The 57,671-nt window shown below is 74.3% G+C and carries 43 protein-coding genes and 2 pseudogenes (1 of these 45 running past the window's edge); 22 read left to right on the top strand and 23 right to left on the bottom strand.

What is annotated here, in order from left to right; all coding sequences use genetic code 11:
- Positions 1-92: 92 nt before the first annotated feature.
- On the bottom strand, positions 93-1,301 hold the full coding sequence (locus IE98_RS0103375; protein ID WP_030263744.1) for an FAD-dependent monooxygenase: 1,209 nt from the start codon (positions 1,299-1,301) through the stop codon (positions 93-95).
- Positions 1,302-1,481: 180 nt separating this feature from the next.
- Between IE98_RS0103375 and IE98_RS0103380 the strand changes: the two genes are divergently transcribed.
- Positions 1,482-2,483, top strand: coding sequence for a TetR/AcrR family transcriptional regulator C-terminal domain-containing protein (locus IE98_RS0103380; RefSeq protein ID WP_030263747.1), 1,002 nt, complete (start codon positions 1,482-1,484; stop codon positions 2,481-2,483).
- A 38-nt stretch (positions 2,484-2,521) separates the two neighbouring features.
- Positions 2,522-2,869 (top strand): cupin domain-containing protein, encoded by a 348-nt coding sequence (locus IE98_RS0103385; protein WP_030263750.1) that lies wholly within the window; start codon positions 2,522-2,524, stop codon positions 2,867-2,869.
- Between the two features lie 13 nt (positions 2,870-2,882).
- Here IE98_RS0103385 and IE98_RS0103390 read toward each other — a convergent pair whose 3' ends face one another.
- The 12 genes from IE98_RS0103390 to IE98_RS0103445 all read right to left on the bottom strand — a co-directional run bounded on the left by IE98_RS0103390 (position 2,883) and on the right by IE98_RS0103445 (position 20,228).
- Positions 2,883-3,083: a hypothetical protein gene (locus IE98_RS0103390; RefSeq protein WP_030263753.1), complete on the bottom strand. Its 201-nt coding sequence runs from the start codon at positions 3,081-3,083 to the stop codon at positions 2,883-2,885.
- A 152-nt stretch (positions 3,084-3,235) separates the two neighbouring features.
- Positions 3,236-3,919: a response regulator gene (locus IE98_RS0103395; RefSeq protein ID WP_030263755.1), complete on the bottom strand. Its 684-nt coding sequence runs from the start codon at positions 3,917-3,919 to the stop codon at positions 3,236-3,238.
- Between the two features lie 68 nt (positions 3,920-3,987).
- Positions 3,988-6,543, bottom strand: a complete 2,556-nt coding sequence (locus IE98_RS0103400) for a sensor histidine kinase (RefSeq protein WP_043173359.1) — start codon at positions 6,541-6,543, stop codon at positions 3,988-3,990.
- 184 nt (positions 6,544-6,727) lie between these two features.
- A complete protein-coding gene (locus IE98_RS0103405; protein ID WP_030263759.1) occupies positions 6,728-7,327 on the bottom strand; it encodes a superoxide dismutase in 600 nt (199 codons plus the stop codon).
- A 301-nt stretch (positions 7,328-7,628) separates the two neighbouring features.
- Positions 7,629-9,998, bottom strand: coding sequence for an AbfB domain-containing protein (locus IE98_RS0103410; protein WP_078660744.1), 2,370 nt, complete (start codon positions 9,996-9,998; stop codon positions 7,629-7,631).
- A 41-nt stretch (positions 9,999-10,039) separates the two neighbouring features.
- Positions 10,040-12,898 (bottom strand): RICIN domain-containing protein, encoded by a 2,859-nt coding sequence (locus IE98_RS0103415; RefSeq protein ID WP_030263763.1) that lies wholly within the window; start codon positions 12,896-12,898, stop codon positions 10,040-10,042.
- 262 nt (positions 12,899-13,160) lie between these two features.
- A complete protein-coding gene (locus IE98_RS0103420) occupies positions 13,161-14,219 on the bottom strand; it encodes an aldose epimerase family protein (RefSeq protein WP_030263765.1) in 1,059 nt (352 codons plus the stop codon).
- A gap of 70 nt (positions 14,220-14,289) precedes the next feature.
- Positions 14,290-15,300 (bottom strand): LacI family DNA-binding transcriptional regulator, encoded by a 1,011-nt coding sequence (locus IE98_RS0103425; protein ID WP_030263767.1) that lies wholly within the window; start codon positions 15,298-15,300, stop codon positions 14,290-14,292.
- Positions 15,301-15,337: 37 nt separating this feature from the next.
- Positions 15,338-16,393: an ABC transporter permease gene (locus tag IE98_RS0103430; protein WP_030263771.1), complete on the bottom strand. Its 1,056-nt coding sequence runs from the start codon at positions 16,391-16,393 to the stop codon at positions 15,338-15,340.
- A complete protein-coding gene (locus IE98_RS0103435) occupies positions 16,390-17,358 on the bottom strand; it encodes an ABC transporter permease (protein ID WP_052390067.1) in 969 nt (322 codons plus the stop codon). Before IE98_RS0103435 ends, IE98_RS0103430 begins: the two co-directional genes overlap by 4 nt.
- Positions 17,355-19,004 (bottom strand): sugar ABC transporter ATP-binding protein, encoded by a 1,650-nt coding sequence (locus tag IE98_RS0103440; RefSeq protein ID WP_052390068.1) that lies wholly within the window; start codon positions 19,002-19,004, stop codon positions 17,355-17,357. Before IE98_RS0103440 ends, IE98_RS0103435 begins: the two co-directional genes overlap by 4 nt.
- Before the next feature lie 135 nt (positions 19,005-19,139).
- Positions 19,140-20,228: an ABC transporter substrate-binding protein gene (locus tag IE98_RS0103445; RefSeq protein WP_030263780.1), complete on the bottom strand. Its 1,089-nt coding sequence runs from the start codon at positions 20,226-20,228 to the stop codon at positions 19,140-19,142.
- Between the two features lie 412 nt (positions 20,229-20,640).
- Between IE98_RS0103445 and mutA the strand changes: the two genes are divergently transcribed.
- From mutA to IE98_RS0103470, 5 genes are all read left to right on the top strand, one after another.
- Entirely contained in the window at positions 20,641-22,539 is a 1,899-nt protein-coding gene (gene mutA, locus IE98_RS0103450; protein WP_030263783.1) for a methylmalonyl-CoA mutase small subunit, read from the top strand.
- Entirely contained in the window at positions 22,536-24,734 is a 2,199-nt protein-coding gene (gene scpA / locus IE98_RS0103455; protein ID WP_030263786.1) for a methylmalonyl-CoA mutase, read from the top strand. The genes mutA and scpA overlap by 4 nt, the downstream gene beginning before the upstream one ends.
- An 11-nt stretch (positions 24,735-24,745) precedes the next feature.
- Positions 24,746-25,735, top strand: a complete 990-nt coding sequence (gene meaB / locus IE98_RS0103460) for a methylmalonyl Co-A mutase-associated GTPase MeaB (protein WP_030263789.1) — start codon at positions 24,746-24,748, stop codon at positions 25,733-25,735.
- A gap of 222 nt (positions 25,736-25,957) precedes the next feature.
- On the top strand, positions 25,958-26,173 hold the full coding sequence (locus tag IE98_RS0103465; protein WP_030263791.1) for a heavy-metal-associated domain-containing protein: 216 nt from the start codon (positions 25,958-25,960) through the stop codon (positions 26,171-26,173).
- A gap of 104 nt (positions 26,174-26,277) precedes the next feature.
- Positions 26,278-26,553, top strand: coding sequence for a hypothetical protein (locus tag IE98_RS0103470; RefSeq protein ID WP_030263793.1), 276 nt, complete (start codon positions 26,278-26,280; stop codon positions 26,551-26,553).
- A gap of 105 nt (positions 26,554-26,658) precedes the next feature.
- Here IE98_RS0103470 and IE98_RS44180 read toward each other — a convergent pair whose 3' ends face one another.
- Positions 26,659-28,350: a serine/threonine-protein kinase gene (locus tag IE98_RS44180; protein WP_052390069.1), complete on the bottom strand. Its 1,692-nt coding sequence runs from the start codon at positions 28,348-28,350 to the stop codon at positions 26,659-26,661.
- Between the two features lie 130 nt (positions 28,351-28,480).
- Here IE98_RS44180 and IE98_RS0103480 point away from each other — a divergent pair, with 130 nt between their 5' ends.
- Entirely contained in the window at positions 28,481-29,050 is a 570-nt protein-coding gene (locus tag IE98_RS0103480) for a Uma2 family endonuclease (RefSeq protein ID WP_030263798.1), read from the top strand.
- On the opposite strand, the gene IE98_RS0103485 is transcribed toward IE98_RS0103480, so the two are convergent.
- The 4 genes and pseudogenes from IE98_RS0103485 to IE98_RS0103500 all read right to left on the bottom strand — a co-directional run bounded on the left by IE98_RS0103485 (position 29,038) and on the right by IE98_RS0103500 (position 35,722).
- Positions 29,038-31,323: a molybdopterin oxidoreductase family protein gene (locus IE98_RS0103485; RefSeq protein WP_078660745.1), complete on the bottom strand. Its 2,286-nt coding sequence runs from the start codon at positions 31,321-31,323 to the stop codon at positions 29,038-29,040. The genes IE98_RS0103480 and IE98_RS0103485 overlap by 13 nt on opposite strands.
- Before the next feature lie 159 nt (positions 31,324-31,482).
- A complete protein-coding gene (locus IE98_RS49980; RefSeq protein ID WP_030263804.1) occupies positions 31,483-32,088 on the bottom strand; it encodes a TetR/AcrR family transcriptional regulator in 606 nt (201 codons plus the stop codon).
- A 60-nt stretch (positions 32,089-32,148) separates the two neighbouring features.
- Positions 32,149-34,901, bottom strand: a pseudogene (locus IE98_RS41950) (molybdopterin-dependent oxidoreductase).
- On the bottom strand, positions 34,898-35,722 hold the full coding sequence (locus IE98_RS0103500) for an FAD binding domain-containing protein (protein WP_030263807.1): 825 nt from the start codon (positions 35,720-35,722) through the stop codon (positions 34,898-34,900). Before IE98_RS0103500 ends, IE98_RS41950 begins: the two are co-directional and overlap by 4 nt.
- 202 nt (positions 35,723-35,924) lie before the next feature.
- Here IE98_RS0103500 and modA point away from each other — a divergent pair, with 202 nt between their 5' ends.
- The gene (modA, locus tag IE98_RS0103505) at positions 35,925-36,734 is read left to right on the top strand and encodes a molybdate ABC transporter substrate-binding protein (RefSeq protein WP_043173361.1); all 810 of its coding nucleotides are present in this window, start codon (positions 35,925-35,927) and stop codon (positions 36,732-36,734) included.
- A 151-nt stretch (positions 36,735-36,885) separates the two neighbouring features.
- On the opposite strand, the gene IE98_RS0103510 is transcribed toward modA, so the two are convergent.
- Positions 36,886-39,105 carry an NADP-dependent isocitrate dehydrogenase gene (locus IE98_RS0103510; RefSeq protein WP_030263813.1) on the bottom strand — a complete coding sequence of 740 codons (2,220 nt, stop codon included), beginning with the start codon at positions 39,103-39,105 and terminating at the stop codon, positions 36,886-36,888.
- 341 nt (positions 39,106-39,446) lie between these two features.
- Between IE98_RS0103510 and IE98_RS0103515 the strand changes: the two genes are divergently transcribed.
- Positions 39,447-40,778 carry a diacylglycerol/lipid kinase family protein gene (locus IE98_RS0103515; protein ID WP_030263816.1) on the top strand — a complete coding sequence of 444 codons (1,332 nt, stop codon included), beginning with the start codon at positions 39,447-39,449 and terminating at the stop codon, positions 40,776-40,778.
- A gap of 22 nt (positions 40,779-40,800) precedes the next feature.
- On the opposite strand, the gene IE98_RS0103520 is transcribed toward IE98_RS0103515, so the two are convergent.
- Both IE98_RS0103520 and IE98_RS0103530 read right to left on the bottom strand, forming a co-directional pair.
- Complete coding sequence (locus IE98_RS0103520) at positions 40,801-41,325, bottom strand: hypothetical protein (RefSeq protein WP_078660746.1); 525 nt, start codon at positions 41,323-41,325, stop codon at positions 40,801-40,803.
- Positions 41,326-41,650: 325 nt separating this feature from the next.
- On the bottom strand, positions 41,651-42,046 hold the full coding sequence (locus IE98_RS0103530) for a YybH family protein (protein ID WP_030263822.1): 396 nt from the start codon (positions 42,044-42,046) through the stop codon (positions 41,651-41,653).
- 127 nt (positions 42,047-42,173) lie between these two features.
- Between IE98_RS0103530 and IE98_RS0103535 the strand changes: the two genes are divergently transcribed.
- Positions 42,174-43,061: a LysR family transcriptional regulator gene (locus IE98_RS0103535; RefSeq protein ID WP_030263825.1), complete on the top strand. Its 888-nt coding sequence runs from the start codon at positions 42,174-42,176 to the stop codon at positions 43,059-43,061.
- Between the two features lie 35 nt (positions 43,062-43,096).
- Here IE98_RS0103535 and IE98_RS0103540 read toward each other — a convergent pair whose 3' ends face one another.
- Positions 43,097-43,756, bottom strand: a complete 660-nt coding sequence (locus tag IE98_RS0103540; protein WP_030263827.1) for a hypothetical protein — start codon at positions 43,754-43,756, stop codon at positions 43,097-43,099.
- Positions 43,757-43,891: 135 nt separating this feature from the next.
- On the opposite strand from IE98_RS0103540, the gene IE98_RS0103545 reads away from it, so the two are divergent.
- The 4 genes and pseudogenes from IE98_RS0103545 to IE98_RS0103555 all read left to right on the top strand — a co-directional run bounded on the left by IE98_RS0103545 (position 43,892) and on the right by IE98_RS0103555 (position 46,637).
- Positions 43,892-44,563 (top strand): enoyl-CoA hydratase-related protein, encoded by a 672-nt coding sequence (locus IE98_RS0103545; protein ID WP_030263829.1) that lies wholly within the window; start codon positions 43,892-43,894, stop codon positions 44,561-44,563.
- Positions 44,564-44,661: 98 nt separating this feature from the next.
- Complete coding sequence (locus IE98_RS0103550; RefSeq protein ID WP_030263832.1) at positions 44,662-44,967, top strand: hypothetical protein; 306 nt, start codon at positions 44,662-44,664, stop codon at positions 44,965-44,967.
- Positions 44,967-45,458, top strand: a pseudogene (locus IE98_RS52480) (DUF6896 domain-containing protein); the annotation flags it as partial. The gene IE98_RS0103550 and the pseudogene IE98_RS52480, both read left to right, overlap by 1 nt.
- Before the next feature lie 357 nt (positions 45,459-45,815).
- The gene (locus IE98_RS0103555) at positions 45,816-46,637 is read left to right on the top strand and encodes a class I SAM-dependent methyltransferase (RefSeq protein WP_052390116.1); all 822 of its coding nucleotides are present in this window, start codon (positions 45,816-45,818) and stop codon (positions 46,635-46,637) included.
- On the opposite strand, the gene IE98_RS0103560 is transcribed toward IE98_RS0103555, so the two are convergent.
- The gene (locus IE98_RS0103560) at positions 46,571-47,278 is read right to left on the bottom strand and encodes a TetR/AcrR family transcriptional regulator (protein WP_030263843.1); all 708 of its coding nucleotides are present in this window, start codon (positions 47,276-47,278) and stop codon (positions 46,571-46,573) included. The two genes, IE98_RS0103555 and IE98_RS0103560, sit on opposite strands and share 67 nt — an antisense overlap.
- Positions 47,279-47,452: 174 nt before the next feature.
- Here IE98_RS0103560 and IE98_RS0103565 point away from each other — a divergent pair, with 174 nt between their 5' ends.
- From IE98_RS0103565 to IE98_RS0103595, 7 genes are all read left to right on the top strand, one after another.
- Positions 47,453-48,976: an APC family permease gene (locus tag IE98_RS0103565; protein ID WP_420706159.1), complete on the top strand. Its 1,524-nt coding sequence runs from the start codon at positions 47,453-47,455 to the stop codon at positions 48,974-48,976.
- Positions 48,977-49,067: 91 nt separating this feature from the next.
- Positions 49,068-50,705, top strand: coding sequence for an amidohydrolase (locus IE98_RS0103570; RefSeq protein ID WP_030263851.1), 1,638 nt, complete (start codon positions 49,068-49,070; stop codon positions 50,703-50,705).
- A gap of 118 nt (positions 50,706-50,823) precedes the next feature.
- A complete protein-coding gene (locus tag IE98_RS0103575; RefSeq protein ID WP_078660747.1) occupies positions 50,824-51,321 on the top strand; it encodes a hypothetical protein in 498 nt (165 codons plus the stop codon).
- Positions 51,288-52,709: a hypothetical protein gene (locus IE98_RS0103580; protein WP_030263859.1), complete on the top strand. Its 1,422-nt coding sequence runs from the start codon at positions 51,288-51,290 to the stop codon at positions 52,707-52,709. The genes IE98_RS0103575 and IE98_RS0103580 overlap by 34 nt, the downstream gene beginning before the upstream one ends.
- Positions 52,706-54,070 (top strand): VWA domain-containing protein, encoded by a 1,365-nt coding sequence (locus IE98_RS0103585; RefSeq protein WP_030263862.1) that lies wholly within the window; start codon positions 52,706-52,708, stop codon positions 54,068-54,070. The genes IE98_RS0103580 and IE98_RS0103585 overlap by 4 nt, the downstream gene beginning before the upstream one ends.
- 46 nt (positions 54,071-54,116) lie before the next feature.
- A complete protein-coding gene (locus IE98_RS0103590; protein ID WP_030263865.1) occupies positions 54,117-55,229 on the top strand; it encodes an ATP-binding protein in 1,113 nt (370 codons plus the stop codon).
- A protein-coding gene (locus tag IE98_RS0103595; RefSeq protein WP_030263868.1) for a DUF5682 family protein crosses the window boundary here: on the top strand, positions 55,226-57,671 show its 5' portion. It continues 359 nt past the right edge of the window; only the first 2,446 of its 2,805 coding nucleotides appear in the window; the start codon lies at positions 55,226-55,228; its stop codon lies off the right edge, out of view. The genes IE98_RS0103590 and IE98_RS0103595 overlap by 4 nt, the downstream gene beginning before the upstream one ends.

The following is a 57,671-nucleotide window of genomic DNA, read 5'->3' on the forward strand; positions in this document are numbered from 1 at the left end:
ACCGACCCGAAGCCCTATGTGTGGACCAAGACCGCCGACGACATCCTCGAACGCCTCGCCGGATATCTGAAGCGAATTCCAGACTCAGGACACTAGCGGGCGGCCGGGAGGGCGTAGTCGGGCAGGGCGATGTCGCCGGCCTTGGCGAACTGGGCGGCCAGCAGCTGCCGCATCGGCCAGCGGTTCATCGACCGCATCGACATCGTGCGCAGCCGGATCGCCAGCGCGCTGTTCGGGGCGAATCCGCCGGCCCCGCCGGGCGGCAGTTCCTGGGCCCTGGTGACGTACGGCCGCATCACCAGGTCGTAGCGCCGGAAGGCGGCGGCGAGGTCGCCGTCGGCGGCGGCCAGCTCGCCGGCCAGCACGTACGCACCGACCAGGGCGAGGCTGGTGCCGAGCCCGGTGAGCGGCGAGGGGCAGTGGCCCGCGTCGCCGAGCAGCGCGACCCGGCCGCGGGACCAGCTGTCCAGGTGGACCTGGCCGAGCGAGTCCAGGTGGAAGTCGGTGGAGCGGCGCATCGCGTCCAGCAGCCTCGGCGTCTCCCAGCCGACGCCGGCGAACCGGCGCGCCACGAGCTCCTGCTGGGCGGCGGTGTCCCGGCGGTCGAACTCCAGCGGCCCCGAGCGGAATCCGAAGCCCGCCTTGACCTCGCCGGGCAGCCGGCCGGGGCGGGCCGAGGCGACCAGGCCGCCCGGCGCGTTGTGCATCAGGTACCAGCCGTCCAGGTCGAGGTCGGACTCGGCGGTGAACCAGGCGAGGTACAGGTCGAGCGGCCGGACGTACTCCGGCTCCGGCCCGAAGGCGAGTCCGCGGACCACCGAGTGCATGCCGTCGGCGCCGATCACGGCGGCGAAGCGCCGCGTCCCGGCCCGTTCGAAGTCGACGGTGACGCCGTCGGCGTCCTGGGCGAGGGCGGTGACGGTGTCGTCGAAGAGGTACTCGGTGTACGGCGCGGTGTCCTCGTACAGCAGGCCGGCGAGGTCGCCGCGGAGGATCTCGATCTCGGAGACGATGCCCTCGCCGCCGAAGGCGTCGGCGGGCAGTCGGGAGGTGATCCGGCCGGCGGCGTCGACGGTGGCGATGCCCTTCTGGTCCAGGCTCAGCTCGCGGGCCCGCTCCATCAGGCCCATCCGCGAGATGACGGTGCGTCCGGCGCCGCGCAGGTCGACGGTCTGGCCGCCCGGGCGCGGCGCCGGGGCGCGCTCCACGACGGTGACCGCGAAGCCGGCCGCGTGCAGCCAGTGGGCGAGTGCCGGGCCGGCGATGCCGCCGCCGGAAATCAGGATGTCTGTGTTCCCCATGCCGCTGAATGTACGCTGTACGCAGCACACTCCGCAAGCCCGAAATCCCCTTCCCAGCAGGGGGTTTGCCCTTGGTGCACTAGTGCTCCAGGCGGGCAGTGCACTGCCCTCGGGCGGTCCGGGGGCGGGTGTGGCTAGGCTGACCGGCAGAGCAAGGTGCACTAGTGCGGAGGGGACGGCGTGGACCGGACCGACGGATCGCGGTATCGCAGGATCGTCGACGACCTGCGGGCCAGGATCGAACAGGGCGAACTGGCCCCGGGCGACCGGGTGCCCTCGACCCGGGAGATCACCCGGCAGTGGGGCGTGGCCATGGCGACGGCGACCAAGGCGCTCACCGAACTCCGCCGGACGGGGCTGGTCCGCGCCGTCCCCGGCGTCGGCACCGTGGTGGCCGCACCGGAGACACCGGCGGCGGCAGCCGCGCCACCGGCGAGCCCTCCCCCGACCGCGGTGAAGGTGGCCGCGGGCCCCGCGGCGGCCGAGCCCCGCGGCGGCCGGGACGCCGCCCTGACGGCGGAGCGGATCGTGGCCGCCGCGACGGCGGTCGCCGACACGGAGGGCCTCGCCGCACTCTCCATGCGGCGCGTCGCGGCCGAACTCGGCGTCGCCACCATGTCGCTCTACCGGCACGTGACGGACAAGGACGACCTGCTGCTGCGGATGATGGACGCCGTCCTCGCCCGGTGGACCTTCCCCGACGAACGTCCCGACGGCTGGCGCGAACCGCTCGTCCTCGCCGCCCGGATGCTCTGGGAGGCCTTTCGCCGCCACCCCTGGCTCGCCCCCGCGCTCTCCATGACGCGCCCCCAGGTCCTCGGCTCCGCCCTGCCGTTCACCGAATGGGTGCTCGGCGCACTGGACGGCCGCGGCCTCGACCCGTGGACGGCCTTCACCACCCACCTCACGCTCTTCAACTACGTCCGCGGCATCGCCGTCAACGTCGAGGCGGAGAGCACGGCGATGGCCGACAGCGGCCTCGACGCCGACGAGTGGATGGCCACCCAGGAACCGGCCCTGCTCGCCCTGACGGCCGGCGGCCGGTTCCCCCTCCTGGAACAGCACATCGCCGGGGGCTACGACTTCGACCTGGACCGCCTCTTCGAGTTCGGCCTGCACCGCCTCCTCGACGGCATCGCCGTCCTGATCGACGGACCGCACACCGGCCCGGCCGCTGCGTAGCACCGACCGTCCGAGGAACCGGCGTTCAGGAGGCTGCTGTGGAGAGGTTCCGGTTCGACCGCGCGGAGACGGCCGTCGACCGGTTCGGCAGCACGGGGACCGCCGCGACCGGTGTCGCGGCGGGCGACGGCGCGGTGCGGCTCACCTGCCTGTCGATCGTGCCCGGCGGCACCCTCGGCGCCCACCCGGCTCCGGTGGAGCAGCTGTTCCTGGTGGTGGCCGGCGAGGGCCGGGTCGCCGGGCCGGACGGCGCCCGGGTGGCCGTCTCGGCCGGGGACGCCGTGCACTGGGCCGCCGGCGAGGAGCACGCCTCGGGCAGCACGACCGGCCTCACGGCCCTCGCACTGGAAGGGCCTTCGGTGCGGGCCCTCGGGTCCGCCGGCTGACGCCGCGTTCCGGTCAGCCGGACGGCTCGGAGAAGGTGAGGCCGCCGGCGGCGAGCGGGCGGCGGTCGGAGGCTGCCGGGGTCTCCTGGCCGGGTGGGGGCAGGAAGAGGGCGCGGTCGATCGGCGGCAGCGGACGGCGGTCGGGGGCGTCCGGCGCGTCGGTGTGCGGCGCCGAGAAGACGGGTAGGCCCAGCGGGCGGCGATCATCGGTCACGGGCGGCAGCCTGACCCATCCGACCCCTCCCCGGCAACGGGATTCCCCCGGGAGTCCGCGCAGATGCTGTGAAGAACGGGAAACCCCGAGGGATCGGGGATCACCCCGGAGCGCGGGGAACTGCGCAGTTCCCCGCGCCCCTGACGTCATCTCTACGGTTCGAAGCGGTAGCCCATGCCGGGTTCGGTGACGAAGTGGCGGGGGGTGGCGGGGTCGTCCTCCAGTTTGCGGCGGAGTTGGGCCATGTAGACCCGCAGGTAGTTGGTCTCGGTGCGGTAGGCGGGCCCCCACACCTCCTGCAGCAGCTGCTTCTGGCTGACGAGGCGACCCGCGTTGCGGACCAGCACCTCCAGCAGGTGCCACTCGGTCGGCGTCAGACGCACGTCGGCGCCGCCGCGGTGGACCTTCTTCGCGGCCAGGTCGACGGTGAAGGACGCGGTGGTGAGGACGGCCTCGGTGCCGCCGGCCGCCATCGGTTCGGCGCGGCGGACGGCGGCCCGCAGCCGGGCCAGGAACTCGTCCATCCCGAAGGGCTTGGTGACGTAGTCGTCGGCCCCGGCGTCGAGCGCCTCGACCTTCTCGTCGGAGGCCTGGCGGGCGGAGAGCACGATGATCGGGACACGCGTCCAGCCCCGCAGGCCGCGGATCACCTCGGTGCCGTCCATGTCGGGCAGGCCGAGGTCGAGGACGACGACGTCCGGGGGCCGGGCGGCGGCCGCGGCGAGTGCCGAGGCGCCGTCGTGGGCGGCGTCCACCTCGTACTTCCGTGCCTTGAGGTTGATCACCAGGGCGCGGACGAGCTGGGGTTCGTCGTCGACCACGAGGACCCGGGTCATGGATGTGCGCCGCCTTTCTGCGGATTGCCGGTGCTGCGCCCCGGCGGTGGCCGGGGAACGAGGGGTGGTCAGGGGGTACGGGCCGTGGGCTCGCGGGTCTTCGGGGTCGTGCGGGCGGCGGCGGGCAGGGAGACGACCATGGTGAGGCCGCCGCCGGGGGTGTCCTCGGCGGTGAGGCTGCCGTCCATGGCTTCGGCGAACCCGCGGGCGACGGCGAGGCCGAGTCCGACGCCGTTGCCGCGCGGGGCGTCGCCGTGCCGCTGGAACGGGGCGAAGATCCGTTCCCGGGCCTCCTCGGGGACGCCGGGGCCGCGGTCGACCACCCGCAGTTCGACCCGGTCCCCGCCGGGCAGCCGGAGGGCGTCGGCCCGGACGGTGACGGGCACCTCGGGCGGGCTGTACTTCACGGCGTTCTCGACCAGGTTGGCGACGACCCGCTCCAGCAGTCCGGAGTCGGCGCGCACCAGCGGCAGGTCCTCGGCGACGTCCAGCCGGACGGCCCCGGCGGGCACTCCGGCGAGGGCGAGCGGGACGACCTCGTCCAGGTCGACGTCGCGCTGCAGCGGGGTGACGCTGCCGGTCTGCAGCCGGCTCATGTCGAGCAGGTTGGTGATCAGCTGGTTGAGCCGGTCGGCGCCCTCCTCGATGCCGGCGAGCAGTTCGGCCTCGTCCTCGGGGCTCCAGGCGACGTCCTCGGCGCGCAGCGAGGTGACGGCGGCCTTGATGCCGGCGAGCGGGGTGCGCAGGTCGTGCGAGACGGCGGCGAGCAGCGCGGTGCGGATCCGGTTGTTGTCCGCGAGCCGGCGGGCCTCGGCGGCCTCCTCGGCGAGCCGCTGCCGTTCGAGGACGGCGACGGCCTGGGCGGCGAAGGCGCCGAGCATCCGGCGGTCCCCGGCGGGGAGCACCCGGCCGGTGAGGACGAGCGCGAGCCGGTCGCCGACCGGGACGTCGACGGTGGCGTCCTCGGGGCGGGCGGCCGGGCGGTGGCCGACGGCGGCGCGGGTCTGCCAGGGGCCGCGGTCGCCGGGGCGTTCCAGCAGGGCGACGGACTCCATCTGGAAGGTCTCCCGGACGCGTTCGAGCAGGTCCTCGGGCCCGTCCTGGCCGCGCAGCGCACTGCCGGCGAGGAAGGCGAGGGTTTCGGCCTCGGCCCGGCTGCGGGCGGCCTGCTGGGAGCGGCGGGCGGCGAGGTCGACCACCGAGGCGACGGCGATGCCGACGCCGACGAAGACGCCGAGGGCGAGGATGTTCGCCCGGTCGGTGATGGTGAAGGTGTGGGTGGGCGGCGCGAAGTAGTAGTTCAGCAGCGCCGAGCCGAGCAGGGCGGAGGCGATCGCCGGGAAGACGCCGCCGATCAGCGCGGCGCCGACGGTGAGGGTGAGGAAGAGCAGCACCGCGGTGGGCAGGCCGACGCCGGGGCCGAGGGCGAGCAGCAGCAGGGTGAGCAGCACGGGGCCGAGGCAGCCGAGCAGCCAGCCGGCGACGGTGCGCAGCCGGCCGAGTTTGACGGGCAGTCGGCCGGGCAGGCCGGGCCGGCCGCGGGCGGCGTGCTCGTGGGTGACGACGTGCACGTCGACGTCGCCGGACTCGCGGATGACGGTGGCGCCGACGCCGGGGTAGAGCAGGGAGCGCCAGGCGCGGCGGCGGCTGGTGCCGACGACGACCTGGGTGGCGTTGACGCCGCGGGCGAAGTCGAGCAGGCCGGCGGGGACGTCCTCGGCGAGCACGGCGTGGTAGCTGCCGCCGAGTTCCTCGACCAGTCGGCGCTGGGCGGCGAGGTCGCCGGGTGCGGCGGGGGCGGCGGGGCCCTCGGGCCGGACGATGTGCACGGCGAGGAGTTCGCTGCCGGAGCCGCGGGCGGCGATCCGGGCGGCGCGGCGGATCAGGGTGCCGCCCTCGGGGCCGCCGGTGAGGCCCACGACGATGCGTTCGCGGGCGGGCCAGGTGGCGGCGATGCCCTGTTCGGTGCGGTAGCGCTGGAGGTACTCGTCGACCCGGTCGGCCGTCCAGAGCAGGGCGAGTTCGCGCAGGGCGGTGAGGTTGCCGGGGCGGAAGTAGTGCGAGAGGGCGGCGTCGACGCGGTCGGGCGGGTAGACGTTGCCGTGGGCGAGGCGGCGGCGCAGCGCCTGGGGCGACATGTCGACCAGTTCGATCTGGTCGGCGCGGCGGACGGTCCCGTCGGGGACGGTCTCGCGCTGGCGGACGCCGGTGATGCCCTCGACGACGTCGCCGAGCGATTCGAGGTGCTGGATGTTGACGGTGGAGACGACGTCGATGCCGGCGGCGAGCAGTTCCTCGACGTCCTCCCAGCGCTTGGCGTGGCGGCTGCCGGGGACGTTGGTGTGGGCGAGTTCGTCGACCAGGGCGACCTCGGGGCGGCGGGCGAGCACCGCGTCGAGGTCCATCTCGGTGAAGCGGGCGCCGCGGTGTTCGACGGTGCGGCGGGGGACGGTCTCCAGGCCGGTGACGAGTTCGGCGGTGCGGGCACGGCCGTGGTCCTCGACGAGGGCGACGACGACGTCGGTGCCGCGGGCGGCCCTGCGGTGGGCCTCGCCGAGCATGGCGTACGTCTTCCCGACCCCGGGGGCCGCCCCGAGGTAGATCCGAAGCCTGCCGCGCGCCATGTGCACCCTTCGCGTTCCGCCGTGGCGCCCGCCGTGGGTTCGGACGCCTGTTCGCGCCTCCGAGCCTAGATCCACAGCTGGCCGGGTCGCCCCGTTTGTCCGCTTCGCCGGGTGGATCCTGGCGCTTTCTTGACGCGGACGGCGGCATGCCGCCGTCCGCGTCACGGGCGGCCCGCCCTGCGGGTCAGCCCCGGGCGGCGGCGAACCTGGCGGCGACGTCCTGCCAGTTCACGACGGACCACAGCCGTTCGACGTAGTCGGGGCGGACGTTGCGGTACTGCAGGTAGTAGGCGTGCTCCCAGGCGTCGAAGGCGAGCAGCGGGGTGGTGCCTTGGCCGACGTTGCCGTGGTGGTCGTAGACCTGCTCGACGATCAGGCGCCGGCCGAGCGGCTCCCAGGAGAGGATCCCCCAGCCGCTGCCCTGGACGCCGACGGTGGCGGCGGTCAGCTGCTTGCGGAGGGCCTCGAAGGAGCCGAAGTGCTCGGTGATCGCGTCGCCGAGGGCGCCGTCGGGGCGGTCGCCGCCCTCGGGCGAGAGGTTCTGCCAGAACAGCGAGTGCAGGACGTGGCCGGAGAGGTGGAAGGCGAGCGTCTTCTGCAGGCCGACGAGGCCGCCGTACTGCTCCGCCTCGCGTGCCTCGGCGAGCTGTTCGAGGGTGTCGTTGGCGCCCTTGACGTAGGCGGCGTGGTGCTTGGAGTGGTGCAGCTCCAGGATCTCGGCGGACATCGCGCGTTCGAGGGCGGAGTAGTCGTACGGCAGGTCGGGAAGCGAGTAGGTGCCCATGGCGGGACGCGGCCCCTTTCGACGGACGGTGGTGATCGTGCCGGGGCCACACTATTGCGCATGACTTGCAAGAGCGAATCACATGCTTCAGCATGTTGAGTGCGAGGTCGGCCGGTCGGCCGTCCGGGGCGCGCTGCGTCCCTCCTGACCGGCGATCGTCTTCCCAACCGGTGCCCGCCGGGACGCGGCCGACCCCGCGTCGCGGCGTGCGCCCGGGAAGGCACGCCCCGGAGCCGCCGGCCGGCGGGTGCCCACGGGTGGGTGGGCCCGCCGGCCGGCTTCCGTGCGGTCGCGCCTCCGGTCAGGGCGCCCAGGGCGCGTCGACGGACCAGGTGGTGTCGGCGACGAAGCCGGGCGTGTTGCCGTCCCAGGCGTTCGGACCGCCGTAGGTGGCGATCCAGACCTGCGAGTCGATGTGCCGCAGGTAGCGGTCCGGGTAGTTGTAGGCGGTGAACCGGACGCCGCCGCTGCCGGGCCGGGCGCAGAAGGTCGCGTCGGCCTGGAAGAGCGCGCCGCTGCCGGCCTCCCGGTACACCCGGCTGTCGCGGTGCCGCAGGTACTCCCCCGGGTAGTTGCGCGACTCGAAGGAGTAGCAGCTGCCGTCGGCCAGGCCGGGGACGACCTTCCAGGTGGCGTCGGCCTTCAGCAGGGCGCTGCTGCCCGCGTCGACCGGGTCGGTGTTGGCGAGGCCGTCGTAGTGCCGCAGGTAGCGGGTGGTGCAGCACGGGCTGGTGACCCGCAGCGACTTGTACGCGCCGGTCTGCAGCACCGGGTTGCCGGGGGCCGTCCGGGACGCCTCGATCAGCGCGAGGTTGGCGCTGCGGACGCGGTTCTGGTCGACCTTGACCACCTGGCGGTCGTAGCTGAGCAGGCCGTTGGCCTCGTTCTCCACGTCGGTGATCTCGGTGTAGACCGAGGCGGAGAGGCCGGCCGGCATCTGGTTGAGCCGGATCGAGTCGAGCAGGCCGGTGAAGCGGTCGTTCAGCGCCGCGGTGCTCGGCTGGTCCTCGTAGCTGAACCCGCCGCCGGGGTACCACTCGTGGCCGGGCACCCGCCGGCCGAGGCCGCCGTACTCGCCGAGGACGGCGGCGCGTGTCGCGGTGGGCCGGGTGGCGCCGGGCCCGACGTAGATGTGGTTGTCGACCACGTCGCCGTTGCCGCCGTCGACCGAGCCGCAGCAGTTGACGCCGCTCATGTTGTCGACCAGCCGGGACGGGTCGTAGGCCTTCACGTCGTCGGCGATCCTGGCCTGGTCGTACTGGCCCCAGCCCTCGTTCTCGTCCACCCACTGGATCAGCGCCGGCGAGCTGCGGTGCTGGTCGATGATCCGGTGGTACTCGGCCTCCCACTGGGTGCGGGCGGCGGAGTCCGGGGTGCGGGTGTCCATCGCCGGCATGTCCTGCCAGACCAGCAGGCCGAGCCGGTCGGCCCAGTAGAACCAGCGCTGCGGCTCGACCTTGATGTGCTTGCGGACCATGTTGAAGCCGAGGTCCTTGTGCTTCTGCAGGTCGAACCTGAGCGCGTCGTCGGTGGGCGCGGTGTAGATGCCGTCCGGCCAGTAGCCCTGGTCGAGGGTGCCGGTCTGGAAGACGAACCGGCCGTTGAGCACGGGCCGCTTGACGCCGTTGACGGTGGCGACGGCGATCGAGCGCATGCCGGTGTAGCTGCCGGCCGAGTCCTCGGCGGCGGAGCCGGAGAGCAGGTCGGCCCGGACGTCGTAGAGGAACGGGTCCTCCGGCGTCCACAGGTGCGGGTTCGGGACGGTCACCGGGAACGCGCTGCCGACCGGGCCGGTGGCGGTGGCCACGGTGGTGCCGCCGGTGGAGACGGTGATCCGGGCGGTGCGGCCGCCCGCGTTCTCGCCGAGCACGGTCACCCGCAGGGCGTTGGCGCCGAGATCCGGCACCAGGTCGAGCCGGGTGATGTTGGCGGTGGCCACCGGTTCCAGCCAGACGGTCTGCCAGATGCCGGACGCGGCGGTGTAGAAGATGCCGCCGCCGGAGTGCGGCTGCACGCCATTGGTGTTGCGCTGCTTGCCGACGGCGCCGCCACCGGTCTGGGTCGGGTCCCAGACGGAGACCACGATCTCGTTGGTGCCGCCGTTCAGGTACGGGGTGGTGTCGTACGAGAACGCGTCGTAGCCGCCGCTGTGCACGGCGCCCACCTGGCTGCCGTTGACCCACACCGTCGTCTGCCAGTCGGAGGCGCCGAAGTTGAGCTTCACCCGGCGGCCGTTCCAGTCCGCCGGGACGGTGAAGGTGCGCTTGTACCAGAGCCGGTCGTTCTCGGTGATCCGGCGCTGGATGCCGGACAGGGCGGACTCGGCGACGAACGGCACCCGGATCTGCTCGCCGAACACGGCGGGCCGGCCGGCGTTGGCGGCGGTCACCGCGAAGTCCCAGATGCCGTTGAGGTTCGCCCAGTCGGGGCGGGTCAGCTGCGGGCGGGGGTACTCCGGCAGCGGACGGTCCACGGGGACCTGCGAGGTCCACGGGGTGGTCATCGGCGAGGTCCTGGGCGCCCAGGCGGCCGCCCGGGCCTGCGGCACACCGGCGGCGAGCAGTCCGGTGACGGCGAGGGCGAGCGCGGCGAGCAGGGTGGTCAGCCGGTACAGGACGCCGGGCGGTGCCGGCGGTGGCGCCGTGCGTGCGGGCTGCGGCGGTGCGGACATGCGGGTCTCCTCCGTACGGGTGGGGTGGGGCGGAGGGTGCGTCAGTGCAGCCGCCACAGGTGGTCGGCCGTGCCGTTGTCCGCGAACTGCACCACCGGGGCGCTGTCCGCGGTGGACATCCGGTCCACGCCCAGCACCTTGCCGGAGCGGGCGTTGCGGACCCGGAACCGGCCGGCGCCGTCGTGCACCAGGCGCCACCGGTGGTCGTCGGTGCCGTTGTCGGCGAACTGGACCACCCGCGCGGAGTCGGCCGTCGACATCTGGTCGACGCCGAGCACCTTGCCGGAGTGCAGGTTGCGGATCCGGAACCAGCCGTCCGCGTCGGCGAGGAAGCTCCACAGGTGGTCGTCGGTGCCGTTGTCGGCGAACTGCACGACCTGGGCGCTGTCCGCCGTGGACATCCGGTCCACGCCCAGCACCCTGCCGGAGTTGAGGTTCTCGATCCGCAGCTGGCCGTCGGGGTGCAGCAGCCAGAGGTGGTCGTCGGTGCCGCTGTCGGCGAACTGCACGACCTGGGCGGAGTCGGCCGTCGACATACCGTCCACGCCCAGCACCTTGCCGGAGTGCCGGTTGCGGATCCGGTACCAGCCGTCGCCGTTGTCGACGAACTGCCACAGGTGGTCGTCGGTACCGCTGTCCGCGAACTGCACGACCCGGGCGGAGTCGGCCGTCGACATGCCGTCCACGCCCAGCACCTTGCCCGAATGCCGGTTGCGGATCCGGAACCAGCCGTCGCCGTTGTCGACGAACTGCCACAGGTGGTCGTCGGTACCGCTGTCCGCGAACTGCACCACCCGCGCCGAGTCGGCCGTCGACATGCCGTCCACGCCCAGCACCTTGCCCGAATGCCGGTTGCGGATCCGGAAGGCGGCGCCGGGGGCGGACCAGGGCGCGCCGTCGGGGGTGGCGGTCGGGAAGGAGGAGATGCGCAGCCGGGCCGCGGCCATCGGGATCAGGGTGACCGTCTCGACGGGGGCGGTGCCGTGGGCCGGGCTGTCCTGGAGCGGGGTGACGACGTGCTGGGAGTCGGCCTGCCACTCGGCGATCCGGCGGGCGGGGGCGGTGATCCGGTGGGGGTTGTCGGCCTGGGTGAAGGGGTTGGCGGGCAGCGCCCCGCCGCGGGTGGTGAAGGCGAGCGAGGCGGTGGGCGCGGCCGGGTCGAGGCCGAGGCCGTAGTTCCACGGGGTGGTGGCGTGCACGTCGTACTGCGGGAAGGTGTCGCTGCCGCCGGTGCGGACCCAGTTCTCGCCGATCTTCAGGGCGTAGCCGAGCGGGCCGCGGGCGACCGAGACGGAGCGGTGGTTGTCCGTCCAGGTGCGCACCGCGATCCGCTGCGGCAGGCGCAGGGTGACCCGGTCGCCGTTGTTCCAGGTGCGCCGGACGGTGGTGTACGCGGGGCCGGCGGGGGCGCTCACGGCCTGTCCGTTGACGGCGAGTTGCGGGTCGGGGCACCAGCCGGGGACGCGCAGCACGAGCGGGAAGGCGACCGGTCGCGGGGTGGTGACGGTGAGCGTGACGGTGTCGCCGAAGGGGTACTCGGTGTCCTCCCGCACGGTGACGGTGGTGCTGCCGTCGCCGACCTTGGCGGCGACCGTGCAGGGGGCGTACATGGCGGCGGCGAGGCCGCCGTCGGGGGTGGCGAGCCAGAGCTCCTGGGTGAACCAGGGCCAGCCCATGCCGTAGTTGTGCGGGCAGCAGCGGTACTGGTCGACGCCGGCCGTGTAGGACTGCATGGCGAAGCCGTTCTGGAACTGGCCCTGGGTCTTGGGCGCGTCGTCCAGGTCGACGCTGTTGGCGCTGGTGACGTAGTGCACCGCCCTGCCCTGCGGGTCGAGGGCGGGCGGCAGGGAGTTGAAGGCCAGCTCCTCGCAGCGGTCGGCCCAGACCGGGTCGCCGGTGAGCCGGTTGAGCAGTTCGTGGCTGGCCATGAACTCGACGACGCCGCAGGTCTCGAAGCCCTGCCGGGGGTCGCCGAAGCCGGGGCGGGCGTTCTCGTCGCCCGCGAAGCCGCCGCCGGGGAACTGCCCGTAGCGGCCCATCACGGTGTCGTAGGTGCGGTACGCGGCGGTGGTGTCGCCGGCGAGGCCGGAGCGCTGGGCGTACTGGGCGGGCTCCCGGAATCCCTGCGCGATGTTGACGTTGTGCCAGCTGGGGACGGTGTTCGTCCAGTCGGCGCCGTTGCGGTGGATGCGGTCCATCAGGTCGAGCAGGAAGGCGTCCCGGGTGCGGTTGTAGAGCCAGACCACGGTGTCCAGGCCGTCGCCCCAGCGGACGGAGACCCAGCTCTGGTTGAAGGCCCCGGGGCCCTGGGCGTTCATGAACCGCAGGAAGGCGGTGAGGAACGGCAGGATGCGACTGTCGCCCGAGTACTCCTGCCAGGAGCGCAGCGCCTGGAGCAGCGGCAGGAAGGGCCAGAAGTCGGGGCCGCCGCCGAGCGAGGTGCGCAGCGCGGTCGGGCCGAAGAAGCCGTCGGGCTGCGCGGTGGCGAGGATCGCGTCGATCCAGCGGCGGACGGTGGCGAGCGCGGTGGCGTCGCGGGTGGTGATCGCGAGGTCGACGTAGCCGCGCAGCCAGTACGGGACCTCCTCCCAGCCGCCGCGTTCGGGGTGCGCCCAGCCGGTGGTGGCGAGGTCGAGGAAGTGCGAGGTCTCGGCGTACCGGCCGCACAGGCCGGCGAGCTGGAGGGAGAGCTGGCCGGAGAGCCAGCCGGCCGGGCGGATCGCGTCGGGCGGCAGCCGCAGCAGCGCGGTGGGGTGCAGCGGCGCGGCGTTGGTCGCGTAGAGGCCGCCGGGGGCGGGCGGCAGGCCGGCGGCCGCGGCGGCGGGGACGAGGCCGAGGGCCTGGAGGCTCGCGGACGCACCGATGGCGGTCAGCAGGCTGCGGCGGGACAGGGACGGCATGGGCACTCCGGCGGGGGTGGCGCCGCGACGGCGGCGGTCGGCGGTGCTGGGCTGGTCCGTGCGCGTGCGGGGTGGCGCTGAGCATGCGGGACGGCTGAGCGTGCGGGGCGGCTGAGCGTGCGGGAGTCGGGCCTCGGGGGCTCACACCGGTGGGGCGGTACGGCCGACTCCGGATTGCAACGTTGGAAATCGCTGCGCCAAGCGGAAATGACAGCATGCCGTCAGATCCTTGTCCAGACCTCCGACAGGATCTGACGGCTCGTCAGCTCTGCGTGCTGAAACGGAACTCTGTGCGACTTCGGAACTCCCGGCCGGGGCGCAGCACGGTGCTCGGGTACTCGGGGCGGTTGGGCGAGTCCGGCAGGTGCTGGGTCTCCAGGCAGATCCCGGCGTGCTGCGGCAGCGGCCTGCCGTCCGCGCCGGGCAGCGTGCCGTCGAGGTTGTTGCCGGTGTACACCTGCACGCCGGGCTCGGTCGTCCAGACCTCCATCCGGCGGCCGGCCGACGGCTCGGCGAGGGTGGCCGCGTGCCGCAGCTCCCCCGCTCCGGCGCCGCGCAGCACCCAGCAGTGGTCGAGCCCGTCCGCGGCCCGGACCTGCGGGTGCCCGTCGGCGATCCGCCCGCCCAGCCGGACGGGCCGCCCGAAGTCGAAGGGCGTGCCCGCCACCGGTTCCGGCGGCCCGTACGGGATGCCCTCGGCGGTGACCGGCAGGTAGTGGTCGGCGGACAGCTCCAGCAGGTGGTCGTGGACGGTGCCCTGCCCGGCCAGGTTGAAGTACGCGTGGTTGGTCGGATTGACCACGGTCGGGCGGTCGGTGACGGCCCGGTAGTCGATCGCCAGCGTGCCGGGGGCGGCCAGCCGGTAGGTGGCGGTGAGGTCGAGCGCGCCGGGGAATCCCATGTCGCCGTGCGGGCTGTGCAGGCTCAGCTCGACCCCGGCGCCGTCGTCGGTCGGCGCGGCCCGCCAGACCCGGCGGTGGAAGCCGTCCGGTCCGCCGTGCAGGGCGTGGCCGCGGTCGTTCACCGGGACGCGGTGGTCCGTCCCGTCCAGGGTGAAGCGGCCGTGCGCGATGCGGTTGGCGTACCGGCCGACCACCGGGCCGAGGTAGGGGTGCTCCCCGGCCCGGACGCGCAACGAGGGCAGGCCGAGCACCACCGGGCCCGGCGACGCGTGCGGGGCCGGGGCGGTCAGTGCGGCCAGCGAGGCGCCGAGGGTGAGGACGGTGGCCCGCAGGCCGCCGGTGGCCTCCAGCGTCCAGGCGTGCACCGCCCGGCCGTCGGGGGTGGTGCCGTACGCGTCCTGCCGGACGGTGGGTGACATTGCCTCGCTCCTGCAACTGATGGACGGATGGGGTGGGCCCCGCCGGGTGGTCGCATCGGGGCCCCTGGACTCACCTCCGCCCGGCGGTGGAGTCGCGCACGACCAGGCGGTGGCCGGGGCGGGCGCGGCGCGGTTCGGTCGCGGCGGTGCCGGCCAGCCGGTCGACCAGGCAGTCGACGGCGAGCCGGGCGATCGCCTCCTTGTCGGGGGCGATGGTGGTGAGCGGGGTGTGGGCGAACCGGCTCTCGTCGATGTCGTCGAAGCCGACCACGGCGACGTCCTCGGGCACCCGCAGCCCGCGGTCGGCGAGGGTGCGCAGCGCGCCGACCGCCATGGTGTCGTTGTAGGCGAACACGGCGTCCGGGCGGGAGCCGCGGTCGAGCAGGGCGGCCATCGCCCGGGCGCCGTCCTCCCGCCCGTACGCCTCGGTGGCGACGACCAGGTCGTCGTCGGCCGGCAGCCCGGCCGCGTCGAGCTCCTCCCGCCAGCCGCGCAGACGCAGGTGGGCGGGACGCCGGGCGCTCTCCTCGCGGGCACCGAGGAAGGCGATCCGGCGGCGGCCGGTGTCGACGAGGTGCCGGACGGCGAGTCTCGCCGCTGCGACGTTGTCGATCGCGATGTGGTCGTACGGCGCGTCGTACTCCCGCTCGCCGAGCAGCACGAGCGGGGAGGTGTCGGTGCGGGCGAGCAGGTCCTCGGACTCCAGCTCGATGGGGCTGAGGATCAGCCCGTCCATGACGTGCGCCCGGAATCCCTGGCAGACCAGCAGTTCCTGGTCGCGCCGGCCGCCGGTGTGGTCGAGCAGGACGGTGTAGTCGTGCCGGGCGGCGGCGTCGATCACCGCCCCGGCGAGCTCGGCGAAGTACGGGTTGCCGAGCTCGGGGACGGCCAGCGCGATGATGCCGGTGCGGCCCTTGCGCAGGTGGCGCGCGGTCAGGTTGGGCCGGTAGCCCAGCTCGTCGATGGCGCGCTGGACGCGTTCGCGCATCGCCGGGGTGACGTGCTGGTAGCCGTTCACCACGTTTGAGACTGTCTTGATCGACACTCCGGCGCGCTGCGCGACGTCCTTCAGACTGACCACGGTGTTCCCTCTCGGCCGACGGTTTCTCGGGTCATTTCTACGGGGTGGGACGCGCACGGAAGAGGTACCGCTGCGCGAGGACGACCACGATCAGGAAACCGCCGCTGACCACGGACTGGTAGGAGGAGTTCAGCGAGCCGATCTGGTTGATCAGGTTCTGGATGACGGCGAGCAGCAGGACGCCCCACAGCGTGCCGCCGACGGTACCGGCACCGCCGGTCAGCAGGGTGCCGCCGATCACCACCGCGGCGATCGCGTCCAGCTCCATGCCGACGCCGACGATGGTGACGCCGGACGACAGCCGGGCGGCGCTCAGCGCGCCGGCCAGCCCGGCGAGCAGGCTGCTGAGCAGGTAGACCAGCACGCGGGTGCGGGCCACCGGCAGGCCCATCAGGGTGGCGGCGTCGCTGCTGCCGCCGATCGCGAAGACGTTCTGGCCGAAGGGGGTGCGCTGGAGCAGCAGTCCGCCGAGGCCGAACAGGGCGAGCGCGATCAGCACCGGGTACCCGAAGCCCCAGACGGTGCCCTGGCCGAGTTCGGCGAAGGCGGAGCCGCGCGGCACCAGGTAGGTGGTGGCCCCCTCGTGGGTGACGGCGAGCAGCAGGCCGCGGGCGGCGAGCAGGGTGGCCAGGGTGACGATGAACGGCGCCATCCCGGCCCGGGCGACCAGCAGTCCGTTGACGGCGCCGATCGTGCCGCAGACCGCGAGCGGCAGCAGCAGGGCCGGGACGATCCCCCACTGGGAGGCCCAGGCGGCGAGCACGCCGCCGAGCGCGAAGACCGAGCCCACCGACAGGTCGATGCCGCCGGTGAGGATCACCAGCGTCATGCCGAGGGCGACGATCGCGAGGAAGGAGGTCTGCACGGTGATGCTGCGGGCGTTGTCGAGCGTCCCGAAGGACGGGAACAGCGCCGAGGAGACCAGCACCAGCAGGACGAGCACGGCGGGCACGGCCTGGCGCTGGAGCCGGCCGAGCAGGCGGCCTGCGAGGACGCCCGGTTCGGCGGCGGGGCGGGTGGCGGCGGCGGGTGCGGTGCGGGGGCCGGCGGGCACGGCCGCCGGCGGGGGTGTGGGCAGGGCGGGCTTCTTCATCGCGACCGGCGCTCCCGGGCGGCGTAGACGGCGGCCAGGATGATGGCCGCCTGGGCGATCTGGGCGGTGGAGTCGGGCAGGTCGTGCTTGACGAGGGTGGCGCGCAACAGCTGCATCAGCAGCGCGCCGGTGACGGTGCCGAGGACGCGGACCGAGCCGCCGGTGAGCGGGGTGCCGCCGACGACGACCGCGGTGATGGCGGACAGCTCCATCAGGGTGCCCAGGGCGGACGGGTCGCTGGCGGTGAGCCGGGCGGTGGCCAGCACGCCGGCGAGGGCGGCGAACACGCCGCAGAGCACGTACACCCCGCAGAGCACCCGGCGGACGGGGAGGCCGGCCAGGGCGGCGGCGGTGCGGTTGCCGCCGACGGCGACCAGTCGGCGGCCGAAGGTGGTGCGGTGGACGAGCCCGGCGACGAGCAGGGCGAGCGCCCCGGCGATCAGCACCGTCCAGGGCACGCCGAGCAGGCTGCCGGAGCCGAGGGCGAGCAGGTCGGGGTTGACGATCTGCTTGAGCTGGCCGTCGGCGACGACCAGGGCGAGACCGCGGCCGCCGACGAACAGCGCGAGCGTGGCGACGATCGGCTGGAGTCCGACGACCGACACCAGGGTGCCGTTGACCAGGCCGACCGCGACCCCGGCGAGCAGGGCGATCAGCAGCGCCGGGACGAGCCCGTAGCCGAGGTAGAGCGGCAGCAGCGCACTGGCCAGCGCCATGGTGGAGCCGACCGACAGGTCGACGCCCTCGGTGCCGATGACCAGCGCCATGCCGAGCGCGACGATCACCACGGGGGCGACCTGGACGAGCTGGGTGCGCAGGTTGTCGGCGGTCAGGAAGTGCTCGGTGAACACGGCGTTGAACAGCAGCAGGACGGCGACGGCGAGGTACACGCCGTACTTCTGCAGCCAGGCGGCGTCGGGCAGCCGCAGCGCGGCCGGGCGCCCGGCGAGGGCGGGCTGGGTCATCGCTTCTCCTCGGGGGCGGACTCGGGGGCGGGCTCGGGGGCCGGGGCCTCGGCCGCAGCGGGTTCGGCGCTCTCGGCGCTCTCGGCGCTGTCGGCCCGGTCGGCGAGCAGGGCCAGCAGGTCGGACTCGGTGACGCGTTCGCCGGCGAGTTCGCCCGCGACGGAGCCGGCGTGCAGCACGGTGATCCGGTCGGCGCCCTCGACGAGCTCCTCGATGTCGGAGGAGATCAGCAGCACGGCCAGCCCCTCCCGGGCGAGCTCGTCGATCAGCGCCTGCACCTCGGCCTTGGCGCCGACGTCGATGCCGCGGGTCGGCTCGTCCAGCAGCAGCACCCGGGGCTCCAGGCAGAGCCAGCGGGCGAGCAGCACCTTCTGCTGGTTGCCGCCGGAGAGTTCGCCGACCTTCTGCTCGGGGCTGGACGCCTTGATCCGCAGCCGCTTCATGAAGACCTCGACCAGCCGGTCCTGGCGGCGCCGGGAGACCAGGCCGAAGCGGGAGAGCCGGGGCATCGCGGCGAGCACGATGTTCTCCCGGACGGACAGCTCCGGGACGATGCCCTCGGCCTTGCGGTCCTCCGGCAGCAGGCTGATGCCGGCCCGGATCGCGGCGGCCGGGGAGCGCCGGGCGAGCGGCCGGCCGGCGACCTCGACGGCGCCGGAGTCCAGCGGCAGCGCGCCGGCGAGCGCCTTGGCGGTCTCGCTGCGGCCGGAGCCCAGCAGTCCGCCGAGGCCGAGCACCTCGCCGGGGCGCAGCTCCAGGCCGACCCCGTGCAGCAGGTGGCGCCTGGTCAGGCCGCGGGCGGTGAGCACGGGTTCCCGGTCGGCGCGGTGGCCGTCGCCGAAGCCGGTGACGCCGTGCCGGCGGACCTCGGCGACATCCCGGCCGAGCATCATCGAGACCAGGTCGAGCCGGTCCAGTCCGGCCAGCTCGCCGGTGTGCACCAGACGGCCGTCGCGCAGCACGGTGACCCGGTCGCAGAGCCGGTAGAGCTCGTCCATCCGGTGGCTGACGTAGAGGATGGCGATGCCCTGCGCGTGCAGGGCGCCGACCACCCGGAAGAGCGTCTCCACCTCGCGCGGTTCCAGGGCGGAGGTGGGCTCGTCCATCACGACCACCCGGGCGTCGACGGAGACCGCGCGGGCGAGGGCGACCATCTGCTGGGCGCCGATGCCGAGGGTGTGCAGCGGGCGGCGCGGGTCGACGGTGACGCCGAGGCCGGCCAGCAGTTCGGCGCTCTCCGCGTGCATCCGGGCGAAGTCGATCAGGCCGAAGCGGGTGCGCGGCTCACGGCCGAGGAAGACGTTCCGGGCCACGCTCATCAGCGGGACGAGGTTGACCTCCTGGTAGATCGTCGAGACGCCGGCCTGCTGGGCGTCGTACGGCCGGTGCAGGGTGACGGGGCGGCCGGCGATCCGCAGTTCGCCGGCGTCGGGGCGGTGCACACCGGTGAGCACCTTGATCAGGGTGGACTTGCCGGCGCCGTTCTCCCCCACCAGGGCGTGGATCTCGCCGGGTCGCAGGGTGAGCGAGACGTCGTCGAGGGCGACGACGCCGGGGAAGCGCTTGGCCACGCCGACGGCCTCCAGCGCGGGCGGCGCGGCGGCTCCGTCCTCGGGCGGGGCGGCCGCCTGGGCGGGTGGGGCCATGGGTGGGACCTCCGGGGCTTGCGGGGCGTACGGGGGTGCACGTGCAGGGGGGTGGGGAGGGCTGGTCCGGGGCGCGCGGCCGGGGAGGCCCGGCCGGGCGCCCCGGGGTCGGCGGGGCGGGCGGGGCGGCCGGGCTCAGTAGGCGCCGGCGACCGAGGCGGCGGCGTTGCCCGGCTCGTAGGCGCGGTCGGTGATGATGACGCTGTCGGCGATGGACTCGCCGCCGAGGAACTTCTGCAGGGTCTCGAAGGCGAGCGGGCCGAACCGGGGGTTGGACTCGATGACGCCGTTGTAGTCGCCGGCGGCGAGCGCCTGGACGGCGTTGCGGGTGCCGTCGATCGAGACGATCTTGACGTCCTTGCCGGGCTTGCGGCCGGCGCCCTTGAGCGCGGTGACGGCGCCGAGGCCCATCTCGTCGTTCTCCGCGTACACCGCGGTGATCTCCGGCTTGGACTGGATCAGCTGCTCCATCACCTGCTGGCCCTTGTCCCGGGCGAACTCGCCGGTCTGCTGGGCGACGATCTCCATGCCGGGGGCCTTGGCCTTCAGCTGGTCGACGAAGCCGTTGGTGCGGTCGGTGGTGACGTTGTTGCCGGAGGAGCCGAGCAGGATGGCGACCTTGCCGGTGCCGCCGGTGGCCTGGATCAGCGCGTCGGCGGCCCGCTTGCCCTGCTCGACGAAGTTGGAGCCGATGAAGGTCAGGTAGTCCTTGCAGGCGGTGGCGTTGACCTTGCGGTCGATGGTGATCACCGGGACGTGCTTGGCGGCCGCGGCGGCGAGCGCCGGCTGCAGGCCGTCGGAGTTGAGCGGCGCCACGACGAGCAGCTGCGCGCCCTGGTTGAGCATGTCCTGGATGTCGCTGATCTGCTTGGACAGCTGGGACTGCGCGTTGGTGGTGAGCAGCTTCTTCACGCCGAGCTTGGCGGCCTCGTCCTTGATGGACTGGGTCTCGGCGATGCGGAAGGGGTTGGCCTCCTTCTCCGACTGGGAGAAGCCGACGACCGCGTCCTTCAGGTCGATCTTGGGGGTGCCGGCGGCCTGCAGGGTGCAGCCGGCGCCGGCGGCCGGGGCGGAGGCGGCGGCGCTGGTGGCGGCCTGGGCGGCCTGGCCGTCGCCGGAGCCGGCGGACGGGGTCTCCTCCTTGGCACAGCCGGTGAGGACGAGGGCGGCGGAGGCGAGCAGCGCGGCGGAGGCGAGCAGGCGGGATCTGCGGATGCTGGTCATGCGAGGACGCTCCTTGACGGGTGGGACGGCGCCGGCCGGGGGGTTCGGGGCGTGCCGGGGCAGCCCGGGACGCACCGGTGGCGGGCCGGTTCGGGGAGGCGGGGGAAGGCTTCGCTGACGTGCAGGACGAGCGGCCCGGCGGGGAGATCGCGCTCTCCATCGGGCGTTTACAACGTTATACAACTGCCGTTGCAGGGCCGACAAGAGTCACGGCACGCCCTGTCGAATCCGTTGCCGAACGCGTTCCGGGCCGAGTTGACGGGCCGGCAGCCCGCCCGGGCGGACCGCGCCGGACCCCTCCCCGACACGCCGCCGGCGACCGCTGCACTCCCCGCCACCTGGAGTGCAGCGAGGGAAAGGTCACACTGGATTGATCTGCTGCCGTCCTGCTAACGGGCACTAACCTGCACTCATGACGGTCCAGCCCGAAGGGCTTCCCCTGGCCGCCGAGTTCCCGGATGCGACCCGTGAGCAGTGGCAGCGCCTCGTCGAGGGCGTGCTGCGCAAGTCGGGTGTGCAGGACGCGAGCGGCGTGCAGGCGGAGGAAGCGCTCACCACCAAGCTCCAGGACGGGCTCAGCGCCCGCCCGCTGTACACCGCCGAGGACGCGCCGGCCGACGCCGGCCTCCCCGGCTTCGCCCCGTACGTACGGGGCGGCCGGCCGCACGGCTCCGCCGTCTCCGGCTGGGACGTACGGCAGCGCCACGCCGACCCGGACGCCGCGCGCGCCAACGAGGCGGTCCTCGCCGACCTCGAGAACGGTGTCACCTCGCTCTGGCTGACCGTCGGCGACGGCGGCCTGCCGGTCGCCGCGCTGCCCACCGTGCTGCAGGGCGTGTACCTCGACCTGGCCGCCGTCGTGCTCGACGCGGGCGCCGAATTCCGGCCCGCCGCCGAGCAGTTGTTCGCGCTGCTGGCCGAGCGCGCGGTGCCCGCAGACGTCGCCTCCGGCAACCTCGGCGCCGACCCGCTGGGCCTGCTCGCCCGCACCGGCGACGACTCCGCCACCACCGCGCAGCTCGCCGAGGCCGCCGACCTGGCCGCGCACTGCGGCCGCACCTACCCGAACGTCCGCGCCCTGGCGATCGACGCGCTCGTCTTCCACGACGCAGGCGCCTCGGCCGCCCAGGAGCTCGGCTGCTCGCTGGCCGCCGGCGTCGCCTACCTGCGCGCGCTGACCGCCGCCGGGCTCACCGCCGACGAGGCCGCCGGCCAGCTGGAGTTCCGCTACGCGGCCACCGAGGACCAGTTCCTCGGCATCGCCAAGTTCCGCGCCGCCCGGCGGCTGTGGGCCCGCGTCGCCGAGGTCTCCGGGGTGACCGGCCCGGCCGCCGCGCAGCGCCAGCACGCCGTCACCTCCTCGGTGATGATGACCGCCCGCGACCCGTGGGTGAACATGCTGCGCACCACCGTCGCCTGCCTGGCCGCCGGTGTCGGCGGCGCCGACGCCGTCACCGTGCAGCCCTTCGACGCCGAGGCCGGCCTGTCCGACGCCTTCGCCCGCCGGATCGCCCGCAACACCCAGGCGATCCTGCTGGAGGAGTCCAACCTGGCGAAGGTCGTCGACCCGGCCGGCGGCTCCTGGTACGTCGAGGCGCTCACCGACGAGCTCGCCCAGGCCGCCTGGGCGTTCTTCCAGGAGATCGAGCGGGCCGGCGGCCTGCGCGCGGCCCTGGTCTCCGGCCTGGTCGGCGAGCGGATCGCCGCGACCTGGGCCGAGCGCACCGCGAAGATCGCCAAGCGGCGCGAGCCGGTCACCGGCGTCAGCGAGTTCCCGAACCTGGGCGAGCAGCCGCTCGTCCGCGAGCCCGCGCCCGTCCGCCGCGGCGGCGGCCTGCCGCAGGTCCGCCGCGCCGAGGCGTACGAGGCGCTGCGCGACCGCTCGGACGCGCACCTGGCCGCCACCGGCGCCCGCCCGAAGCTGTTCCTGGCCTCGATCGGCACCGCCGCCGCGCACACCGCGCGCACCACCTTCGCCGCCAACCTCTTCCAGGCCGGCGGCATCGGGACCACCTCCGTCGAGACTGCGATGACGGAACCGGGCGACCCGGCCGCCCTGGCCGAGGCGTTCGCGGCGAGCGGCGCCACCGTCGCCTGCCTGTGCTCCGGCGACGCGCAGTACGCCGAGCACGGCGAGGCCGTCGCGAAGGCGCTGAAGGCCGCGGGCGCCGCGAAGGTGCTGCTGGCCGGACGCCCCGGCGAACTGCGCGAGGCGCTGGAGCGCGCCGGCGTGGACTCCTACGTGTTCGCCGGCTGCAACGCCGTCGAGGTCCTGACCACCCTCCTGGACGAGATCGGAGTGGCCCGATGATCCCCGACTTCACCACCATCGGGCTGGGCTCCGGCGCCGCGGCCGGCGACGGCGACCAGTGGCGCACCGCCTGGCAGCAGGCGACCGGCAAGGACGTCGACGAGCAGGTCTGGGAGACCCCGGAGGGCATCGGCGTCAAGCCGCTGTACACCGCCGAGGACCTGGCCGGCCTGGACTTCCTCGGCACCTACCCGGGCGTGGCCCCGTTCCTGCGCGGCCCCTACCCGACCATGTACGTCAACCAGCCGTGGACGGTCCGCCAGTACGCGGGCTTCTCCACCGCCGAGGAGTCCAACGCCTTCTACCGCCGCAACCTCGCGGCCGGCCAGAAGGGCCTCTCGGTCGCCTTCGACCTGCCGACCCACCGCGGCTACGACAGCGACCACCCGCGGGTCACCGGCGACGTCGGCATGGCCGGCGTGGCCATCGACTCCATCTACGACATGCGCCAGCTCTTCGACGGCATCCCGCTGGACAAGATGTCCGTGTCGATGACCATGAACGGCGCGGTGCTGCCCGTGCTGGCGCTGTACATCGTGGCAGCCGAGGAGCAGGGGGTGCCGCCGGAGAAGCTTGCGGGGACCATCCAGAACGACATCCTCAAGGAGTTCATGGTCCGCAACACGTACATCTACCCGCCGCAGCCCTCGATGCGGATCATCTCGGACATCTTCGCGTACACCTCGCAGAAGATGCCGCGGTACAACTCGATCTCCATCTCGGGCTACCACATCCAGGAGGCCGGAGCCACGGCCGACCTGGAGCTGGCGTACACCCTCGCGGACGGTGTGGAGTACCTGCGGGCCGGCCTCGGCGCCGGGCTGGACGTGGACGCCTTCGCGCCGCGGCTGTCGTTCTTCTGGGCGATCGGCATGAACTTCTTCATGGAGGTCGCCAAGCTGCGCGCGGCCCGGCTGCTCTGGGCCAAGCTGGTCAAGCAGTTCGACCCGCAGAACGCCAAGTCGCTGTCGCTGCGCACCCATTCGCAGACCTCCGGCTGGTCGCTCACCGCGCAGGACGTGTTCAACAACGTCACCCGCACCTGCGTGGAGGCGATGGCGGCGACCCAGGGCCACACCCAGTCGCTGCACACCAACGCCCTCGACGAGGCGCTCGCGCTGCCGACCGACTTCTCCGCGCGGATCGCCCGCAACACCCAGCTGATGCTGCAGCAGGAGTCCGGCACCTGCCGGGTCATCGACCCGTGGGGCGGCTCGGCGTACGTCGAGAAGCTCACCCACGACCTGGCCAGCCGCGCCTGGCAGCACATCCAGGAGGTCGAGGCGGCCGGCGGCATGGCCAAGGCCATCGACGCGGGCATCCCCAAGCTGCGCGTCGAGGAGGCCGCCGCCCGCACCCAGGCGCGGATCGACTCCGGCCGCCAGCCGGTGATCGGCGTCAACAAGTACCGGGTCGCCAACGACGAGCAGATCGACGTGCTCAAGGTCGACAACTCCTCGGTGCGCGCCCAGCAGATCGAGAAGCTCCGCCGGCTGCGCGCCGAGCGGGACGAGCAGGTCTGCCAGGACGCCCTGCACGCGCTCACCCGGGCCGCCGAGGCCGGCCCCCAGGGCGCCTCGCTGGACGGCAACCTGCTGGCGCTCGCGGTGAACGCCGCCCGCGCCAAGGCCACCGTCGGCGAGATCTCCGACGCACTCGAGAAGGTGTACGGCCGGCACTCCGGGCAGATCCGTACCATCTCCGGTGTGTACCGAGACGAAGCAGGCCCCTCCACCTCGCTGCAGCGCACCCGCGACCTCGTCGAGCGGTTCGAGGAGGCGGAGGGCCGCCGCCCCCGCATCCTGGTCGCCAAGATGGGCCAGGACGGTCACGACCGCGGCCAGAAGGTGATCGCCACCGCCTTCGCCGACCTCGGCTTCACCGTGGACGTCGGCCCGCTGTTCCAGACCCCGGCGGAGGTCGCCCGGCAGGCCGTCGAGGCCGACGTGCACATCGTCGGCGTCTCCTCGCTGGCGGCCGGCCACCTCACCCTGGTGCCGGCGCTGAAGGCCGAACTCGCCGAGGCCGGACGCGAGGACATCACCATCGTGGTCGGCGGCGTGATCCCGCCGCAGGACATCCCCACGCTCCTGGAGATGGGCGCCGCCGCGGTCTTCCCGCCCGGCACCGTGATCCCGGACGCCGCCCACGACCTGCTCACCTCGCTCGCCGCCGACCTCGGCCACGAGCTGTGAGCCGCTGAGCCGTGGCCCGGACGATCGACCTCGACCAGTACCGGCAGGGTGTCCTGGACGGCTCGCGCGCCTGGATCGCGCGGGCCATCACCCTCGTCGAGTCCACCCGGCCCGACCACCGCGAGCTCGCCCAGCGACTGCTGGTCGACCTGCTGCCGCACTCCGGCAGCGCGGTCCGGGTGGGCATCACCGGTGTCCCCGGTGTGGGCAAGTCGACCTTCATCGAGGCTCTCGGCACCATGCTCACCGGCCAGGGTCACCGGGTCGCGGTGCTCGCCGTCGACCCGACCTCCAGCCGGACGGGCGGTTCCATCCTCGGCGACAAGACCCGGATGGAGAAGCTCTCCGTCGACCCGAACGCCTTCGTCCGGCCCTCCCCCACCTCCGGGACGCTCGGCGGCGTGGCCCGCGCCACCCGCGAGTCCATGGTGGTGATGGAGGCCGCCGGGTACGACGTCGTCCTGGTGGAGACGGTCGGCGTCGGGCAGTCGGAGACCACCGTGGCGGGCATGGTGGACTCCTTCCTGCTGCTCACCCTCGCGCGCACCGGCGACCAGCTCCAGGGCATCAAGAAGGGCGTGCTGGAGCTGGCCGACCTGGTCGCCGTCAACAAGGCGGACGGCCCGTTCGAACGGGACGCCAAGGCGGCCGCCCGCGAACTGGCCGGCGCCCTGCGGCTGCTCCAGCCGCCGGACGCCGCCTGGACGCCGCCCGTGCTCACCTGCAGCGGACTGTCCGGCCACGGACTGGACGAGCTGTGGGACCGGCTGCGGCAGCACCGCAGCCTGCTCGACGCCACCGGCGGCCTGGACGCCAAACGGCGCGACCAGCAGGTCGACTGGACGTGGGCGATGGTCCACGACCAGCTGCTGGCCCGGCTCCGCGAGCACCCCGAGGTGCGGCGGCTCGTCCCCGTCGTGGAGGAGCAGGTCCGGCAGGGCGCGCTGACGGCCACGCTGGCCGCCCAGCGCATCCTGGACGCCTTCGGCACGGCGAACTGACCCCGGACGGCAGCGGCCGGTGGGAGCGCGGCAGGCGCCCCGCCGGCCGCTGCCGTCCGGGGGCGCGCCGCCAGGGCGCACGACACTCCGTTCGGGTCGGAACCACTCGAAGGGGGCACATCCGCGGCGTGTCCCCGGCACGTCCGGCTCCGGCTGCGCTGTTCTGGTCGGCACCGAAGGCGGCACACCGCCGCCGCCTCGTCCGCACCCGGAGGTTCCCCGATGTCCACGACCGCCGTCTTCAGTGTCGAAGGCATGAGCTGCGGCCACTGCGAGCGGACCGTCACCGCGGGCCTCGCCGCACTGCCCGGCGTCACCGACGTCAACGCCCACGCCGCCTCCGGTCGGGTCACCGTGGAGTCGGCCGGTGACCTCGACGAGGCCCTGGTGCGCAGCACCGTCGGCGAGGCCGGCTTCACGCTGGTCGGCCGGGTCTGAGCCGCAGAAGTCGCCATGAACAGGACATATGATAATTAATCAGATGAATCCTCGTTCGCCCTGACGGGTAGTCAGTCCTCCTGACCACGAGCCAGGAGGAGCCCATGGCCGTCCCCGTCATCGCCGCCGTCGTCGCCGTCGTCGCCGTCGGAAAGATCGTCCAGAGCGTCTACACGTGGAGCCGGAACACCCCGCAGGGCAAAGCGCTCACCTCGGTCGCCGTGGCGGCCGCCGCCAACCACCACGCCCGCTCGGCGCCGAACGACCGGGGTGCGCAGCTCCACGCCCACGAGGCCAACAAGAGGATGGGCGAGGACTTCGTGACTCCCGCCGTGCAGAACCTCGTCCAGCACGTCCGCAAGGACCTCGGCAAGGCCTGACCCTCTGCGGCCCCGTCCGGGAGACCGGCGGGCGCCGTCGTCCGCCCCGGCCCCGCGGCCGGGGCGTACGGCGTGTCCGTTCCTGCGTGTTCCGGGCGTCCGCGCTCAGGCCTGCGTGTGCAGCGCCTCGGGGGCCGGCTCCGGGTCGGCCGTGCGGCCGGGGAGCAACGGGGTGAGCACCGCGGCCAGGCCCCACCAGGTCAGCAGACCGAGCCCGTTGGCCTTCAGGATGCCGAGGCCCGCGCCCTCGACGTAGAACCCGGTCGCGAAGGCCGCGTTCACCAGGGCCGCGCTGACCGCCATCTGCGCCTCGGCCTCGTGGCGGCCGAACAGCCGGCCCAGGCCGCGGGCGAGCGGCTTCTGCAGCACCAGCAGGAGGGGGCACATCGCCACCGTCAGGATCAGGGCCACCCACCAGGCCGTCCGCGAGGAGAACAGCAGCAGGGTGCCCGAGACCAGGGTGACCGCCACCGCGGCGAAGAGCCCGCCGGTGCCCCGGCCGAGCTCCGGCGAGGGCTTGTCCATCCACAGCAGGGCGGCGAGGACGAGGAAGGCACCGACGGCGGTGAGCGCGGCGGCCCACGGCGACCAGGAGCCGAAGGCCGCCAGCTGGACACCGACCGCCGCACTGCCGGCGAGCGCGCTGCGCCGCAGCGCGGCCGGCCGGGCGGTCAGCGGCTCGGCCCGGGCGGCGGGCGGCTCGGCCGGGGGCTGCGCCTCGGCCGGCAGCGGTGACGCGGCCGGCATCCGGGCCGAGGACAGGCTCTCCGGTGCGAGCGGGATCGGCGGTGGCGGCGGGGTCTGCGGGCCGGTGGGGCCGGCCGTCCGGCCGCCAAGGACGTCCGTGGCGGCGGCGGAGTCGGCCCGGGTCGGCGAGCCGTCGAGCGCCGTCGCCGGGTGCGGCGTCGACAGGTGCAGGGACGGGTGCGGCCGTCCCGTGGTGGTGGCCGGGCCTGCGGCGGCGGACCGCGGCGCCAGCAGCGTACCGATGTGCTCCGCGACCAGCTCGGCGCCGGCGGGCCGCTGCGCCGGGTCCTTGGCCAGCAGCGCGAGCACCAGGGCGTCCACCTCGGCCGGGACACCGGGCCGCACGTCGCCGGGCGCCTCGGGCTGCCGGGTGAGGTGCTGGTGGAGGACGGCGAGCGGCGCGCCGGTGAACGGCGGACGGCCCGTCAGCAGGGTGTGCAGCAGGCAGCCGACGGCGTACAGGTCGGCTGCCGGGCCGATGCTGCGGTCGCCGCGGGCCTGTTCCGGGGCCATGTAGGCGGCGGTGCCGATGGCGGTGCCCGTCCCGGTGAGCGAGCGGTCCTCGTAGAGGTGCTTGACGATGCCGAAGTCGAGGATCTTGACCGTTCCGCCGGGCAGCAGCATGGCGTTGGCCGGTTTGATGTCCCGGTGGACGAGGCCGGCCCGGTGGGCGACGGCCAGGCCGGTGCAGACCTGCCGCGTCCAGCCGAGGGCGTCCGTCACCGGCGGCAGCGGCCCCTCGTCCAGGACCTCCTCCAGGGCCCGCCCGTCGAGGTGCTCCATCACCAGGAAGGGCGCGCCGCCGTGCTCGGGGCCGGCCCGGCCGAAGTCGTGCACGGTGACGATGTGCGGGCTGCTGAGGTTGCCGGCGGCCCGGGCCTCGGCCGCGAACCGCTCCACACCGGAGGTGCTGGTGTCGGCACCGGTGAGCAGCTTCACCGCGACCGGCCGGCCGACCCGTTCGTCGAAGGCCCGCCACACCTGGCCCATCCCGCCGGAGCCCAGTACGGCCTCCAGCCGGTACCGGCCGTCCAGTTGCTCGCCCTGCATGCCCACCCCCGTCGTGCCCGGGGCGCGACTCGTACGGACACCCCCCACCGCCTCGGCACTCTACCGGGCCACCCACCCCGCCCGGGGCGCCGTCGACCGGGCGCCCAGCCCGGGATGGAAGGATGGCGGCATGTCCGACTTCGAGATCCCCGAACGCCACGCCCAGTTGCTCGAGTACGCGCAGAGCCTGACCCCGCCGTCGGGATGGAAGATCGAAGTGTCCGGGGACGAGATCATCATGATGGCCGGCCCGTCGGTGATCCACCAACGCAATCTCCTGGTCGTCCGCGAGCAGTTCGACGCCCACCGCCCGGCTGGGCTGATGCCGAGCGAGAACACCGACCTCGCCTCGCCGAACGTCGGTAAGCTGCGCAATCCGGACCTCACCTACATCCCGTTCTCCGTCGTGGAGCTGGGCGGCAGCGAGGTACCCGCGGAGCTCGCCGAAATCGCGGTGGAGGTGGTCTCGCCCTCCAATCCCGAGAACGACCTGGTCGGCAAGGTCCGCGACTACCCGCTCATGCGGATCCCGGTGTACCTGCTGATCGATCCGCGCGAGGGCACGATCGTGCTGTTCTCGGAGCCGGACAACGGCGTCTACCACCGGCAGTGGCGTGGGAAGTTCGGCGACTCGGTGCCCGTTCCGGCGCCCTTCTCGTTCGAGCTGGCGACCGGTGAGCTGATCCGCTACCCCGCCTGAGCGGACCTCAGGGCGGGTCCGGCGGCCGCTTCGAGGGCGGTCGCGGGGGCAGGGCCGGGGGCGGGCCGGACGTGGACCGGGACGCCGTTGAGGACGGCGGTGCCGGAGAGCGGGTCGAGGGCGTCGGGGTCGGTGAGCCGGTTGACGTTGACGCCGGGGTCGCCGGCGGCGGTGTGCAGCCGGGTGCCGGGCCGGTCGTGGCCCCAGCCGTGCGGCAGGCTGACCACGCCGGGCATGACGTCCTCGGTGATCTCCACGGGGGCGGTGAGTTCGCCGGTGCGGCTGCGGACGAGGGCGCTGCCGCCGTCGGCGAGCCCGAGGGCGGCGGCGTCGGTGGGGTGGACGTGCAGGGTGCAGCGGTTGCTGCCGCGGGTCAGCGCGGGCAGGTTGTGCAGCCAGCTGTTGTTGGAGCGCAGGTGGCGGCGGCCGACCAGGACGAGGCCGTCGCGGCGTTCGGCGAGGGCGGCGCGCAGCCGGTCGAGGTCGGCGGCGAGCGGGGCGGGGCAGAGTTCGACGGTGCCGGAGGGGGTGCGCAGCACTTCGGGCAGCCGGGGTTCGAGCGGGCCGAGGTCGATGCCGTGCGGTGCGGCGAGCAGCCGGGCGAGGGTGAGGCCGTCCGGGTCGGCGCCGAAGCCGTCGCCGTAGGCGCCGAGGCGGAGCATCAGGTCGACCTGGCGCTCGCTGCCGCTGTCGCCGTGCAGGGCGGCGGCGAGTTCGGCCGGGTCGCGGCCGTGGACGGGCGAGGAGGGGTCGGCGACGGCCTTGGCGAGGACGCCGGCGATCACCGTCTCGTCGAGGGCGTACGGGTTCGCGGCGGCCGCGGCGCCGTGCCCGGCGGCGATCATGGTGAGCCGGGAGAGGATCCGGCACTCGTCGGGTTCGCCGTCCCGGAGCGGCAGCGGCGCCGGGGACCAGCGGGCGGTGTTGCGGATCGCGAGGTCGCCGAAGGCGAGGTCGAAGTGCGGGGAGCGGCCGGGCGGCGGGGGCGGCAGGACGACGTGCGCGTGCCGGGTGGTCTCGTTGAGGTAGGGGTCGACGCTGACCATGAAGTCGAGGCCGGTGAGGGCCTCGTCGAGGCGGTGGCCGCCGGGGGTGGAGAGCACCGGGTTGCCGGCGACGGTGATCAGGGCGCGGACCTGCCCGTCGCCCGGGGTGGTGATCTCCTCGGCGAGGGTGACGGCGGGCAGTTCGCCCTTGATCTCGGGCAGGCCGCGGACCCGGCTGTGCCAGCGGCCGGTGGTGAAGCCGCGTCCGCGGCCGGTGCCGCGGCGGCGCCGGGCGGCGAGCGGGAACATCGCGCCGCCGGGCCGGTCGAGGTTGCCGGTGAGGGCGTTGAGCACGTCGACGAGCCAGCTGGCGAGGGTGCCGAACTCGACGGTGCTGGTGCCGATCCGGGCGTAGACGGCGGCGGTCGGGGCTGCGGCGAGTTCGCGGGCGAGGTCCCGGATCGACTCGGCGGGGATGCCGCAGGCCTCGGCGACGGCCTCGGGCGCGAAGGGCTCGACGAGCCGGCGGACGTCCTCGGTGCCGGTGAGGTGGGGGCCGGGTGCGGTGAGCCCCTCGGCGAAGAGGGTGTGCACCAGGCCGGCCAGCAGGTGGGCGTCGGCGCCGGGGCGGATCGGCAGATGGCGGTCGGCGAGGGCGGCGGTGCGGGTGCGGCGCGGGTCGACGACGACGAGGCGGCCGCCGCGCCGGCGCAGCGCCTTGAGCTTGCCGGGGAAGTCGGCGGCGGTGCAGAGGCTGCCGTTGGACTCGACGGGGTTGGCGCCGAGCATCAGCAGGTAGTCGGTGCGGTCGAGGTCGGGGACGGGGATCGCCAGCGGGTCGCCGAAGAGCAGGCCGGAGGAGACGTGCTTGGGCATCTGGTCGACGGTGCTGGCGCTGTAGACCTGGGTGCTGCCGACGGCCTTGGCGAGGGCACCGGCGTAGAGGCCGCCGGCGAGGGTGTGGACGTTGGGGTTGCCGAGGTAGGTGGCGACGGCCTGCCGGCCGTGCTGCCCGATGACGGCGGTGAGGCCGGCCTCGACGGCGGCGAAGGCCTCGTCCCAGTCGACCTCGCGGTGGCCGGTGGCGGTGCGCAGCAGCGGGCGCCGGATCCGGTCGGGGTCGTTGTCGAGCTGGCCGAGGGCGGCGCCCTTGGGGCAGACGAACCCGCGGCTGAAGACGTCGGCGCGGTCGCCGCGGGCGGCGGTGATCCGGCCGGTGTCCAGGGTGAGTTCGAGTCCGCAGGTCGCCTCGCACAGCGGGCAGACGCGGTACGCCTTCTCGGTCATGCCGACTCCCATCGCCGCGGGTTCTCGCCACCGCTCCCGCAGGGTTTTAGCGGAACGATAAACCACGCGGGGCCGCTTGTCTCCGGCCCCGGCGATTCCGGTGCCGCACAGTGCCGGGGCAGCTTTCAGCGTTCTGCTAGAAATCCGGTGGCGTCGGCCTCAGGGGCGGGCCGGCCGGGTCACCATGGCGTCCAGGCAGCGGGCCACCCGGCCGTCGAGCTCCTCCACCGGCACGTCGATCTCCCGGGCGAGGTGCTCGCGGAACAGCGCGTACCCGTACACGGCGGAGGCGAGGGCCGCCTGCAGGGCGTCGGTGTCGTCGACGGGCAGTTCGCCGCGCGCGGCCTCGGCCTCCAGCAGCCGGTGCTCGTGGGCCCGGCCGGGCATCGGGCGGGGGCGCTCGTCGCCGTCGAGGACGAGCAGGGCCATCAGGCGGATCGGGCCGGGGCGGCGCAGCGCCGTCCAGAAGAACCGGGAGAGCCGCTTGCGGAGCGGGAGTTCCTCGGAGGCGGCGGCCGCCGCGTCCTGCACGCTCTCCTGGCCCTGCGACCACAGGGCGGAGCGCAGCAGGTCGCGGCGGGAGCCGAAGTACTGGTAGACGAGGCCGCGGTTGACGCCGGCCTCGTCGGCCACCTCGCGGAGGTTGAGTCCGGCGAGCACGCCCTGCTTCTGCAGGAGGTCCAGGGCCGCGCTGCGCAGGGCCTCCTCGGTCGCCGCCCGGTCGTGCGACGAGCGGGTGCGCTGCGGCGTCCGTGGGGTGCTCAACGGGGGCCTCCGCGGGTGGGTTCGGCGCCGCTGCCACCGGCGCGGCCTGCGACGACGACTCTACGGCCTCGGCCCGCCCTGCCGGCGGTGGGCGTCGATCGCCCGCCAGACCCGGTCGCGCAGGAACGGCGCCTCGGTGAACCGGATGCCGGTGGCGTCGCGCAGGGCGTTGGCGAAGGCGGGCGGCACCGGGTTGAAGGGGCTCTCGGACATCGACTTGGCGCCGAGCGGGCCGATGGCGTCCGAGGTCCGCGAGAAGTGCACCTCGGTGCGCGGGACGTCGGCGAAGGCGGGCAGCCGGTAGCGGCGGAAGGCCGCGGTGGTGACCTCGCCGCGCTCGTCGAGCAGCACCTGTTCGAAGAGGGTGGCGCCGAGGGCCTGGGCGACGCCGCCCTCGACCTGGCCGCGGCACTGCAGCGGGTTCATCACCTTGCCGGCGTCGGCGCCGTGGACGCTGCGCAGGATGCGGATCTCGCCGGTGTCCGGGTCCACGGCGATCCGGAACCACTGCGAGTTGAAGGCGACCGAGCGGGGCGAGCCGCCGAAGTGGCCGTCGGCCCGGAGCTCGACGCCCCGGCCGCGGGCGGCCTCGAAGAGCTCCTTCAGCGGCACCGGCCGCCCGTCGCAGTCCGCCGCGTCGGCGGTGAGCCGCAGCAGGCTGCGCGGGGTGCGGGCGTACTCCGCGGTGAAGGAGAGGATCCGCTCGGCGAGGGCGTCGGCGGCCTGCATCACGGCCTTGCCGGCGACGACCGTGCCGGCCGAGCCGAAGGCGCCGGTGTCGTGCCGGACGAGGTCGGTGTCGGACTGCCTGACGGTCGTCCGGTCGACGGTGGTGCCCAGCGCGCCCGCGGTGATCTGCTGGTGGACGGTGGTGGTGCCGTTGCCGAACTCGGCGGTGCCGACGGCGATGTCGTAGGTGCCGTCCTCCAGGAGCTGCACGGTGGCGTCGGCGATGTGACCGCCGGGCGGGCCGCAGGCGATCGCCGACATGGCGAAGCCCTGTCCCACCAGCCAGCCCTCGGGGGCGAGTTCGGCACTGGTGTCCGCGGCGAGGGCGTCCCGGACGCCCCGGAGGCACTGGTCGAGGCCGTAGGAGGCGATGTGCAGGTCCTCCTCCTCGCCGAGCGGACCCGCCACGGGCTCCCCGGGCCCGATGACGTTCTTCTCGCGGAGCACCAGCGGGTCGATGCCGAGCCGCCGGGCGAGTTCGTCCATGGCCGATTCCAGGGCGAAGGTGACCTGGCCCAGTCCGTAGCCGCGGAAGGCGCCGGCGGGCACGGCGTTGGTGTACACCGAGTACGCGTCGACCTTCTTGTGCGGGGCCCGGTACACGCCCGTCGACTCGCCGATGCTGTGGAACATCACGGCCGGCCCGTGGTTGCCGTAGGCGCCGGTGTTGGCGACGACCCGGAGCTGCAGGGCCGTCAGTGTGCCGTCCGCCCGGGCACCGACCTTCACCGTGATCGTGAAGGGGTGCCGGGTGGTGGCGCCGTGGAACTGCTCGGCCCGGGTGAACTCCAGCTTCACCGGCCGGTGCAGCTTCAGCGCGGCCAGGACGGCGAGGTCCTCGGTGAGCATCTCCTGCTTGCCGCCGAACCCGCCGCCGACCCGGCCCGCGACCACCCTCACCTTCTCCGCCGGCAGGCCGTACAGCGCGCACAGCGCCCGCCGGGTGAGGAACGGCACCTGGGTGCTGGAGCGCACCACGATCCGCTCCTGCCCCGTCTCCCCGTCCTCCTCGAAGTACGCCAGGCACCCGTGCGTCTCCAGGCTGGCGTGCCGCACCCGCTGGGTCCGGAAGGTCTCCTCGTACACCAGGTCGGCCTCGGCGAAGCCCTGCTCCACGTCGCCCGTCTCGCCGTGGGCCTCGCCGCAGACGTTGTCCTCCGGCCCGGCGATCCGCGACTCCGGTCCCTTGGGGTGGATCACCGGAGCGCCGGGCCGCATCGCCTCCTCCGGGTCCAGCACGTACGGGAGTTCCGCGTACTCCACCACGACCCTTCGGCAGCCCTCCTCGGCCGCCGCCTCGCTCTCGGCCACCACGGCGGCGACCCGCTGGCCGACGAAGCGGACCACGTCGTCGAGGACGCGGGTGTCGTCCGGGTCCTCGGTCGGGTGCTCGTGCCGGGCGGAGGAGTACAGCGCGGCGGGCGCGTCCTCGTGGGTGAACACCGCGACCACGCCGGGGACGCACAGCGCGGCGGAGGTGTCGATCGAGACGATCCGGGCGTGCGGGTGCGGGGAGCGCAGCAGCTTCATGTGCAGCAGGCCCTCGACCTCCAAATCGAAGGTGTAGCGGGCGGTGCCGGTGACCACCTGCGGCCCGGCGGGCGCTCCGAGGCTGCGTCCGACCGCCCGGCCCGCGCACGGCCGTTCGACGTGCCGGACACCGCGGACGGCGTCCTCGACCGCCCGGTAGCCGGTGCAGCGGCAGAGGTTGCCCTTCAGCGCCCTCGGCAGGTCGGCGAGGTGCTCCTCGGTGAAGGCGGCGGCCGTCATCAGCATGCCCGCCGTGCAGAAGCCGCACTGGAAGCCCTGCGCGTCGAGGAACCGCCGCTGCAGCGGGTGGAGTTCGCCGTCCCGGGCGAGGCCCTCCACGGTGGTGACCTCGCGGCCGTCGGCGCGGAGCGCGGGGTAGAGCAGCTGTGCACCGGCCGACCGTCGACCTGTACGGTGCAGGCGCCGCAGTCCCCGGCGTCGCAGCCCTTCTTCACCCCGAACCAGCCCTGTTCGCGCAGGTAGGTCCGCAGGCACTGGCCCGGCCGCGGCTCGGCCCCGGACGGCTGCCCGTTGACCCGGACGTGGAAGCTCATCGGGTCTCCTCCCCCGCGAGCTCGCGGCGGATCTCCTCCGCGAGACGGAAGGTCATGTGCCGCCGCCAGGCGGGCAGTCCGTGGATGTCGTCGACGTACTCCCCCGGCCCGACCGCGTGCGCGATGCCCTCGCGCAGCGCCTCGGTGTTCGGCAGCAGCGGGAAGTCCAGCCGGACCGGCCGCACCGTCGAGGCGGTGACGGTCAGCGCGAAGGAACCGTCGGAGGCGTCCAGGGTGCCGATCAGCAGCGCGCCGGAACGGCCCAGCCCGTACAGCGACGCCTGCCGGAAGGCCGTCCGGCGGGCCAGCGCCCGGGCCGGCAGGGTCACCGCGCGGAGCAGCTCGCCCGGCTGCAGGACGTTGCGCCCAGCCCCGGTGACGAAGTCCTTCACCGGGACCTCCCGGACGGCGCCGGTCTGCGCCACCAGCCGGCAGACGCCGTCCAGCGCGGCGGTCAGCGAGATCATCGGCCCGGCCGGCAGCGCGTTGCAGAGGTTGCCGCCGACGGTGGCCAGGTGCCAGATCTTCCAGGACGTCAGGAAGGCCCGGCAGCACTGCTCGAACAGCGGCGCGGACGGCCACGCCGCCGGCTTCGGGTACGCCGAGAGCTCGGCGACGGTGCAGGTCGCGGCGGTCTCCAGGGCGCCGTCCGGGGCGGGGAGCAGCGGAGGCCAGCCCGTGCGGCCGAGGTCGATCAGCCGGCGCAGGTGCGGCTGCGGTTCGGAGAACAGGTACGTCCCGCCGGCCAGCCAGGCGTCGCCCGGCCGCCAGGTGTCGCGCCGCCGCGCGTCACGCACCTCCACCACCGTGTTCAGGTCCACGTTGTCCCACCGTCCTCGAAAGCCGACACGGTGATTGAAGCCAACCCGGACGGGCCGGCACGACTGGTGCGACCCACGGCCGCCGCGGCCCCGGCCTGGGTGATCGGCCAAGGGCGGCGGCGAGCGCCGGCACTCCTGCGGACGGGCGAATTCCAGGGAGAGGTGCCGCTGCGGCTGGCAGCTGCGGCCCTAGGCTCGCCGCGTGAAGCGAATCCCGGGCCGTCCCGCCGTGCGCCTGGCCGCGGCCGGTGCGGCCGTCCTGCTCGCCCTCGCCGGCTGCGGTTCGGACCCGGCCCCGTCCGCCGGGTCCACCGGTCCGGCGGCCTCCGCGTCCGTCTCGGGCACGGTCACCGTCTTCGCGGCCGCCTCGCTGAAGGAGGCCTTCACCGAACTGGGGCGGAGGTTCGAGGCGGCCCACCCCGGCAGCCACGTGGTGCTGAACTTCGCGGGCAGCGACGCCCTCGCGGCGAGCATCGTCGCCGGCGCCCCCGCGGACGTCTTCGCCGCGGCGAGCCCGGCCACCATGAAGACCGTCGGCGACGAGGGCGGGACGGTCGGCGGCCCCGTCACCTTCGCGCGCAACGAGCTGGAGATCGCCGTCGCACCGGACAACCCGCAGCAGATCACCACCCTGCAGGACCTCGCCCGGCCGGGCCTGAAGGTGGTGCTCTGCGCCCAGCAGGTGCCCTGCGGCGCCGCGGCCCAGAAGGCCCTCGCCGTCGGCGACGTCCGGCTCACCCCGGTCAGCTGGGAGCAGGACGTGAAGGCCGCCCTGACCAAGGTCGAACTGCGCGAGGCCGACGCCTCGCTGGTCTACCGGACGGACGTGAAGGCCGCCGCGGGCAAGGCGGACGGCGTGCCCTTCCCCGAGGCCGCCCGCGCGATCAACGACTACCCGATCGCCGTCCTCGCCCGCGCCCCCAACACCGCCGGCGCCCGCGCCTTCGTCGCCCTCGTCGAGTCCCCCGAGGGCCGCCGGGTCCTCACCGACGCCGGCTTCCTGAGCCCGTAGGGCGCCGAGGGCACTCAGGAGGTCGCCCCGGGGGCGCCGCGCGGGGGCACCTCCCGGCCGGCTCCAGGGCCGCCGCCGGCGCCGCGGGAACGGCGAAGGCCCCGCCGGTGGACGGCGGGGCCTTCGGTCACTCCGGGGAGTGCGGGGTGGTTCAGGCGAGGGCGGCGATGGCGTCGTTGAAGGTCTTCGACGGGCGCATCACGGCCGCGGCCTTGGTGGCGTCGGGCTGGTAGTAGCCGCCGATGTCGGCCGCCGAGCCCTGGACGGCGATCAGCTCGTCGACGATCGTCTGCTCCTGCTCGGACAGCGCCTCCGCGAGACCGGCGAACGCCTGGGCGAGCTCGGCGTCGGCGGTCTGCTGCGCCAGCTCCTGGGCCCAGTACAGGGCCAGGTAGAAGTGGCTGCCGCGGTTGTCGATGCCACCGAGGCGGCGGCTCGGCGACTTGTCCTCGTTGAGGAAGCTGCCGGTGGCGCGGTCCAGGGTGTCGGCCAGCACCTGGGCGCGGGCGTTGCCGGTGGTGGTGGCGAGGTGCTCGAAGCTGACGGCCAGGGCGAGGAACTCGCCGAGGCTGTCCCAGCGCAGGTAGTTCTCCTTGACCAGCTGCTGGACGTGCTTCGGGGCGGAGCCGCCGGCGCCGGTCTCGAAGAGGCCGCCGCCGTTCATCAGCGGGACGACCGACAGCATCTTGGCGCTGGTGCCCAGCTCCAGGATCGGGAAGAGGTCGGTCAGGTAGTCGCGCAGCACGTTGCCGGTGACCGAGATGGTGTCCTCGCCGCGGCGGATGCGCTCCAGGGAGAACGTCGTCGCCTCGACCGGCGAGAGGATCTCGATCTGCAGGCCCTCGGTGTCGTGCTCCGGCAGGTACGCCTTCACCTTGGCGATGAGCTGCGCGTCGTGGGCGCGGCCCTCGTCCAGCCAGAAGACGGCCGGGTCGCCGGTGGCGCGGGCGCGGGTGACGGCGAGCTTGACCCAGTCGCGGATCGGGAGGTCCTTGGTCTGGCACATCCGGAAGATGTCGCCGGCGCCCACGGCCTGCTCCAGCACGACGGCGCCGGAGGCGTCGACGACGCGCACGGTGCCGGTGGTGGCGATCTCGAAGGTCTTGTCGTGGCTGCCGTACTCCTCGGCCTTCTGCGCCATCAGGCCGACGTTCGGGACGGAGCCCATGGTGGCCGGGTCGAAGGCGCCGTGGGCACGGCAGTCCTCGATGACGGCCTGGTAGACGCCCGCGTAGCTGCTGTCCGGGAGGACGGCGAGGGTGTCGGCCTCCTGGCCGTCCGGGCCCCACATGTGGCCGGAGGTGCGGATCATGGCCGGCATGGAGGCGTCGACGATGACGTCGCTCGGCACGTGCAGGTTGGTGATGCCGCGGTCGGAGTCGACCATCGCCAGGGCCGGGCCGGCGGCGATCTCGGCGTCGAAGGACGCCTTGATCTCGGCGCCGTTGGCCAGCGACTCCAGGCCCTTGAAGATGCCGCCGAGGCCGTCGTTCGGGCTCAGGCCGGCCGCCGCGAGGTCGGCGCCGTAGGTGGCGAAGGTGTCCGGGAAGAACGCGCGCACGACGTGGCCGAAGACGATCGGGTCGGAGACCTTCATCATGGTGGCCTTGAGGTGCACCGAGAACAGCACGTCCTCGGCCTTGGCGCGGGCGACCTGGGCGGTCAGGAACTCGCGCAGGGCGGCGACGCGCATCACCGAGGCGTCGACGACCTCGCCGGCGAGCACCGGCACCTTCTCGCGGAGCACGGTGGTGGAGCCGTCGTCGCCGTGCAGCTCGATGCGGAGGCTGCCGGCCTCGGCGACGACCGCGGACTTCTCGGTGGAGCGGAAGTCGTCGACGCCCATGGTGGCGACGTTGGTCTTGGAGTCGGCGCTCCAGGCACCCATGCGGTGCGGGTGGGCCTTGGCGTAGTTCTTCACCGAGGCGGGGGCGCGGCGGTCCGAGTTGCCCTCGCGCAGGACGGGGTTGACCGCGCTGCCCTTGACCTTGTCGTAGCGGGCGCGGGTCTCGCGCTCCTCGTCGGTCTTCGGGTCGTCCGGGTAGTCCGGCAGGGCGTAGCCCTGGGCCTGCAGCTCGGCGACCGCGGCCTTGAGCTGCGGGATCGAGGCCGAGATGTTCGGCAGCTTGATGATGTTGGCACCGGGGGTCTTGGCCAGCTCGCCGAGCTCGGCGAGGGCGTCGTCGATGCGCTGCCCCTCCTCGAGACGCTCCGGGAAGCTCGCGATGATGCGCCCGGCGAGGGAGATGTCGCGCGTCTCCACCTTGACGCCCGCCGTCGAGGCGTACGCCTGGACCACGGGCAGGAAGGAATACGTTGCCAGGGCCGGGGCCTCGTCAGTGTGCGTGTAGATGATGGTCGAGTCAGTCACCGGGTACTCCGCTTCACGTGTACAACGTCTCGACGTCAAGATATCTCGTCCGGGACCCTTTTCGACACCGCCCCCCGGATCGAGTTGTCCCGCGGCGCCGCGGGCGGCCGGTCGCACGGGGAATCCGCCGCCACCCTATGACCGTTCCGCGCCGCCCGCGCCGTGGCCGCGGCCCGGCCCGGATCCCGCGGCGGCCGGGACCGGCGGGCACGGCAGGCATGGTCGACGGGCCCGGCCGGCGGCCCCGGTCTGCGGGCGGGCCGGCCGCCGCGGCGGCACGGCGCGGCGCCGCCGGGGCGGAGTGCGCCCCTTCCGGCGCCGGGCGGTGCCATCATCGGGTCATGACGGGATCACCGGACGCGTTCGGGTACGGGGACGGCGCCCGGCGGCGCTGGGCGGCGCGGCTGGCCTTTGCCGCCGTGGCGAGCGCGGCGGTGGTGCTGCTGATCGTCGGCGGGCTGAAGTCGCTGGCGCTGATGATCGCCGGACTGGCCGCGCTGGCCGTGGCCGTCGCCGGCCTCTGGTGGGCGCTCACCCATCGCGGCGCCCGGCGCCTGCTGGCGATCGGCCTGGCCGTCGGCGCGGTGGCCGCCGTCCTGGTCGGGTACGCGCTGGTCGACCTGCTCTGGGCCGTCCTCCTGGTGCTGGCGCTGTGGGCGGTCGCGGTGGTGGCCGGACGGTCCGCGCTGTCCCGGGGCACCAGCAAGCCGGCCGAGCACCGCACGCCGCCGCCCTCCCGACCGTTCCTGATCATGAATCCGCGCTCCGGCGGCGGCAAGGTCGAGCGCTTCGGGCTGGCCGCCCGGGCCCGGGCGCTCGGTGCGGAGGTCGTCCTGCTCGACCCGGAGCACCACCAGAACGTCACCGAACTGGCCCGGGCCGCCGTCGCCCGCGGCGCCGACCTGCTCGGGGTCGCGGGCGGCGACGGCACCCAGGCGCTGGTCGCGGGCGTCGCCGCCGAGCACGGCCTGCCCTTCCTGGTGATCTCCGCCGGGACGCGCAACCACTTCGCGATGGACCTCGGCCTCGACCGCACCGACCCGGGGACCTGCCTGGACGCCCTCACCGACGGCGTGGAGCTGCACATCGACCTCGGTCTGATCGGCGACCGGGTCTTCGTCAACAACGCGTCCTTCGGCACCTACGCGGCCGTGGTGCAGAGCCCGGCGTACCGGGACGACAAGGTGCGCACCGTCCTCGACATGCTTCCCGAGCTGCTGACCCACCAGAGCGGGCCGCGGTTGCGGCTGCGCGCCGCCGGGGCCGAGGTGGACGCCCCGCAGGCCGTCCTGGTCAGCAACAACCCGTACGCGCCGGGCGACGCGGGCGGGCTGGGGCGCCGTCCGCGGCTGGACACCGGGGCGCTCGGGGTCCTCGGGGTCAAGGTGGACACCGCGGCCCAGGCGGTCGGGCTGCTGCGCGGCGGCACCGCGACCGGGCTGACGGCGCTCGCCGCCCGCGAGGTGGTGATCGACGCCGACGTCCCCGAGATCCCGGTCGGCGTGGACGGCGAGGCGCTCGTGCTGCCGACCCCGGTGGTCTGCCGGATCCGTCCGGCCGCGCTGCGGGTCCGGGTGCCGCGGCACCGGCCCGGCGTGCCGAGCGCCCGGCCGCCGCTGGACTGGCAGCGGCTGCGGAAAATCGCCTTCCCGCCGCGCGACACCGCCGGCTGAGGCCGCCTCGCCCGCCGCGGGGTCAGTGTCCGAGGGCCGCCTTGGCGGCGACGATGATCAGGCCGAGCAGCAGGTTGGCCACGCCCTCGCCGACGGCCAGCCGGCGGGACGCGCCGGCCCGGACGGCGCCCAGGGTCGCCCAGGTGACCTGCTGCGCCACCGCGACCGAGAGCGCGAGCCAGGCCGTGCCGCCGAGGTCGAGGCCGAGCAGCGGGCTGACCGCCACCGCCACGGCGGGCAGCACGGCGGCCTCCACGATGGACCACTCGTGCCCGGCCACCCGGCGCAGCTCGCGGCGGTCGATGGCCTTGCCGACGATCCGCTCGCCGGCGACCTGCGCGTAGACGTGGGCGGCCCAGAACACCACGCCGGTGACCAGCAGCAGTCCGATCAGCTGCAGCCGCGGGAAGTCCCCGGCGGTACCGGCGGTGGCGACCACCGAGGCGGCGAGCAGGGACCCGTAGACCGCGCCGGCGTAGTCCGTCCGTCCGGCGTGCGGCCGGTCCTTGCGCACGGGCTGCCCGGTCGGGGCGGGAGTACTGGTCACCCGACCCAACATAGGGGCCCGAACCGGACATTCCGGGGAACGACGCCGCCCGCCGGCCCGGACGGGTCCGGCGGGTACGGCGGGTACGGTCAGGGGCCGGCGCCGCCCCGTTCGGCGCCGGTCCGGCGGGTCAGCTCGTCGAACCGAGAATCGCCAGTACGACGAGTCCGATGAGCGCCAGCGCCCAGGCCCACCAGGTGTCCTTCAGGTCCATGTGCATCCTCCCGGGAGTGTTGCGCCGATCAGAGCACTACTGTGACGGACGGTCAACACTTCTGACAGAGGGTCGCGGCCGATCACCGGAACAGACCGCGGCGACGGCCGCTCAGCCGGCCGGGTTGACGAACTCCGGCTGGTCGAGGACGCGCAGCCAGCTGCCGTCCGGCTGGCGGCGCACCACCTGGGCGCGGGCGCCCGCGCCGTCCCGCGGCGGGGTCGAGGTGAGGGCCGTGTCGCCGCTGACCAGGGTCGGCAGCGGAGTCTCCGGCTCGAAGTGCGGGCGGTTCGCCAGCACCTTCTCCCAGAGTGCCCGGATTGCCTCCCGGCCAACCGTGAACGACCCCGGAGGATAGGCCAGCACGGCGTCCTCCGTGTACAGCGCGGCAACCCCGGCGGCGTCGCCCGCGTTGGAGCGCTCGACGAACAGACGGGTGATGTCCTCCGGCCGCGCGGCCTTCTCGTAGCCCTCGTAGTCGGTCCGCTGCTGCTCGGTCTCCGGCATGACGCCCTCCCGGCGATTGATCCGTTCCTGGATTCCGCGGCCGCCCTCCGGCCCGGTGCTTCCAGCCTCGCCCGGTGGGGATCAGAAGTCCAACAGCTGGATCTGCTGGGAGCTAGAATCAGTAGTCATGGAATTGCGCCAGCTGGAGTACTTCGTCGCCGTCGCGGAGGAGCAGAGTTTCACCCGGGCGGCGGAACGGGTGCACATCAGCCAGTCCGGGGTGAGCGCGCAGATCCGGCAGCTGGAGCGGGCGCTCGGGGCCGAGCTCTTCGACCGGTCGGCGCGGACGGCGACACTCACCGTGGCGGGCAAGGCGGCCCTGGAGCACGCCCGGGCCACCCTGGCCTCCGCGGCGGCCGTCCGGGAGGCGGTGGGCGAGGTGACCGGCCTGATCCGGGGCCGGCTCACCGTGGGCATGGTCCTCGGCTGCACCGTGACCCCGCTGTTCGAGGCGCTCGCCGCCTTCCACCGGGCGCACCCGGGCGTGGAGATCGCCCTGCTGGAGGACAACTCGGACCGGCTCGTGGAGGCGGTGCGCAGCGGCACCGTCGACCTCGCCCTGGTCGGCACGGCGACCGCCGCGCCGGAGGGCCTGGAGGCCCTGACCATCGTCAGCGAGCCGCTGGTCGCGGCCGTCCCCGCGGGCCATCCGCTGGCCGGCCGGGCCCGGGTCGCGCTGGCCGGCCTGGCGGAGCACCCGCTGGTCTGCATGCCGCGCGGCACGGGCATCCGCACGGTGCTGGACGGGGCGTGCGCCGCGGCCGGGGTCCGGCCGGTGATCGCGCTGGAGGCGGGGGCGGCGGACGCGGTCGCCGACCTCGCCGCGCGGGGGCTCGGGGTGGCGGTGTTCAGTGCCTCGATGGCCGCCGCGTACGCGGACCGGCTGACCGCCCTGGCGATCGAGGACGCCACCGAACCGGCCCTGCTCGCGCTGGTCTGGCGGCCCGCGCACGGCCCGGCCGTCCGCGAGGCCGTCCGCGCCTGCCGCCGGGCGTTCGCCGCTGGCACAACCTGAACCGCCCCGGCACGGCCTGAACCGCCCCGGGACGGCTACACGAAGCCCTCGGCGATCAGCGTCGCGCCGTCGGCGGTGACGCGGTGCCGGCGGCCCGATCCGCCCACCACCCGGCTCCAGCTCTCGACGATCAGGGACTCGTCCTCCAGGCGGTAGTTGAAGCCGCCGTACATGCCGGGGATCGGGAAGCCCATGTGCGGGACGGTGAGCTCGGTGAGCACCTCCAGCTGTGGAAGGGCGAGCCGGTGCTCCTCGGCCAGCCCCTGGGAGTCCTCGCGGACCAAAGCGTGCAGGTGGCCCTCCAGCGCGGCCAGCAGCGCAGGCGGCAGCGGGTGCCGCACGACGGGCCGCAGGACGTCCAGCAGGTGGGTGTGGCCGCGGGCCGCCGCGATGTCCGCGGGCCGCTCGCCGGCGGAGGTGCGCAGGGTCCGCCAGGCGCCGGCGACAACGAGCCGGGTGACCGTGACGACCGGAGCGCCCAGCCAGGCCGCCTGGTGGAGCGGGGCGAAGCCGCTGGGGCCGCCGATGCGGGTGGCGTTGACCCACTCCGGCTTCCCGTCGAGCAGCTCGAACACCCGGGTCCAGGCGCTGTCCCGGGCTGCGTCGGCGAGCGCGTCCCGCTCGGCGACCACCTCGGCGCGGTAGACGTCACGGGTGGTCACGCCGTCCCAGCCCGAGTTCTCACGGATCGTCATTCGATCATCGTAGTCACGGGGGCAGACAGCACGCCTACCGCCGGGTACGATCCCGGACACCGCAGTTACCAGTCAGTAGCTTCCGGCCCGGTCCCCGTGCGGCTCGGTCCACCGCGGCTGCCCGAAGGAGTTGCCATGCCCGTACTCGACCGCCAGGACGACGTCTTCGTCCTCGACCTCGGCGACGGCGAGAACCGCTTCCACCCCGACTGGGTCGCCGCCGTCGACGGCCTGCTGGACGAGGTGGAGAAGGCCGAGGGGCCGCGCGCCCTGGTGACGACCGCCACCGGCAAGTTCTGGTCCAACGGCCTCGACCTGGACTGGCTGTTCGCCAACACCGACCGGGCGCTCGAGTACGTGTCCTCCGTCCAGGAACTGCTGGCCCGGATGCTGACCCTGCCCGTGGTCACCGTCGCCGCGCTGCAGGGGCACACCTTCGCGGCCGGGGCGATGTTCTCGCTGGCGCACGACTTCCGGGTGATGCGCGGCGACCGGGGCTACTGGTGCCTGCCCGAGGCCGAGATCGACATCCCCTTCACGGCCGGCATGTCGGCCCTGATCCAGGCCCGCCTCCACCCGGGGACGGCCCACGAGGCCATGGTCACCGCCCGCCGCTACGGCGGCCACGAGGCCCTCGCCGCCGGCATCGTCGACCGCACCGCCGACGAGGACGCCGTCCGCCGCACCGCCCTCGCCCTCGCCGCCACCCACACCGCCAAGGCGGGCCCGACCGTCGGCACCATCAAGACCCGGATGTACGGCCCCGCCCTGGCGGCCCTCCGCGAACGGGACATCCCCCTCGGCTGAACCCCACTGCCCGGCCCCGCCCACGGGCCGCGCCGCTCCGAACGGCGCCGGTGCGGAACCCGGGTGACGCCCCGTCCGCGCCACGCGATCATGGGCGGATGACCAGGACCGACGGACCCACGGGCCGCCCCACCCGCCCCGGGTCCGGCTTCGGCGAGGCCGTGGCGCTCTGGGGCGCCTCGCTCTGCCGGGCCTCGAAGGTGATCGACGCCGCCACCCTGGCGCTGGCCGAGGGGCTCGACGGCACGGCGCTGCGGATGCCGGCCGGCCTGCCGGCGACCGATCCCGACGGCCGGCTGCCCCGCAGTGCTGGACGACGCCTGTGCGGAGCTCGGCCTCTCCCCGCCGGTCCGCGGCACCCGGGCCGCCGACGAGGCCGGCGTGCGCGTCCGCCCGGCAGGTGATGCGCCGGGAGCTGACGCCCCGCCGGCTCGCCGAGCGGCTCCGCGAGGTCTTCGGTGTCGGCCTCGACCTGATCGACCCGGTGACCGCCCTGGTCGACGACTACGACAACGAGTTCGGCGCGTGGACGCTGCCCCGGCTGGACGCCGCGGTGTTGGTCGAGGCGTGGGCCCTGGGCGCCGACCCGACGGTGCTCGGCACCGGCGGGCGGCCGACCACCGCCCGCGAGCCGGTGCTCGTCTCCCTCGCGGCGCTCGCCGACATCACCGCCGCCGCGCAGCGGGACGGCCTGCCCGCCGACCGCCCCGGCGACCTGCTCCGCCTCGCCCGGACCCGCCGGATCCCGCGGACGGGCGAGGTCGGCGGCAGGCTTTACCAGGTCCACGGTGCGGGCTGCCGGTTCACCGACCCGGACGGGTCGGTGGTCGACGTGGACTTCACCGCCGAGGGCGCGGCAGCCTTCGACGCCCGGCGGCTGCAAGGCCACGAGGCGACCCTCCCTGTGCCGTTCGTCCCCGGGCAGGACGAACCCCGCGCCGCCGCGGCCGCGCTGACGCAGCTCACCGAGGTGCGGCCGGGATGGTTCATCCCGCTCCGGACCGCGGCCCGGCCGGGTGTCCGTGAGTCCGGAGAAATCCGTCGAGAAAGTCCGCCCGGGCCGGCCCGGAGAGCCCCCGGCACGGCACCCGGCGGGGGTGACGGCGGCCGCGGGGCGAGGGGCCGGGGTGATGCCCCGTCCGGGCCCGCCGCAGGCCCGCAGCGACACCGACAGGGCATCCGCACATCTGCTCTGACCTGGCCTTTCTTCCTGGCCGAGGGTAATCTGACGGCCTGTCGGAAAGGGGGCCGGATGGACCGGACCGTACGCACCGTCGATGACGTCTTCGCCCTTCTGGACGGGCTGTTCGAGAGCCGGGACGGCCGGTGGGCCACCGGCGACGGGGCGGGCTACTGGGACCGCTTCTACGCCGACCGGTCGAAGCCCGTGCCGTTCTTCGTCGCCAAGCCCGACGAGGGCCTGGCCGCCCACGTCGACCGGGGGCTGATCGCTCCCGGCCGGGCCCTGGACCTCGGGTGCGGGCCGGGGCGCAACGCGGTGTTCCTGGCGTCCCGGGGGTTCGAGGTGGACGCGGTCGACCTCTCCCCCGCCGCTCTGGCGTGGGCCGGGGACCGGGCGCGGGAGGCCGGCGTCGAGGTCCGCCTCCTCTGCGGCGACGCCTTCCGGCTCGCCGGAACGGAACTGACCGGCCCGTACGACCTGGTGGTGGACTCGGGCTGCTTCCACCACCTGCCCCCGCACCGCCGGGTCAGCTACCTGGCGCTCCTCGCCCGGGTGTTGGCGCCCGGCGGCCACCTCGCGCTGACCTGCTTCGCCGCCGGCGCGATGGGCTCGGAACTCTCCGACGCGGACCTCTACCGGGAGGGCCGGCTGGGCGGCGGCCTCGCGTACACCGCGGAGTCGCTGCGCCGGATCTTCGCGGACCTGACGGAGGTCGAACTGCGCCGGATGAACGACGAGCCGGCCGGCTCGCCCCTGTTCGGCGAGGCGTTCCTGTGGACGGCGCTGTTCCGCCGCGACACACCGGCGCCCCCGGAGGGGCGGCCTCAGCCGGCGGCGGTGGCGACCCGGGCGCCGATCGCGTCGAGCAGCAGCTCCAGCGCGGTGGGGTAGCCGCTGCGCCGCATGTCGGCGGCGAGCAGTCGGGCGGTCGCCGCGATGTGGGGGTGGGTGTCGGCCGACAGGGTGCCGTAGTTGGCGTGCCAGACGGCGAGGTCGGCGGTCTGGGCGGCCGCCGGGAGGGCGAGCGCGGCGGCGTCCAGGGCGGCGAAGCCGAGGGCCTGGTCGACGAAGGCGTGGTAGATCCGCACCGCCTCGCCGTCCGGCAGCCCGGCCCCGCGCAGCACGCCGAGGATCGCCTCGACCACCCGGACCTCGTGCTCGCGGCCGGTGGTGCGGTGGGCCGCGAGCAGGGCGGCCTCCGGATGCGCCTGGTAGCAGGCGTGGATCCGCAGGCCGATCTCCCGCAGGTCGGTGCGCCATTCACCGGTGGCCCGGAACCCCTCCTGGGCGCGGCCGATCATCTCGTCGGTGAGGGCGAGCAGCAGGTCGTCGGCGCTGTGGAAGTAGCGGTAGACGGCGCTGGGGTCGGCTCCGAGGGCGGCACCCAGTTTGCGCACGGTGAGTGCCTGCGCCCCCTGCTGGGCGACCAGGTGCAGCGCCGTCTCGACGATCGTCCGCTCGGAGAGCACGGTGCCCTGGCGGGTGGGGCGCCTGCGCCGTCGGAGGTCCTCCGGTACCACGCGTTCGGTCATGGCCCCGGAGCTTATGACAACAGCATTGACGTGTGAAGGGCGCGGCCGGTTTCATTCCGGCCACCGGCACAGCGCCGCCGGCCCGGCCCCACCGGCCGAAACGCGGCGGCGGTCCGGGCCACCGGCGCCCTCCCTCCCCGCCGGTCACACCCCCACAGTTGAGGCGGTACTCCCTTGGCACCACCGCTCAAGCCCCCCGGCCGCACCGCGGACTCCCCCGCCGCGGCCGCCCCCCGTACGACGATGCGCAAGTCGGTCGGCATCGAGGGCGGCGTCGTCATCGCCGCCTCGACGACCGCGGCGACCACCAGCATCGGCATCGGCCTCGGCCTGATGGCGGGCGTGGTCGGCCTGCACCTGCCGGCCCTGATGCTGCTGGCCTTCCTGCCGGTGCTCGCCATCGCGGGCGGCTACGGCCGGCTCAACCGGGTCGAACCCAACGCCGGCAACAGCTACAGCTGGATCGGCCGCACCCTCAACCCGTGGCTGGGCTTCCTCTCCGGCTGGGTCAACATCGTGGGCACGGTCGTCTTCCTCGCCTACACCACCGCCGTGACCGGCTCCGCGGTGCTGCAACTGCTCGGCCTCGCCGGGCTGCACCGGATCGGCGGCCTCGCCCTGGACCCGGACTCCACGCTGCAGACCACCGTCATCGGACTGACCGTGCTCGCCGCGGCGACCGCCGTCGCCGTCCGCGGGCTCGACCTCTCCGCGCGGCTGCAGAAGTACCTGCTGATCTTCGAGTACGCGGTGCTGCTGGTCTTCTGCGGCTACGGCCTGTTCGCCGGCGACCAGCCGTTCTCGCTCGACTGGTACAACCCCCTCGCGATCCCCTCGCTCTCCGCACTGGCCCAGGGCATGGTGCTCGCGGTGTTCTGCTACTGGGGCTTCGAGTCGGTGTTCAGCATCGGCGAGGAGGTCCGCGACCCGCGCGACGCCTCGCGCGGCGGCTTCATCGCACTGACCGTCATCATGCTGCTCTTCCTGCTCGCGGGGACGGCCTTCCAGCGGGTGCTGCCGCTCTCCGAACTGGCCGACAACGGCGCCCAGGGGCTGACGTACTTCGGGGCGAAGCTCGCCGACCAGCCGCTCGCCGCACTGCCCCTGGTGGCACTGCTGTTCTCCGCCGCGGCCTCGCTGCAGGCCGGCATCATCCCGACCGCCCGCGGCATGTTCGCGATGGGCCGCGACGGCACCCTCGGCCCGGTGTGGACGCGGCTGCACCCCCGGCACGGCACCCCGGCCGTCGGCACCGTGCTGATCGCCGGCGTCGCGACCGTCCTCGCCCTGCTCTCCCCGGCCGTCCCCACCGTCAGCGACCTGATCTCCGCCGCGGTCAACGCCAGCGGCATCCTGGTCGCGCTGTACTACGCGCTCACCGCGCTCGCGGCCGCGGTGCGCTTCCGCGGCCTGCTGCGCACCGCGCCGTGGGAGGGCCTGCGGGCGGTGGTGGCGCCGCTGCTGGGTGCGGTCGTCCTGCTCACCGTCGGCGGCTACCTGGTGTGGACCTTCTGGTCCTCCGCCGACCACCTCGAACTCGGCGCCGACAACGGCTGGTTCCAGCTGCTGGTGCCCGGGCTGATGGTCGGCTCCGGCCTGCTGGCGGCCGCCTGGGCGCGCTGGGTGCGCCGCTCCCCGTACTTCGACCGCCGCTCGCCGGCACCTGCCGCCGAACCCGCACTCGAACCGACCGTCTGATCCCGGCCCGGGCCCGCCCACGGCAGGCCCGGGCCGCGCACCACCACCCTCCACCCGCGGCACCGCCCGCCCGAGCACTGGAGCACCACCCATGGCCCAGGCCGATCTGGTCTTCACGAACGGCCCCGTCCACACCAACGACCCGGCCCGCAGCCGCGCCACCGGCCTCGCGGTCACCGCCGGGCGGATCACCGCCGTCGGCCACGACGAGGTCCGCGAGCTGATCGGGCCGCGCACCCGGGTCGTCGACCTGCACGGCCGGCTGCTGATCCCCGGCTTCCAGGACGCGCACGTCCACGCGGTGTACGGCGGGACGGAGCTCGCCGAGTGCGACCTGTCCGGCACCACCGGCGTCGACGAGTACCTGCGCCGCGTCCGCGAGTACGCGGCGGCCCACCCGGAGCGGGAGTGGATCACCGGCAGCGGCTGGTCGATGGAGAGCTTCGAGGGCGGCCTGCCGGGCCGGCACCTGCTCGACTCCGTCTGCGCCGACCGCCCGGTGTTCCTGCTGAACCGCGACCACCACGGCGCCTGGGCCAACACCCGCGCCCTGGAGCTCGCCGGGCTCACCGCGGACACCCCGGACCCGGCCGACGGCCGGATCGAGCGCGAGGCCGACGGCACCCCGAGCGGCGTGCTGCAGGAGGGCGCGACCGGCCTGGTCTCGCGGCACGTCCCGCCGAGCACCGCCGCCGACCGGCTGGCCGGCCTGCTGCGCGCCCAGGAGCTGCTGCACTCGCTCGGCATCACCGGCTGGCAGGACGCCCTGCTCGGCGTCTTCAACGGCCAGCCCGACGTCTCCGACGCCTACCGGACGGCGGCCCTCGACGGCACGCTCACCGCCCGGGTCACCGGCGCCCTCTGGTGGGACCGCGGACGCGGCGCCGAGCAGATCCCCGAACTGGAGGCGAGGCGCAAGGAGCTGGGCCACGGCCGGTTCCGCGCCGGCGCGGTGAAGATCATGCAGGACGGCATCGCGGAGAACTTCACCGCCGCCATGACCAGCCCCTACCTCGACCGCTGCGGCTGCGCCACCGCCAACAGCGGGATCAGCTTCGTCGACCCGCTGCGGCTGCGCGAGCACGTCACCGCCCTGGACGCCCTCGACTTCCAGGTGCACTTCCACGCCCTCGGCGACCGCGCCGTGCGCGAGGCGCTGGACGCGGTCGAGGCCGCCGTCGCCGCCAACGGCCGGCGCGGCAACCGGCACCACCTCGCCCACCTCCAGGTCGTCCACCCCGACGACCTGCCGCGCTTCGCCCGGCTCGGCGCGATCGCCAACGTCCAGCCGCTGTGGGCCGCCCACGAGCCGCAGATGGACGAGCTCACCATCCCCTTCCTCGGCCCCGAACGCGCCTCCTGGCAGTACCCGTTCGGCTCGCTGCTGCGGGCCGGCGCCACCCTCGCCGCGGGCAGCGACTGGCCGGTCAGCAGCCCCGACCCGATCGCCGGGCTGCACGTCGCCGTCAACCGGTTCGAGCCCGGCGCCACCGACGGCCGGGTCTTCCTGCCCGAGCAGCGCCTCGACCCGGCCACCGCCCTCGCCGCGTACACCGCCGGCTCGGCCCACGTGAACGGCCACGACGACGCCGGCAGCCTGCGCCCCGGCAACCTCGCCGACCTGGTCGTGCTGGACCGGGACATCCTCACCGCACCGCCCGGGGAGATCGCCGACGCCCGGGTCGAACGCACCTACGTCGGCGGGGAACTCGTCCACCTGGCCGACTGACGCCGCCGGCCCCCGGTGCGCACGGCCGGCGCACCGGGGGCTGTCAGTGATCACCACTACCTTTCTCAGCGTCCCGCCGATCCGGCGCGGCACACCCCGGACGCAAGGAGAAGGTGCATTGTCTGCCTGGGAGGGGTCGAGCACGGCGCGCGTGGTGCCGCCCGCGCGGCCGCGCAAGCTCGCCAAGGTCCCGTTCGTCGAACTGGCCGACGGCCGGCTGCAGGGCGTGGTGTCCAGCGGCTCCGACATCGAGCGGGTCTACGTCTCGTCCGTCGCGGCGGGCGACTTCGCGTTCGCCTGCAGCACCAACAACAACCGGCCGTGCGGCGGCGCCCGCGGCTCGTTCTGCAACCACATCGGCGCGCTGATCACCGAGGCGGTGCTGCAGTACGGCGCCGAGCGGGTCGCCCGCTACCTGCGGGTCGAGGCCGCCGACGACGCGGCGGCGATCGCCGGGGCGATGCGCGCCACCCTGCCGCCGACCGCGGACCGGGCGGCCGCCGCCCAGGTGTTCAGCCGCTTCCTGCGCCACCTGGCGTACCTGGAACTCGCGCCGACCACCGCGCCGCTGCCCGAGATGCAGTGGTTCCCGCCGACCCGGGCGGCGGTGGCCTGATGCGCGCCGACCTGCTCGCCGACCCGGTCGACGGCCTCGACGAGGCGCTCGCCGCCGTCGACGGCTTCGACCGCGTCCTCGCCTCCGGCGTGCTGCGGCCGCAGCCCGCCCAGGCCGCCGGGCTGCTCGCCCTGGCCGCGGCCGTCGCCGGCTCGCCGCTCGCCGCCCCGGTCGCCGAGGCAGCCGAGAAGACCGCTGCCGGCATCGGGGACGAGGACCACCTCACCGCGCTGGCCGCGGCCCGCTGCGCCCTGCTCGGCTCCGTCCACGACGCGCTCACCGCCCGGATCGACGCCGCGACCGGCCGCAGCCGCACCGCCGCCCCGAGCGCCGCACCCGGCGCCCCGCAGGCCGCGAACCTGCTCGCCGCCGCCCGCGCCTGGCTCGCCGACCTCGCCCGGGCCGGCTGGCAGGGCATCGACCACGACCTCGTCGCGGGGGCCGCCCCGGTGGTCAGCGCGATGCTGCCCGACCCGGGGCTGCGCCGCCTGGCCACCCTGCTGGACGGCTTCGCCGCCGAACTCGCCGCCTCCTGCCCGGGCGCCACCCTGGAGCGGGTGCCGCTGCGCCGCTGGGCCGACCTGTGGTCGCGGGCGCTGGTGCTCACCGTGCCGGGCGCGTCCGCCGCGCCGCCCGCCGAGGCCGTGACGGGCCGTCTGCTGCCGCTCGGCATCGACCTGCAGGAGCACGCGACGGCCGTCCAGGCCCAGGTGCACGCCGTGCTGGAACCCGCCGACGGCGGCCCGCCGCGGCTGGTGCGCGCCTCCGTCTCGGCGCCCAAGCCGGACACGGTCGTCGGGACGGGCGTCTGGCAGCTGCTACGCCCGCACACGACGCTGCTCGCCGCGGTCGGCGAGGGCCGCTCGATGGAGCTGACCGACATGCCGGTCACCGCCGGGGGCGACCTGCTCTGGAGCGACGGGCACGCCCGCCCGGGCGACCCGGCCGACGCCTTCGGCACCGCCCGCGTCGTGCTGGCGACGGCCGAGGCCGCCGCCACCGCACCGGTCGACCGGCACCCGGCGGCCGTCGCGGTCCCGGTGCTGCTGGAGGGCTACACCGTCCGGCAGGACGAGGAGGGCACCGTGTTCGACCTCGCCGGGCAGCCGCTCGCCGTCGACACCGACCGGATCCCGGCGGCCGGCCCGCTCACCCCGGAGGCCGTCGCGGCCTCCGCCGCCTGCATCGGCCTGCTCCGCTGGGACGCCGGCCGGTACCTGCTGCAGCCGCTCGCGGTGGAGACGACCGTCCGGAGGAAGGCCGTCGCCCTGCACGCCGGGGCCTGGGCCGGCGGCACCACCGACAAGCTGGGCGTCAAGGCGGAGAAGGCCGCCACCGACGCCGTCGCGGTGCTGCGCGAGCGCGCGGGAAGGCTGCTGCGGAAATGACCGAGCCGACCACCGGACCGGTGACCACCGAACCCGTCCCGGACGCCGACGAGAACCGCCGCCAGGTGCTCTACTGGCGGCTGCTGGCCCGCCTGTTCGACCCGGAGGAGCAGCACGCCCTGGAGTCGGCGAGCCTCTCCGTCGTCGAGGACATCGGCCTGCCGGCCGCCCTGCTCGACCCGCAGACCTCCGTCGGCTCCGTCGTCCAGCGCCACCCGGAGCTGGCCGCCGAGATCGACGGCCTGATGCTGCCGGGCGAGGACGGCGGCGGGCGGGACGGCGCCGCCGAGGTGCGGCGCGCCGCGCTGGCGTCGAAGGTACTGCTGAACGTCTTCGCCACCGGCAGCGGCACGGTCACCGCCGGGCAGCTCGCCCGCTGGCAGTCCGACGCGGGCTGGCTGGAGCGCGCCCTCGGCTGCCGGCCCGGCGAGCTGCGCGCGGGCCGAGGGCAGGCGCCCGGCGGCGTCCAGGGCCTCGGGCCCGAACTGGGCTCGGTCGAGGCCGGCCTGGTGAAGCGGATGCAGCTGCGCGAGGTGCTCGCCGATCCGAAGCTCGCCGCGCAGCTGACGCCGAGCATGTCGCTGATCGAGCAGCTGCTGCGCGACAAGCACAACCTCTCCGGCGTCGCGCTGGCCAACGCCAAGGCGCTGATCCGCCGCTTCGTCGACGAGGTCGCCGAGGTGCTGCGCACCCAGGTCGCCAAGGCCTCCACCGGCCGGCCGGACCGTTCGGTGCCGCCGAAGCGGGTCTTCCGCAACCTGGACCTCGACCGCACGATCTGGAAGAACCTCACCAACTGGAGCCCGGAGGAGGAGCGGCTCTACGTCGACCGCCTCTACTACCGGCACACCACCCGGAAGACCACGCCGCAGCGGCTGATCGTGGTGGTCGACCAGTCCGGTTCGATGGTCGACTCGATGGTCAACTGCACCATCCTGGCGTCGATCTTCGCCGGCCTGCCCAAGGTCGACGTGCACCTCGTCGCGTACGACACCCGGGCGATCGACCTGACCCCCTGGGTGGGCGACCCGTTCGAGATGCTGCTGCGGACCAACCTCGGCGGCGGCAACGACGGCCCGGTCGCGATGGCGATGGCCCGCCCGAAGATCACCGACCCCGCCGACACCGTGATGGTGTGGATCTCGGACTTCTACGAGTTCGACCGCTCCCAGCCGCTGTTCGAGGCCATCGAGGCGGTGCACCGCTCCGGGGTGAGGTTCATCCCGGTCGGCTCGGTGACCAGCTCCGGCCGCCAGGAGGTCAACCCCTGGTTCCGGGAGCGCTTCAAGGCGCTCGGCACGCCGGTGATCTCCGGCCACATCGGCAAGCTCGTCCACGAGCTCAAGAACTTCCTCGCCTAGGCCCGCGGGCCGGCACCCCCTCGATCCCTTCCCGAAAGGCCCTGACATGTCCGACCTGTTGCGCGCCCCCGCCGAGCTCAAGTACGCCGAGGAGCTGGCCTGGCTGGAGTCGGTCGACGACAACCCGAAGCCGTTCAGCTGGCGGCTCTCGCCGAAGATGGTGCGGCTGTTCGTGCTCGGCTCCGAGCGCTCCGACGGCCTCGACCGCGAGGTCGCGCAGAAGTGGTTCGGTGACCGCAGCATCGTCGAACGCGCGATCGTCACCCTGGCCTCCGACCGCGGCCTGCTGCTGATCGGCGACCCCGGCACCGGCAAGAGCTGGCTGGCCGAGCTGCTCGCCGCGGCGGTCTGCCGCGACTCGACCCTGGTCGTCCAGGGCACCGCCGGCACCACCGAGGACCACATCAAGTACTCCTGGAACGTCTCCATGGTGATCGCCAAGGGGCAGTCCCGGGAGTCGATGATCCCCTCGCCGATCATGACGGCGATGGAGACCGGCGCGATCGGCCGCTTCGAGGAGCTGACCCGCGCCACCAGCGACGTGCAGGACGCGCTGATCTCGATCCTCTCCGAGAAGTACATCTCGGTGCCCGAACTCGACAGCGACGGCATCGTGTTCGCCAAGCCGGGCTTCTCCGTCATCGCGACCGCCAACAGCCGCGACCGGGGCGTCAACGACCTCTCCTCGGCGCTGAAGCGGCGGTTCAACTTCGTGCGCATCCCGGTGGTCACCAACAAGCGGAGCGAGGCGGAGATCGTCCGCTTCCGCACCGAGGAGCTGCTGCGCCGCCACTCCATCGAGCTGGAGGTGCCGCCCACCCTGCTGGACGTGCTGCTGCAGTCCTTCGCCGACCTGCGCGCCTCGGCCGCCGCGGCCGGCAGCGACGACGAGAAGCTGGAGTCGGCGCTCTCGACGGCCGAGCAGATCGGCGTGCTGGAGGACGCCGTGCTGCACGGCAACTTCTTCGGCGAGCGGACGCTGACCGCCCGCACCCTCGCCTCCTCGCTGGTCGGTTCGCTGGCCCGCCGCGAGCCGGAGGACCTCGCCATCCTCAACAAGTACCTGCACGGCGTGGTCGAGCCGCGCGGTAAGGAGCAGGGCGGCGAGTGGCCGGAGTTCCTGGAGGGCGGCCGCGACGCGATCGCCACCCTGTCGTGAGGGCCGCACCCGCGGGCCCCTTCGACCCGCTGCGGTCCCGACTCCAGGAGGCGGCGGCGGCGTTCGCCGACGGGCCGGACGCCCTGGAGGGCATCCTGCTCGGCATCGTCGACGACGTCGACCGGGCGGCGCGCGAGCCGCTGGAGATCTTCCCGGTCTGCCACCACTCGCCGGCCTCCGCGGTCGCGATGGCGCGCCGGCTGCGCGAGAAGCAGCCCAGGGTGGTGTACCTGGAGCTGTGCGAGGACATGGCGCCGCTCCTGACCGAACTGCGCAACTGCCGCCTCCCGGTGGCCGTCCAGGCGTTCGCGACCGAGGTCGACGGCTTCCCCGCCGACTGGGCGCCACTCTCGGTGGTCGCGCCGATCACCGAGGCCTCCGCCGAGTACCAGGCGATCGCGTACGCGCTGGACACGCCCGGGGTCGAGCTCGTCCTGGTCGACCGCTCCTCGGACCACGTCTTCCAGTGGCAGCCGCGCGACGCCGCGCCGGACGCGCCGGCCGACGCCGGTGCCGAGCCGGAGGCGGCCGCCGCCGACGGGGAGGCCGCGCTGCACGGCGACGCGGTCGGCGTGGAGATCGGCGACCTCCGGCCGCGCTTCGCCGAGCTGGAGGAGCACCTGCTCCGGCACGGCAAGGTCCGGCACTGGTCCGAGTGGTGGCACCAGTACGTGGAGGTGCCGCTCGGCGACAGCGACCACGACACCTACCGCCAGGTCATGCTGCTGATCGGCAGCCTGTTCCGGCGGCTGGCGCCCGGCGACCCGCACCGGGTGGCGGTCGACGAGGACCGCGAGCGGTACATGTGGACGAGGATGCGCGAGCACCTGGCCGCCACCGGCACCGACCCGGCCGACTGCCTGTACGTCTGCGGCGCCTTCCACGCCGCCAGCCGGGTCGCCGAGTTCGGCGTCGACGGCAGCGACGGCTTCGCGATCGCGCCGCGCTCGGCGACCCGCTGGCAGCACGGGCTGATCCCGTCCAGCCACGCCGCGATCGAGGCCCAGTTCGGCTTGGCCGCCGGCTCGGTGTCGATCGCCGCCGCGGTGTGGGCGAAGAACCTCAAGCGCACCGAGGTCCGGCCGTACCGCCTCGCGGGCCAGGCCGGCGGCTCGAAGGGCACCGGCAGGGCCGCCGCCGCACCGGTGCCCGCGGCCGCCCCCGCGCCGTCCGACCGGCTGTCGGGCTTCCTGCAGCGACCGCCGGTGCTCGACACCCTGGACGAGGCCGAACTGCTCGGCTGGTCCGTCGACATCGTGCGCGCCGCCCGACGCAACGGCTACCTGGCCTCGACCGCCGACGCCATCGCGGTCTTCCAGACCTCGGTGCTGCTGGCCGGGATGCGCGACCGGGCGCGGCCGACGCCGTACGACTTCCAGGACGCGGCCGTCACCTGCATCGAGAAGGACTCGGTGCCGGGCCGGCGCGACGTCGGCCGGCTGGTCGAGATCATGATGGGCGGCGACCGGATCGGCCAGGTCGGCTACGACGCGCTGCCGCCGCTCGCCCGCGACGTGCACGACCGGCTCGCCCCGCTCGGCCTGCGGCTGGAGCAGCGCGGGGTGCAGCGGGCGTTGCTGGACATCGCCGCCCGGCCGGAGCTGGACGCCTGCTCGGACGTGCTGTGGCGGCTGCGGTACCTGCTGCCGCAGGGCGCCGCCCGGCCGATCATGGGCGAGCGGCGGCTCGGCGAGCGGTCCGTCCAGGAGTCCTGGGACCTGGCCCTCGGCACCCACCAGCGGGCCCTGATCGAGCTCGGCTACGAGGGCGTCAGCCTCGAACAGGTGCTGGAGCAGCGGCTGCGGCGCAAGGCCTACGGCCCGCAGGCCACCACCGCGGACGTGCTGGCGGCCGTCGAGGACGCCACCCTCTACCTGGGCAGCCGCCGGCTCGCCGACGAACTCGGCCGGCACGCCCTGGAGGTGCTGGCCACCGAGCGCAGCGTGGACGGCGCGCCGGAGGTGCTGCGCCGGGTCCGCCGGCTGCTGGCGTACTACCGGACGAGCGAACCCTCGCTGCCCGGATGGATCGAGTCCTTCGTCAGGACGGGCTACGCGCACTACTGCACCCTGCTGCCGACGGCGTTCACCGACGAGGACGCGACCGTCCGCCAGGTCGCCGCGATGCTGGGCTTCCTGTTCGGCATGGAGGGCCTGGCGCTGTCGCTGGGCTGCGACCGGACGCAGCTGGAGCTGGCGGTGGCCCAGTCGCACCCGGAGGAGCCGTCCCGGGTGGCGCTGCTGTGGGCCGCCCAGGTGCAGCTCGGCCGCCTCTCCCGGGCGGAGCTGCGCTCGCGCTGCGCCGACCTGCTGGCGAACCCGCTCGCGCTGCCGGCGTATCCGCGCTACCTGAGCGGCTTCGTGCAGGCGCTGGAGCCGGTGCCGGGCCTGACCGACTTCGTGGTCGAGGCGGTGTCGCGGGCGTTCGGGCAGCTGCCGGACG

Source organism: Streptomyces sp. NRRL B-24484 (assembly GCF_000717715.1).
In the GTDB taxonomy this organism is placed as follows: domain Bacteria; phylum Actinomycetota; class Actinomycetes; order Streptomycetales; family Streptomycetaceae; genus Kitasatospora.

Excerpts from the sequence above, each read along its gene's own strand:
- IE98_RS0103410 (WP_078660744.1), bottom strand. The coding sequence starts at position 9,998 with ATGTCCGCACCGCCGCAGCCCGCACGCACGGCGCCACCGCCGGCACCG.
- IE98_RS0103560 (WP_030263843.1), bottom strand. The coding sequence starts at position 47,278 with ATGACCGAACGCGTGGTACCGGAGGACCTCCGACGGCGCAGGCGCCCC.
- IE98_RS0103375 (WP_030263744.1), bottom strand. The coding sequence starts at position 1,301 with ATGGGGAACACAGACATCCTGATTTCCGGCGGCGGCATCGCCGGCCCG.
- IE98_RS0103470 (WP_030263793.1), top strand. The coding sequence starts at position 26,278 with ATGGCCGTCCCCGTCATCGCCGCCGTCGTCGCCGTCGTCGCCGTCGGA.
- IE98_RS0103480 (WP_030263798.1), top strand. The coding sequence starts at position 28,481 with ATGTCCGACTTCGAGATCCCCGAACGCCACGCCCAGTTGCTCGAGTAC.
- IE98_RS0103405 (WP_030263759.1), bottom strand. The coding sequence starts at position 7,327 with ATGGGCACCTACTCGCTTCCCGACCTGCCGTACGACTACTCCGCCCTC.
- IE98_RS0103400 (WP_043173359.1), bottom strand. The coding sequence starts at position 6,543 with ATGGCGCGCGGCAGGCTTCGGATCTACCTCGGGGCGGCCCCCGGGGTC.
- IE98_RS44180 (WP_052390069.1), bottom strand. The coding sequence starts at position 28,350 with ATGCAGGGCGAGCAACTGGACGGCCGGTACCGGCTGGAGGCCGTACTG.
- IE98_RS0103570 (WP_030263851.1), top strand. The coding sequence starts at position 49,068 with ATGGCCCAGGCCGATCTGGTCTTCACGAACGGCCCCGTCCACACCAAC.
- IE98_RS0103445 (WP_030263780.1), bottom strand. The coding sequence starts at position 20,228 with ATGACCAGCATCCGCAGATCCCGCCTGCTCGCCTCCGCCGCGCTGCTC.
- IE98_RS0103585 (WP_030263862.1), top strand. The coding sequence starts at position 52,706 with ATGACCGAGCCGACCACCGGACCGGTGACCACCGAACCCGTCCCGGAC.
- IE98_RS0103550 (WP_030263832.1), top strand. The coding sequence starts at position 44,662 with ATGACCAGGACCGACGGACCCACGGGCCGCCCCACCCGCCCCGGGTCC.
- IE98_RS0103485 (WP_078660745.1), bottom strand. The coding sequence starts at position 31,323 with ATGACCGAGAAGGCGTACCGCGTCTGCCCGCTGTGCGAGGCGACCTGC.
- IE98_RS0103440 (WP_052390068.1), bottom strand. The coding sequence starts at position 19,004 with ATGGCCCCACCCGCCCAGGCGGCCGCCCCGCCCGAGGACGGAGCCGCC.
- IE98_RS0103555 (WP_052390116.1), top strand. The coding sequence starts at position 45,816 with ATGGACCGGACCGTACGCACCGTCGATGACGTCTTCGCCCTTCTGGAC.
- IE98_RS0103415 (WP_030263763.1), bottom strand. The coding sequence starts at position 12,898 with ATGCCGTCCCTGTCCCGCCGCAGCCTGCTGACCGCCATCGGTGCGTCC.
- IE98_RS0103530 (WP_030263822.1), bottom strand. The coding sequence starts at position 42,046 with ATGCCGGAGACCGAGCAGCAGCGGACCGACTACGAGGGCTACGAGAAG.
- IE98_RS0103540 (WP_030263827.1), bottom strand. The coding sequence starts at position 43,756 with ATGACGATCCGTGAGAACTCGGGCTGGGACGGCGTGACCACCCGTGAC.
- IE98_RS0103590 (WP_030263865.1), top strand. The coding sequence starts at position 54,117 with ATGTCCGACCTGTTGCGCGCCCCCGCCGAGCTCAAGTACGCCGAGGAG.
- IE98_RS0103430 (WP_030263771.1), bottom strand. The coding sequence starts at position 16,393 with ATGAAGAAGCCCGCCCTGCCCACACCCCCGCCGGCGGCCGTGCCCGCC.
- IE98_RS0103435 (WP_052390067.1), bottom strand. The coding sequence starts at position 17,358 with ATGACCCAGCCCGCCCTCGCCGGGCGCCCGGCCGCGCTGCGGCTGCCC.
- IE98_RS0103545 (WP_030263829.1), top strand. The coding sequence starts at position 43,892 with ATGCCCGTACTCGACCGCCAGGACGACGTCTTCGTCCTCGACCTCGGC.
- IE98_RS0103535 (WP_030263825.1), top strand. The coding sequence starts at position 42,174 with ATGGAATTGCGCCAGCTGGAGTACTTCGTCGCCGTCGCGGAGGAGCAG.
- IE98_RS0103420 (WP_030263765.1), bottom strand. The coding sequence starts at position 14,219 with ATGTCACCCACCGTCCGGCAGGACGCGTACGGCACCACCCCCGACGGC.
- IE98_RS0103515 (WP_030263816.1), top strand. The coding sequence starts at position 39,447 with ATGACGGGATCACCGGACGCGTTCGGGTACGGGGACGGCGCCCGGCGG.
- IE98_RS0103465 (WP_030263791.1), top strand. The coding sequence starts at position 25,958 with ATGTCCACGACCGCCGTCTTCAGTGTCGAAGGCATGAGCTGCGGCCAC.
- scpA (WP_030263786.1), top strand. The coding sequence starts at position 22,536 with ATGATCCCCGACTTCACCACCATCGGGCTGGGCTCCGGCGCCGCGGCC.
- IE98_RS0103395 (WP_030263755.1), bottom strand. The coding sequence starts at position 3,919 with ATGACCCGGGTCCTCGTGGTCGACGACGAACCCCAGCTCGTCCGCGCC.
- mutA (WP_030263783.1), top strand. The coding sequence starts at position 20,641 with ATGACGGTCCAGCCCGAAGGGCTTCCCCTGGCCGCCGAGTTCCCGGAT.